Annotated in this window: 56 protein-coding genes and 1 riboswitch (1 of these 57 running past the window's edge); of the genes, 13 read left to right on the top strand and 43 right to left on the bottom strand. The window is 67.9% G+C overall.

Features of this window, described 5'->3' with window-relative positions:
• Positions 1–8: 8 nt before the first annotated feature.
• The 6 genes from ACX1D0_RS10140 to ACX1D0_RS10115 form a co-directional block, all read right to left on the bottom strand.
• Positions 9–1241 carry an HAD-IA family hydrolase gene (locus tag ACX1D0_RS10140; protein WP_459017758.1) on the bottom strand — a complete coding sequence of 411 codons (1233 nt, stop codon included), beginning with the start codon at positions 1239–1241 and terminating at the stop codon, positions 9–11.
• An 84-nt stretch (positions 1242–1325) separates the two neighbouring features.
• Positions 1326–2174, bottom strand: coding sequence for a MetQ/NlpA family ABC transporter substrate-binding protein (locus tag ACX1D0_RS10135; protein ID WP_459017757.1), 849 nt, complete (start codon positions 2172–2174; stop codon positions 1326–1328).
• A gap of 86 nt (positions 2175–2260) precedes the next feature.
• The gene (locus ACX1D0_RS10130) at positions 2261–2941 is read right to left on the bottom strand and encodes a methionine ABC transporter permease (protein WP_459017756.1); all 681 of its coding nucleotides are present in this window, start codon (positions 2939–2941) and stop codon (positions 2261–2263) included.
• On the bottom strand, positions 2938–3951 hold the full coding sequence (locus tag ACX1D0_RS10125; RefSeq protein WP_459017755.1) for a methionine ABC transporter ATP-binding protein: 1014 nt from the start codon (positions 3949–3951) through the stop codon (positions 2938–2940). Before ACX1D0_RS10125 ends, ACX1D0_RS10130 begins: the two co-directional genes overlap by 4 nt.
• A 113-nt stretch (positions 3952–4064) precedes the next feature.
• On the bottom strand, positions 4065–4625 hold the full coding sequence (locus ACX1D0_RS10120) for a type II toxin-antitoxin system PemK/MazF family toxin (protein ID WP_459017754.1): 561 nt from the start codon (positions 4623–4625) through the stop codon (positions 4065–4067).
• A 19-nt stretch (positions 4626–4644) separates the two neighbouring features.
• Entirely contained in the window at positions 4645–5220 is a 576-nt protein-coding gene (locus tag ACX1D0_RS10115) for a hypothetical protein (protein ID WP_459017753.1), read from the bottom strand.
• A 66-nt stretch (positions 5221–5286) separates the two neighbouring features.
• Between ACX1D0_RS10115 and ACX1D0_RS10110 the strand changes: the two genes are divergently transcribed.
• Positions 5287–5874, top strand: a complete 588-nt coding sequence (locus tag ACX1D0_RS10110) for a class I SAM-dependent methyltransferase (protein WP_459017752.1) — start codon at positions 5287–5289, stop codon at positions 5872–5874.
• Here ACX1D0_RS10110 and ACX1D0_RS10105 read toward each other — a convergent pair whose 3' ends face one another.
• From ACX1D0_RS10105 to scpC, 4 genes are all read right to left on the bottom strand, one after another.
• Complete coding sequence (locus ACX1D0_RS10105; protein ID WP_459017751.1) at positions 5875–6849, bottom strand: ATP-dependent DNA ligase; 975 nt, start codon at positions 6847–6849, stop codon at positions 5875–5877.
• A gap of 133 nt (positions 6850–6982) precedes the next feature.
• Positions 6983–8155 (bottom strand): M20 metallopeptidase family protein, encoded by a 1173-nt coding sequence (locus ACX1D0_RS10100; protein WP_459017750.1) that lies wholly within the window; start codon positions 8153–8155, stop codon positions 6983–6985.
• A gap of 179 nt (positions 8156–8334) precedes the next feature.
• Positions 8335–8928: a MarC family protein gene (locus ACX1D0_RS10095; protein WP_459017749.1), complete on the bottom strand. Its 594-nt coding sequence runs from the start codon at positions 8926–8928 to the stop codon at positions 8335–8337.
• A gap of 100 nt (positions 8929–9028) precedes the next feature.
• A complete protein-coding gene (scpC, locus tag ACX1D0_RS10090) occupies positions 9029–10543 on the bottom strand; it encodes a succinyl-CoA:acetate CoA-transferase ScpC (protein WP_459017748.1) in 1515 nt (504 codons plus the stop codon).
• Between the two features lie 240 nt (positions 10544–10783).
• Between scpC and ACX1D0_RS10085 the strand changes: the two genes are divergently transcribed.
• Positions 10784–11380, top strand: a complete 597-nt coding sequence (locus ACX1D0_RS10085) for a histidine phosphatase family protein (RefSeq protein WP_459017747.1) — start codon at positions 10784–10786, stop codon at positions 11378–11380.
• Here the strand turns inward: ACX1D0_RS10085 and serB are convergent, their stop codons facing one another.
• From serB to ACX1D0_RS10070, 3 genes are all read right to left on the bottom strand, one after another.
• Entirely contained in the window at positions 11381–12256 is an 876-nt protein-coding gene (gene serB, locus ACX1D0_RS10080; RefSeq protein ID WP_459017746.1) for a phosphoserine phosphatase SerB, read from the bottom strand.
• A gap of 66 nt (positions 12257–12322) precedes the next feature.
• Positions 12323–13678, bottom strand: a complete 1356-nt coding sequence (locus ACX1D0_RS10075) for a S1C family serine protease (RefSeq protein WP_459017745.1) — start codon at positions 13676–13678, stop codon at positions 12323–12325.
• Between the two features lie 158 nt (positions 13679–13836).
• A complete protein-coding gene (locus ACX1D0_RS10070) occupies positions 13837–14829 on the bottom strand; it encodes a class I SAM-dependent methyltransferase (protein ID WP_459017744.1) in 993 nt (330 codons plus the stop codon).
• 155 nt (positions 14830–14984) lie between these two features.
• Between ACX1D0_RS10070 and cobA the strand changes: the two genes are divergently transcribed.
• Genes cobA through ACX1D0_RS10055 form a run of 3 tightly spaced genes read left to right on the top strand, consistent with a single transcriptional unit; the run spans position 14985 to position 17138 of the window.
• Positions 14985–15731, top strand: coding sequence for a uroporphyrinogen-III C-methyltransferase (cobA, locus tag ACX1D0_RS10065; protein WP_459017743.1), 747 nt, complete (start codon positions 14985–14987; stop codon positions 15729–15731).
• A gap of 1 nt (position 15732) precedes the next feature.
• Positions 15733–16362, top strand: coding sequence for a bifunctional adenosylcobinamide kinase/adenosylcobinamide-phosphate guanylyltransferase (gene cobU, locus ACX1D0_RS10060; protein ID WP_459017742.1), 630 nt, complete (start codon positions 15733–15735; stop codon positions 16360–16362).
• On the top strand, positions 16359–17138 hold the full coding sequence (locus tag ACX1D0_RS10055; RefSeq protein WP_459017741.1) for an adenosylcobinamide-GDP ribazoletransferase: 780 nt from the start codon (positions 16359–16361) through the stop codon (positions 17136–17138). The genes cobU and ACX1D0_RS10055 overlap by 4 nt, the downstream gene beginning before the upstream one ends.
• A gap of 34 nt (positions 17139–17172) precedes the next feature.
• Here ACX1D0_RS10055 and ACX1D0_RS10050 read toward each other — a convergent pair whose 3' ends face one another.
• Together ACX1D0_RS10050 and ACX1D0_RS10045 are read right to left on the bottom strand one after the other, a co-directional pair.
• The gene (locus tag ACX1D0_RS10050; protein ID WP_459017740.1) at positions 17173–17832 is read right to left on the bottom strand and encodes a 2'-5' RNA ligase family protein; all 660 of its coding nucleotides are present in this window, start codon (positions 17830–17832) and stop codon (positions 17173–17175) included.
• The gene (locus ACX1D0_RS10045) at positions 17829–18737 is read right to left on the bottom strand and encodes a hypothetical protein (protein ID WP_459017739.1); all 909 of its coding nucleotides are present in this window, start codon (positions 18735–18737) and stop codon (positions 17829–17831) included. The genes ACX1D0_RS10050 and ACX1D0_RS10045 overlap by 4 nt, the downstream gene beginning before the upstream one ends.
• A 205-nt stretch (positions 18738–18942) precedes the next feature.
• Here ACX1D0_RS10045 and ACX1D0_RS10040 point away from each other — a divergent pair, with 205 nt between their 5' ends.
• Both ACX1D0_RS10040 and ACX1D0_RS10035 read left to right on the top strand, forming a co-directional pair.
• On the top strand, positions 18943–20355 hold the full coding sequence (locus ACX1D0_RS10040; RefSeq protein WP_459017738.1) for an FAD-binding oxidoreductase: 1413 nt from the start codon (positions 18943–18945) through the stop codon (positions 20353–20355).
• Between the two features lie 20 nt (positions 20356–20375).
• Positions 20376–21635, top strand: a complete 1260-nt coding sequence (locus tag ACX1D0_RS10035) for a class I SAM-dependent methyltransferase (protein WP_459017737.1) — start codon at positions 20376–20378, stop codon at positions 21633–21635.
• A 17-nt stretch (positions 21636–21652) separates the two neighbouring features.
• Here the strand turns inward: ACX1D0_RS10035 and arfB are convergent, their stop codons facing one another.
• On the bottom strand, positions 21653–22096 hold the full coding sequence (gene arfB, locus ACX1D0_RS10030) for an alternative ribosome rescue aminoacyl-tRNA hydrolase ArfB (RefSeq protein ID WP_459017736.1): 444 nt from the start codon (positions 22094–22096) through the stop codon (positions 21653–21655).
• A 112-nt stretch (positions 22097–22208) separates the two neighbouring features.
• Between arfB and ACX1D0_RS10025 the strand changes: the two genes are divergently transcribed.
• The 3 genes from ACX1D0_RS10025 (at position 22209) to ACX1D0_RS10015 (ending at position 24875) form a co-directional block, all read left to right on the top strand.
• Positions 22209–22646 carry an HAD family hydrolase gene (locus ACX1D0_RS10025; protein ID WP_459017735.1) on the top strand — a complete coding sequence of 146 codons (438 nt, stop codon included), beginning with the start codon at positions 22209–22211 and terminating at the stop codon, positions 22644–22646.
• On the top strand, positions 22646–23131 hold the full coding sequence (locus tag ACX1D0_RS10020; RefSeq protein ID WP_459017734.1) for a VOC family protein: 486 nt from the start codon (positions 22646–22648) through the stop codon (positions 23129–23131). The genes ACX1D0_RS10025 and ACX1D0_RS10020 overlap by 1 nt, the downstream gene beginning before the upstream one ends.
• Before the next feature lie 385 nt (positions 23132–23516).
• Positions 23517–24875 (top strand): site-specific integrase, encoded by a 1359-nt coding sequence (locus tag ACX1D0_RS10015; protein WP_459017733.1) that lies wholly within the window; start codon positions 23517–23519, stop codon positions 24873–24875.
• A gap of 149 nt (positions 24876–25024) precedes the next feature.
• Here the strand turns inward: ACX1D0_RS10015 and ACX1D0_RS10010 are convergent, their stop codons facing one another.
• The 7 genes from ACX1D0_RS10010 to ACX1D0_RS09980 all read right to left on the bottom strand — a co-directional run bounded on the left by ACX1D0_RS10010 (position 25025) and on the right by ACX1D0_RS09980 (position 32291).
• Positions 25025–25834, bottom strand: coding sequence for an ABC transporter ATP-binding protein (locus tag ACX1D0_RS10010; protein WP_459017732.1), 810 nt, complete (start codon positions 25832–25834; stop codon positions 25025–25027).
• A complete protein-coding gene (locus ACX1D0_RS10005; protein ID WP_459017731.1) occupies positions 25831–26577 on the bottom strand; it encodes an ABC transporter permease in 747 nt (248 codons plus the stop codon). Before ACX1D0_RS10005 ends, ACX1D0_RS10010 begins: the two co-directional genes overlap by 4 nt.
• Positions 26578–26641: 64 nt before the next feature.
• Positions 26642–27646: an ABC transporter substrate-binding protein gene (locus ACX1D0_RS10000; RefSeq protein WP_459017730.1), complete on the bottom strand. Its 1005-nt coding sequence runs from the start codon at positions 27644–27646 to the stop codon at positions 26642–26644.
• Positions 27647–27674: 28 nt separating this feature from the next.
• Positions 27675–27773, bottom strand: a riboswitch (TPP riboswitch).
• A gap of 118 nt (positions 27774–27891) precedes the next feature.
• The gene (locus tag ACX1D0_RS09995; RefSeq protein WP_459017729.1) at positions 27892–28722 is read right to left on the bottom strand and encodes a TIM barrel protein; all 831 of its coding nucleotides are present in this window, start codon (positions 28720–28722) and stop codon (positions 27892–27894) included.
• Positions 28723–28901: 179 nt separating this feature from the next.
• Positions 28902–30095 carry a Gfo/Idh/MocA family protein gene (locus ACX1D0_RS09990; protein ID WP_459017728.1) on the bottom strand — a complete coding sequence of 398 codons (1194 nt, stop codon included), beginning with the start codon at positions 30093–30095 and terminating at the stop codon, positions 28902–28904.
• On the bottom strand, positions 30082–31107 hold the full coding sequence (locus tag ACX1D0_RS09985; protein ID WP_459017727.1) for a sugar phosphate isomerase/epimerase family protein: 1026 nt from the start codon (positions 31105–31107) through the stop codon (positions 30082–30084). Before ACX1D0_RS09985 ends, ACX1D0_RS09990 begins: the two co-directional genes overlap by 14 nt.
• Positions 31108–31598: 491 nt before the next feature.
• Complete coding sequence (locus ACX1D0_RS09980; protein WP_459017726.1) at positions 31599–32291, bottom strand: cytidylate kinase-like family protein; 693 nt, start codon at positions 32289–32291, stop codon at positions 31599–31601.
• Between the two features lie 257 nt (positions 32292–32548).
• On the opposite strand from ACX1D0_RS09980, the gene ACX1D0_RS09975 reads away from it, so the two are divergent.
• The 3 genes from ACX1D0_RS09975 to ACX1D0_RS09965 all read left to right on the top strand — a co-directional run bounded on the left by ACX1D0_RS09975 (position 32549) and on the right by ACX1D0_RS09965 (position 36013).
• Positions 32549–33640, top strand: a complete 1092-nt coding sequence (locus ACX1D0_RS09975) for a tartrate dehydrogenase (RefSeq protein ID WP_459017725.1) — start codon at positions 32549–32551, stop codon at positions 33638–33640.
• Positions 33641–33703: 63 nt separating this feature from the next.
• Entirely contained in the window at positions 33704–34729 is a 1026-nt protein-coding gene (locus tag ACX1D0_RS09970; RefSeq protein WP_459017724.1) for a type II glyceraldehyde-3-phosphate dehydrogenase, read from the top strand.
• A gap of 6 nt (positions 34730–34735) precedes the next feature.
• Positions 34736–36013 (top strand): phosphoglycerate kinase, encoded by a 1278-nt coding sequence (locus tag ACX1D0_RS09965; RefSeq protein WP_459017723.1) that lies wholly within the window; start codon positions 34736–34738, stop codon positions 36011–36013.
• 131 nt (positions 36014–36144) lie between these two features.
• Here the strand turns inward: ACX1D0_RS09965 and ACX1D0_RS09960 are convergent, their stop codons facing one another.
• The 20 genes from ACX1D0_RS09960 to iolD all read right to left on the bottom strand — a co-directional run.
• Positions 36145–37101 (bottom strand): sugar ABC transporter substrate-binding protein, encoded by a 957-nt coding sequence (locus tag ACX1D0_RS09960; RefSeq protein WP_459017722.1) that lies wholly within the window; start codon positions 37099–37101, stop codon positions 36145–36147.
• Positions 37102–37138: 37 nt separating this feature from the next.
• A complete protein-coding gene (locus ACX1D0_RS09955; RefSeq protein ID WP_459017721.1) occupies positions 37139–38119 on the bottom strand; it encodes an ABC transporter permease in 981 nt (326 codons plus the stop codon).
• Positions 38120–38121: 2 nt separating this feature from the next.
• The gene (locus tag ACX1D0_RS09950) at positions 38122–39738 is read right to left on the bottom strand and encodes a sugar ABC transporter ATP-binding protein (protein WP_459017720.1); all 1617 of its coding nucleotides are present in this window, start codon (positions 39736–39738) and stop codon (positions 38122–38124) included.
• 195 nt (positions 39739–39933) lie between these two features.
• Positions 39934–40389 carry a ribose 5-phosphate isomerase B gene (rpiB, locus tag ACX1D0_RS09945; protein WP_459017719.1) on the bottom strand — a complete coding sequence of 152 codons (456 nt, stop codon included), beginning with the start codon at positions 40387–40389 and terminating at the stop codon, positions 39934–39936.
• A gap of 123 nt (positions 40390–40512) precedes the next feature.
• The gene (locus ACX1D0_RS09940; RefSeq protein ID WP_459017718.1) at positions 40513–41355 is read right to left on the bottom strand and encodes a 3-hydroxyacyl-CoA dehydrogenase NAD-binding domain-containing protein; all 843 of its coding nucleotides are present in this window, start codon (positions 41353–41355) and stop codon (positions 40513–40515) included.
• A 39-nt stretch (positions 41356–41394) separates the two neighbouring features.
• Entirely contained in the window at positions 41395–42171 is a 777-nt protein-coding gene (locus tag ACX1D0_RS09935; RefSeq protein ID WP_459017717.1) for an enoyl-CoA hydratase-related protein, read from the bottom strand.
• Between the two features lie 2 nt (positions 42172–42173).
• Complete coding sequence (locus ACX1D0_RS09930; protein WP_459017716.1) at positions 42174–43358, bottom strand: acetyl-CoA C-acyltransferase; 1185 nt, start codon at positions 43356–43358, stop codon at positions 42174–42176.
• Positions 43359–43413: 55 nt separating this feature from the next.
• Positions 43414–43686 carry a ferredoxin family protein gene (locus ACX1D0_RS09925; RefSeq protein ID WP_459017715.1) on the bottom strand — a complete coding sequence of 91 codons (273 nt, stop codon included), beginning with the start codon at positions 43684–43686 and terminating at the stop codon, positions 43414–43416.
• 11 nt (positions 43687–43697) lie between these two features.
• Positions 43698–45011, bottom strand: a complete 1314-nt coding sequence (locus tag ACX1D0_RS09920; RefSeq protein WP_459017714.1) for an FAD-dependent oxidoreductase — start codon at positions 45009–45011, stop codon at positions 43698–43700.
• Between the two features lie 7 nt (positions 45012–45018).
• Positions 45019–45927, bottom strand: coding sequence for an electron transfer flavoprotein subunit alpha/FixB family protein (locus ACX1D0_RS09915; protein ID WP_459017713.1), 909 nt, complete (start codon positions 45925–45927; stop codon positions 45019–45021).
• Complete coding sequence (locus tag ACX1D0_RS09910; protein ID WP_459017712.1) at positions 45924–46721, bottom strand: electron transfer flavoprotein subunit beta/FixA family protein; 798 nt, start codon at positions 46719–46721, stop codon at positions 45924–45926. The genes ACX1D0_RS09915 and ACX1D0_RS09910 overlap by 4 nt, the downstream gene beginning before the upstream one ends.
• A 23-nt stretch (positions 46722–46744) precedes the next feature.
• A complete protein-coding gene (locus tag ACX1D0_RS09905) occupies positions 46745–47926 on the bottom strand; it encodes an acyl-CoA dehydrogenase (protein ID WP_459017711.1) in 1182 nt (393 codons plus the stop codon).
• Between the two features lie 10 nt (positions 47927–47936).
• Positions 47937–49241 carry an acetyl-CoA hydrolase/transferase family protein gene (locus tag ACX1D0_RS09900; RefSeq protein WP_459017710.1) on the bottom strand — a complete coding sequence of 435 codons (1305 nt, stop codon included), beginning with the start codon at positions 49239–49241 and terminating at the stop codon, positions 47937–47939.
• A complete protein-coding gene (locus ACX1D0_RS09895; RefSeq protein WP_459017709.1) occupies positions 49208–49594 on the bottom strand; it encodes a NifU family protein in 387 nt (128 codons plus the stop codon). The genes ACX1D0_RS09900 and ACX1D0_RS09895 overlap by 34 nt, the downstream gene beginning before the upstream one ends.
• Before the next feature lie 30 nt (positions 49595–49624).
• Entirely contained in the window at positions 49625–51076 is a 1452-nt protein-coding gene (locus tag ACX1D0_RS09890) for a 4-hydroxyphenylacetate 3-hydroxylase family protein (protein ID WP_459017708.1), read from the bottom strand.
• 277 nt (positions 51077–51353) lie between these two features.
• Complete coding sequence (locus tag ACX1D0_RS09885) at positions 51354–52469, bottom strand: alcohol dehydrogenase catalytic domain-containing protein (protein WP_459017707.1); 1116 nt, start codon at positions 52467–52469, stop codon at positions 51354–51356.
• Positions 52470–52514: 45 nt separating this feature from the next.
• The gene (gene iolB, locus ACX1D0_RS09880) at positions 52515–53402 is read right to left on the bottom strand and encodes a 5-deoxy-glucuronate isomerase (protein ID WP_459017706.1); all 888 of its coding nucleotides are present in this window, start codon (positions 53400–53402) and stop codon (positions 52515–52517) included.
• A 32-nt stretch (positions 53403–53434) separates the two neighbouring features.
• On the bottom strand, positions 53435–54370 hold the full coding sequence (locus ACX1D0_RS09875; RefSeq protein ID WP_459017705.1) for a transketolase family protein: 936 nt from the start codon (positions 54368–54370) through the stop codon (positions 53435–53437).
• Entirely contained in the window at positions 54367–55236 is an 870-nt protein-coding gene (locus tag ACX1D0_RS09870) for a transketolase (protein ID WP_459017704.1), read from the bottom strand. Before ACX1D0_RS09870 ends, ACX1D0_RS09875 begins: the two co-directional genes overlap by 4 nt.
• A gap of 65 nt (positions 55237–55301) precedes the next feature.
• A protein-coding gene (iolD, locus tag ACX1D0_RS09865) for a 3D-(3,5/4)-trihydroxycyclohexane-1,2-dione acylhydrolase (decyclizing) (protein WP_459017703.1) crosses the window boundary here: on the bottom strand, positions 55302–55716 show its final stretch. The gene runs 1460 nt beyond the window's last position; the window shows 415 of its 1875 coding nt (coding positions 1461–1875); its start codon lies off the right edge, out of view; the stop codon is at positions 55302–55304.

The raw sequence follows: 55716 nt of genomic DNA, 5'->3' as shown, positions 1-55716 counted from the left end.
GTCCCAGCTCACTCCCTCGCCGCGACAACGGAGTAGACGAGCCGGGCGAACTGGCCGAACGCCGTCGCCGACACCAGCCGCAGCCGGTCCGACTCCACCCGACGCGGAAAGAGCGGCGCGCCGCCCGTGAGCGCGACGGGGGCCACCGACAGGGCGATCTCGTCCAGCGCTCCGGCGTCGAGGAACTGGCCGGCGAGGTCGCCGCCGCCCACCACCCAGATGTCGCCGTCGCCGGCCGCCTCGCGGATCGCGGGGAGCGCATCCGCCACGGGCCCGGACACGAAACGGACGTCAGCACCCTCCGGGACCGGCAACTCGCGGGTGGTGAACACGAAGGTGGGCCGCTCCCCGTGGAACTCGGCCCACTTCTCGGGGTGGGCCAGGATGTCGGACTCGGCCAGTACCCACTCGTAGGTGGTGGATCCCTCCACCATGACGGCGGCGCCCGATGGAAACAGCCCCTCGTCCGGGTGGTCTCCGCCGTCGACGGCGAACAGCCATGCCAGCGAGTTGCTCTCGTCGGCGATGAATCCGTTGATGCTGGTGGCGGTGTCGAACAGGATGCGCCCCGTCCGGCCGCCCTCCCGGCGCAGCAGGCGGGTCACGTCGTCGGCGTGCTCGACGACCACCTCGGCCCCCGCCGACGCCAGCTCCTCGTGCGTCGCGGCACCGGTGGTGATGCCCATCGCCCGCATCCCCGCGGCCAGCGCCATGTCCATGTCCGACGTGGCGTCGCCCACGTACCACGTGTCCGCGGCGCGGGCCCCGAGCCGATCCAGCCCGAGCAGGGCCGAGTCCGGCGCGGGCTTCCCGCGCTCCACGTCGTCGGTGGTGACAAGGACGTCGACGAGGTCGCGCAGCTCGGTGATGGTGAGCAGATGCTCGGCCTGCGGGCCGCCCTTCGCCGTCACCACGCCGACGGCGTAGCCCGCGGCCCTCAGGTCGCGCAGCATCTGCCGGACCCCCGGAAGGACCAGCTCGGTGCCGGCGGCGTTGACGGCCTCGTGCAGCGCCGCCCGGTACTCGACGATGACCGCCTCCATGCGGGCGTCGTCGCCGGCGAACTCGTGCAGCTCGTTCATGGCGTCGGCGATCGGACGCCCGATCAGCGGGTACACGTCACGGGGGGTGCAGGGGATGCCGTGTGCGTTGAGGGTGTCGCTGATGTGTTGGGCGATGAGTGGAACCGTGTCGGCGAGGGTGCCGTCCAGGTCGAAGAGGACTGCGCGCGTGCTGTTCACCCGGCCAGCCTAACGCGCACCCCGACTCCGTGGGGTACGGCGAAGGGCCGCCGAGCGGGTGCTCGACGGCCCTTCGGGCGTGGATCAGGCGTTGCCGGGGATGACGTCGCCGGAGGGCCAGGTCTCCGCGATGAAGTCCGCCACCTCGGCGGAGTGCAGCAACTCCTCGAGCGCCTGGATGCCGGGGTTGTCGTCACCGGTGCGCCACACGAGCATGTTGGCGTACGGGTTGCCCTCGACCTCTTCGGACTCGATGGCCTCGTTGGGGTCGAGGCCGGCGGTGAGGATGAAGTTGGCGTTGATCACCGCCGCGTCGACCGACGGGTCGGACATCTGCTGCACGACGACCTCGGGCTGGGTCTCCTCGAACTCGAATCCCTTCGGGTTCTCGGCCTCGGTCAGCGTCAGCACGGTCGCGTCGTCCGCCACGTCGGTCAGCAGCCCGGCCTTCTCCAGCAGCTTCAGGCCGCGGTACTGGTTGGAGACGTCGTTGGTGATGGCGATGGTGGCGCCGTCGGGGATGGCGTCGACGGAGTCGTACTTGTCCGAGAACAGCTTCAGCGGCTCGATGTGCACGCCCTCGCCCGCGGTGAACTCGTAGCCCTTGTCCGCGATCTGGCTCTCCAGGTACGGCAGGTGCTGGAAGTAGTTCGCGTCCAGCTCCTCCGAGGCGAGCGCCTCGTTCGGGAGGACGTAGTCGTCGAACTCGCGGATCTCGATGTCGAGGCCGGCCTCCTCGGCGAGGTTGTCACGCACGAACTCGAGGATCTTCGCGTGCGGCACCGGGCTGGCGCCGACGACAAGGGTCGTCACCTCGCCGGCGGCCGCGGAGGAGCCGGTGGCCGAGGTCGACGGGGTGGCGTCGCCGCCGCAGGCGGTCAGGGCCATGGCGGCCGCCAGCGAGGCGGCGATGGCGGTGAGAATCTTTGGCATCAGGAAATTTCCCTTACTGCTCGGGGCCAACGACAAGTTGGCCGGTTTCGTGTCCAGCGAGATGCTGGGTCCCCACTGGGGAGGCTCTAACGGTGGTCGACGGCGCGGCTGATCCGGTCTCCCAGCCACTGGATGCCCTGGACCATGATGACGATGAGCACCACCGTGACCACCATGACGTCGGGCTGGTAGCGCTGGAAGCCGTAGTTGTAGGCGAGGCGACCGAGGCCACCGCCACCCACGAGCCCGGCCATCGCGGAGTACCCGATGATGGTCACGACGGTGGTGGTGATGCCCGCGACCAGCCCCGGCATGGCTTCGGGGATCAGCACCTTCGTCACCGACTGCATCTTCGACGAGCCCATCGCGTGAGCCGCGTCGAGCTTGCCGGGGTGAACGTCGCGCAGGGCCGTCTCCACGAGCCGCGCGAAGAACGGGATGGCCGCGATCGCCAGCGACACCGACGCGGCGATGGGTCCCAGCGAGGTGCCCACGATCCAGCGCGTGAACGGGATGAGGGCCAGCATGAGGATGGCGTAGGGGATGGAGCGCGTGATGTTGACCACGACGCTGGAGAGGACGACGTTGAGCGGGCGGTTCTCGCCGAGGGCGCCCTTCTGCGTCACGTACAGCACGACGCCGAGCGGCAGCCCGATGAGCACCGTCGCCAGGCTGGAGAGGCTGACCATGAGGAGCGTCTCCCAGATGGCCGGGAGCAGCGCCTTCTGCAGCGCGGGATTGTTGAACCAGGTCTCCAGGGGGATCACAGCGCCGCCTCGCCGGTGGGGGCGGGCGTGGTGAGCTTCGCGTCGGCGCCCTGCTCGCGGAGGACCTCGATCACGCGCTGCGGGTCAGTGCCCGGAGGCACCGAGATGCGCAGGTGCGAGAACGTGGTGCCGGCCAGGTGCTCGACGCTGCCGGCCACGATGTTGAGCTCCGCGCCGACCAGTAGTGAGGTGTGCGCCACCACGGGCATCGCGGCCTTGGCGCCGGAGGACAGGACGTCGACGTACGTGCCGCCCACCGCGTCGAACGGGTCGTGCGGCGGGATGCCGAGCAGGGCCTCCGCGAGGCGGCTGTCGAGGCTGTTGACCACCTCGACCAGCGGCCCTGATTCGACGATGCGGCCGCCGTCGAGCAGCGACACCGAATCACAGATCTTCTTCACGACGTGCATCTCGTGGGTGATCACGAGGACGGCCAGCCCGCCGCGACCCTTGAGGCTCAGGATGAGGTCCAGGATCTCGTCGGTGGTCTTCGGGTCCAGGGCGGAGGTGGGCTCGTCGAACAGCAGTACGTCAGGCTCCGTGGCCAGCGCCCGGGCGATTCCCACGCGCTGCCGCATGCCGCCCGAGAGTTGAGCCGGGTAGGCGGGTCCGGAATCGGGGAGGCCGACGACGCGCAACAGCTCGGCCACCTTCGCGTCCCGCTCAGCCTTCTTCATGCCGATCAGCTCAAGGGGGTAGCCGACGTTGTCCGCGATGGTGCGCGAGTCGAAGAGGTTGGCCTGCTGGAACACCAACCCGATCCGACGGCGGGCCGTGCGCAGCGCGCCGGCATGCGCGGCCGTGAGGTCCACGCCGTTGATCTCGACGGCGCCCGACGTGGGGCGGTCCAGGAGCGTGAGGCAGCGCACCAGGGTGGACTTGCCCGCTCCGGAGTGACCGATGATGCCGTGGATGGAACCGGCAGGGACGGTGAGGGTGACACCGTCGAGCGCACGCACTTCGCGTTTGCCCTGGTGATAGACCTTGGTCAGGTCGGTCACGGTGATCATGAGCGCCTCTCGTTCCCTCTGGTCCACTATTCAATCAGGGCGGGGGCACAGACCCGAATCGAGGGGGCGTTGTTCACCGCCGGCGCAACCGGAGACCCCACGATCTATGACCCTCAGTAGTGGCGGAGGACCTCGCGGGCCACGTCCTCGAAGATGCCCTGGCTCAGGATGGCTCCCACCCGCCTGACGGCGTCGGGATCGATCCGGACGATCCGGTTGAGCCGCACCTCGCTGGGCCGGTGCTGGCTGTCCCACTCGCCGGTGCCGATGTCCATCCAGTAGCGACCCGCGGCCGCCTCCTGGGCGGCGTCCCGGTCGTGATCCTGGGACGTGACCTGGAGGCCGAGGAGCCAGGCGCCGTCGCGGCCGATGAGCAGCACCGGCCGGTCCTTGCCCTCGCTGTGGCCCTCCTCGTAAGGGACCCAGGTCCACACCACCTCGCCGGGGTCGGGGCGTCCGTCGCGATGCGGGCTGTAGACGATGTCGGGACGGCCCGTGAAGTCCCCCGGGTAGCCGTCGGTGGCCGTGGCCCGGTCTGTGCGCCGCGTGCGCGTGGGCCGGGCCTTGGGGGCGGCGCGTCGCCGGGTTTGGGGTCGGGAGGCGCGGTCCAGGGCGCGGAGCGCAACCTCGCGCACCACCTTGAGGGCGCCGTCGAGGAAGGGGTTTCGAGCCATGACGCCAGAGCCTACGGCCTCAGCGGAACCGGGGGAGGCGCCCGTAGACGATGGTGGGCGGCCTGCGATACGCAACCGGGCGCTCGGAGCGCACCTGCTCCCAGTGGCCGAAGTACCTCGTCGCCGGCGGGAGGAACAGCAGGCCCGCCGCCACGACGGCGAGCCCGAGCCCGATGAAGGCCCAGTCGTTGAGGGCGACGGCGAAGCCGGTGGCCGGCGCCAGCGCCGCCAGCCCGCCCCACCGCGACCATCGCCAGCCGTTCCACGCCTGGAAACCGACGACGCCGCACGCCCCGGCGGCGAGGACGAGCAGTGCGGCGAGGACGCCCTCCAGCGTGAGAGACACCCACCTGCCCGGCTCCGGCACCACCCACTCGACCAGCCGTGCCGACGTGGGGTAGCTGGCCGGGTGCACGGCGAGCCACCAGTGGATCCCGTAGGCGGCGGCCAACCCCGCCACCGCCACGTACTGCAGCACCGCGGCCACCAGCACGACGGCCGGGCGCCGGGGCTCGCCCGTGCGGGGGCTGCGCGGCACGTCGCCGTGCAACTCCTCGATGGGCGGGAGAGTGGCGATCTGCTGGGGCTCGGTCATTTGTGACCAAGGGTAGCCGCGCCCGGATCATTGCCGGGGTCTGCGAGTCGGCGGGATACTTCAGGCATGACTCACGAGCACGACTGGGACCAGGCCTATCGCGACACCGACCGGATGTGGAGCGGCAGGGCCAACGAGGCCCTAGTCGCGGAGGCGCCGAAGTTGCACCGGGGACGCGCGCTCGACGTGGGATGCGGCGAGGGCGCGGATGCGTTGTGGCTGGCCCGGCACGGGTGGGAGGTCACGGCGCTCGACCCGTCGCTGGTGGCCCTGGAGCGCGGACAGCGGGCCGCCGAGCACAGCGGCCTGATCGTCGAGTGGGTGGCGGGCGAGGTGGGGCGGCCGTTACCGCACGACGACTTCGACCTGGTGTCGGTGTTCTACGTCCCCCTGCCCAAGGACTCCTCGGCGGTGGAATCGCTGGCGTCCGTCGTCGCCCCCGGGGGTGCGCTGCTGTTCGTCCACCACGCGGACTTCGCTCCCAGGCACGCGCACATCGACCCCGCCACGCTGATCACGCCCGACGACGTGGCGGAGCGGCTGGGCGAGGGGTGGACAGTGCTGGTGCACGAGCGTCGCGAGCGCTCGGTCGCCGAGGGCGCGGGGGCGCATCACCATGACGACATCGTCCTGGTCGCCCGCCGCGACGCGTGACTAGAGCAGGGCTGCCGTGGCGGCGTCCACGGGGGCGACGTCCGGGCGCAGCGCCCGCAGGACCGGCTGGCGGAGGGCGCCGTCGGGGGTGACGTTGAGGTATCGCACCTGCACGCACAACATCGGCTCCACCCAGCGCGCCTGCCGCGACACCGGGTCCGTCGGGACCGGGTCGAACGGGGGAGTGGGGCGTTCGGTGTCGCGGAGGACGGCCAGCAGGGTGTCGCGCTCGGCCCGTCCCAACCCGGAGCCGACGCGTCCCATCGGATACAGCAGAGGCGCCGCCTCGAAGGTCGCCTCGTCGTTGGGCTGCCCCACCCAGAGCGCGCCGAGCGCGTGCAGGTTGCCCGCCTCGGGCAGCCAGCCGCCGATCACCACCACGAGCTCTGAGCGGTGCGGCGTCTTCACCCAGTCGTCGCTGCGCACCCCGGGCTGGTAGCGCGACCCCCGACGCTTGCTCATCACCCCTTCCAGCCCCGCCTCGCGGGTGAAGTGGGCCAGCGCGCCGCCGTCGTCGTACTGCTCCGACAACCGCCAGGCGGGGCGGTCGAGGTCCAGCAGTTCCAGGCGCTCCCGGCGCTCCTCCAGCGACAGCCGCGTCAGGTCCGCCCCGGCCTCCCTGAGCAGGTCGAACACGACGAAGGTGACCGGCCGTTCGGCGGACCAGCGGGCGGCGCGACGCGCGTCGCGGACGTGCATCCGCGGCATGATGGCGTGAAACGACGGGATGCCCTGGTCGTCGAGGGCCACCACCTCGCCGTCGAACAGGGCCCCCTCCGGCAGGCCGGCGGCGCCCGCCGCGACCTCCGGGTACGCCACCGTGATCTCCCCCTCGGTGCGGTTGGTCAGGCGCAGGGCGCCGTCGCAGATCTCGCCGAGGGCGCGCACCCCGTCCCACTTGACCTCGTGCACCCACTGGGCGCCCGAAGGCGGCACGCCCGGTGTGGGCGTCGGCGTGGCGAGCATGGGGCGCATGCCGCCCATCATGCCCGCGGCACGGCCCCCGCGCCCCTGCCGGGCACGACACGCCGTCCCATCCGCACGCGAGGGCCTGTGTGGGGGTCGACGTGCGGGTCGGGCGGCGTGTCGTGCGCGGGAGGGGGGCTGGTCAGGCGCCCAGCTTGCGCACCGTCAGCTCGGTGAACAGCGCGGCGCCGTCGGGGACCACAGCGTCGTCGAACCGGGCGTAGGCCGAGTGGTTGAACGGGGCCGTGAGCGGATCGAGTTCGGGCGGGCAGGCCGACAACCCGATGAAGCAGCCCGGGGCCTCCTGCAGGAGCCGGGAGAAGTCCTCCGCGCCGGCGAGCGGGTTCCTCCACCGCAGGTGTCGCTCCTCCCCGAAGAGGTCGGCCACGGCCCGGGCCACGACGTCGGCCTCCGCGTCGTCGTTGATCGTGACGGGGTACTGCTCGAGCAGCTCGAACTCGCCCCGCACGCCGTGCGCGGATGCGATCCCCGCCACCACCTCGGGGATGATGCCCACCAGCTTCGCCCGGACGGCGGTGTCGAACGTGCGCAGCGTCGCCTCCAGGCGTCCCTCCTCCGGAATGACGTTGGCGATCGTGCCCGCCTGCAGCAGGCCGACGGTGACGACGACGGGGTTCTGAACGTCGAAGCGCCTGGTCACCATGGTGTGGAGCGCGGTGGTGATCTCCGCCAGGGCCGGCACCGGGTCCGCCGCGAGCTGAGGTGTGGACCCGTGCCCGCCTCGACCCACCACCCGCACCTTCGCCACGTCCGAGCTCGCCATGACGGTGCCCGGCTTGGTGGAGAACACGCCGTGGGGATCCAGCGCCGCCCACACGTGAATGGCGTAGACCCAGTCCGGCCGCGACCCGGCCACGTCCAGCAGCCCCTCCTCCAGCATGAACCGGGCGCCGTCGACGCCCTCCTCGCCTGGCTGGAACATGAAGATCACGTCGCCGGCCAGCTCTTCTCTGCGTGCGCACAGTGTGTGTGCGGCGCCGATGAGCATGGCCATGTGGAGGTCGTGCCCGCAGGCGTGCATCGCGCCGTTGGTCGACGCGTACTCCAGCCCGGTCAGCTCCTGCACCGGCAGCGCGTCCATGTCCGCGCGCAGCAGGACGACGGGGCGCTTTCCCTGCGTGGCGCGGCCGCCGCGCAGCACGCCCACCACGCTGGTGACGCTCTCGCCGAGGGTGATCTCCAGCGGCAGCCCGGCCAGGGCCTCCAGCACGCGGGCCTGCGTCTGCGGCAGCTGCAGCCCCACCTCCGGTATCAGATGCAGCGAGCGTCGCAATTCGACGAGGTCAAGAGCCATGCGTCATTCATAGCAGGCCGGCGAGCGCCCCGCCCCGCATCGCCCCTGCGGCTCATGTTCCTCCAGGCGGCTCGTCGAGCCGCTGAGGAGCCTGAGCCCCTGCCTGGAGGAACATTGGCCGCGCGATCGGCGTCGACCACGTGTTCCGGCAGTGCCGGCGGCACTCCAACGCCGGAGGATCAGGCCAGGAAGAACGCCTTGGTGCCCTCGAACATCATCTGTACGGCCATGATCACCAGGATCATGCCCATCAACCGCTCCACCGCCACGAGCGCCCGGGTGCCGACGACGCGCTGCAGGAAGCCGGAGAAGTAGAGGGTCACGGCGGTGACCAGCCACGCCAGCACGAGTCCGCCGAGGTACCAGGGCCAGTTGCCGGAGTCCTGGCTGACGAGCACCACGATGACCGCCAGCAGCGAGGGGCCGGCGATGTAGGGCACCGCCAGCGGCACGATGAACGGCTCATCGTGGGTCATGGGCTCAGCCAGGTTGGACTGCGACGTGGGGAAGATCATCCGGATCGAGATCAGCAGCAGGATGACCCCGCCGGCGGCCTGCAGCGCGGCGCCGTCGATGTGCAGGACGGTGAGCATCGCCTGCCCCAGGAACAGGAACGCCACCATCACCCCCAGCGCGATGAGGCATTCGCGGACAATGACCCACTGGCGCCGGTCCGGCCGGGTGCGCTGCAGTGAGGTGAGAAACAGCGGCGCGTTGCCCAGGGGGTCCATCACGAGGAGGAAGGTGATGAAGGCCGAGAGCACCAGGGTCATCCCGGGATCCTATCGTCGTCGGCGACGCAGCCTCGGACGTGGGCGGGCAGACGAAGGCCCCACCGTCCGAGACGGCGGGGCCTTGTCGTTCAGCGAGATGTCACTCGACCATGGTGCCGGTCTCGAGGAACCGCACGTGCCAGCCGAGCGCCGTGGCGAGGTCGTGCGGCGTGTGATGCCCGTTGGCCTTCTTCTCCGCCAGCTTGACGTACTCGCGCAGCGGCTCCTTGAAGTCCGGGTGCGCGCAGTTCTCGATGATCTTGAGCGCGCGCTGGCGGGGGGCCAGGCCGCGCAGGTCCGCGAGGCCCTGCTCGGTGATCAGCACCTGCACGTCGTGCTCGGTGTGGTCCACGTGGTTGACCATGGGGACGATGCAGGAGATGGCCCCACCCTTGGCCGTCGACGGCGTGACGAAGCTGGAGATCCAGCCGTTGCGGGTGAAGTCACCAGAGCCGCCGATGCCGTTCTGCATGCGCGAGCCCATCACGTGGGTGGAGTTCACGTTGCCGTAGATGTCCGCCTCGATCATGCCGTTGCAGGCGATGACGCCCATCCGACGGATGGCCTCGGGGTGGTTGGACACGTCCTGGGGGCGCAGCACGATCTTGTTGCGGTAGTCCGCGGCGTTGTCGTTCATCCGCTCGGCGGCGGTGGGGCTGAGCGAGAAGGCGGTGGCCGACGCCACGGTGAGCTTGCCGGAGTCCAGCAGGTCCACCATGCCGTCCTGGATCACCTCGGTGTAGGAGGTGAGGTTCTCGAACGGGCCGTGGAGGAGGCCGGCCAGCACCGCGTTGGCGATGTTGCCCACGCCGGACTGCAGCGGAAGGAGGTTCTCCGGAAGCCGCCCTGCCTTGACCTCTGCGCCGAGGAAGTCGAGGAAGTTGCCGGCGATGGCGCGCGAGTCGTCGTCGAGGCCCTTGAACGGCGTGTTGCGGTCTGCCGAGTTGGTCTCGATGACCGCGATCACCTTGCTCGCGTCCACCTTGAGCACCTTGCCACCGATGCGGTCGCCGGCGTTCTGGATGGGCAGCGGCACGCGGTTGGGCGGCAGGGCGCCGATGGGGTAGTAGATGTCGTGCATGCCGAAGAGCTCTTCGGACTGCCACGAGTTGACCTCGATGATCACGTGGTCCGCGTGATCCAGGTAGGTGCGGTTCATGCCCACCGATGACGACGGGATGATGTCCCCGTCCTCGGTGATGGCGGTGGCCTCGACGACGGCGAGGTTGAGGTGGCCGAGGAACCCCTGCGACACCTGCGGGCCCATGTGGGAGAGGTGGATGTCCTGGTAGTACGAGATGCCGGCGTTGATGGCGCTACGCATGTCGGGGTCCGACTGGTACGGCGCGCGGTACGAGATGCCACCGGTGCGCGCGAGGGCGCCGTCGAGCTCGGGAGCGGTGGAGGCGCCGGTCCAGACGCCGATCTTGAACGGCTCATCGTGGCTGTGGCGGGCCTCGATGATGGCCGCGAGGGCCTCCGGGAAAACCTTGGGATAACCGGACCCGGTGAAGCCCGAGAAGCCGACATTCCATCCGTTCTCGACGAGGGCTGCGGCATCGTGGGCCGACATGACCTTCTGCTTGAATGCCTCGTTGCGGATGCGACCTGACATCTGTCCTCCTTGAAGATTTACGGTGCGCTCTCACCCTAGCGGCGAACGCACGCCATTTCCGCCGCGCGGGAGTTGTCCGATCGGCGGGCGAGCCAGTGCAACCGTGTGCACTGACGGGGTGGTCAGCCCATCTGGGCTGCCGTGATCCCATCTTTGCAGGATGCAACGCTGCGCCCCCATGGGGGTGGGGCAAACGTAGATTGGACTCAGGCGACAGCCGGACCTGACGAGAGGACAGCGATGAGCAATCCACGCACCCAACTGTGGCTCGTGCGCCATGGCGCCACCGAGTGGTCCCAGGTCGGGCGCCACACGTCCGTGACGGACCTGGGTCTCCTGCCTGAGGGGCGTGCCGACGCCGAGCGGATGGGCGAGCGCCTTGCTGGCGAGCACTTCGGTCTGGTGCTCAGCTCCCCCCGTCGTCGCGCGATGGAGACCGCCGCGCTCGCCGGCTTCCCCGCACCTGTGATTGATCCCGACCTGGTGGAGTGGTCCTACGGGCCGGGCGAGGGGCTCACGAGCCTGCAGATCGCCGAGCGGGTCCCGGGCTGGCGGATCTGGACCCACGGCGCGCCCGGTATCGACCGGGAGGGATTCCCGGAGGGGGAGACGAAGGAACACGTGGTGGAGCGGCTGGGCCGGGCGATCGACCGGGCCCGCGCCACCGGTGTGGAGAGGGTGCTGATCTTCGGCCACGGGCATGCGCTGCGGGTACTGTCCATGCTGTGGCTCGGCGCCCCCGTGGAGTTGGCCGCCAGCTTCCCGCTGCTGACGGGATCGCTCAGCGTGCTGGGCTGGGAGAAGGACTCGCCCGCTGTCGTCCGCTGGAACAGCTGATCAGGCCAGCGGTGCGCTCTTGAAGGCGAATGCGGCCACCGCGTCGAGGCGGGGGAAGTTGATGGCCACGTCGGCGTGCGCGGCGGTGACAGGCTTGGCGCAGTAGGCGATGGACAGCCCGGCGGCGTCGAACATGCCCAGATCGTTGGCGCCGTCGCCCACCGCGACCGTCAGCGCCGGGTCTATCCCCTCTGCGTGGGCGAACCGCAGCAGGTCCCGCGCCTTCTGATCCCGGTCCACGATCGCGCCGGTGACGCGGCCGGTCAGCCGCTCCTCACCGTCGACCCGTTCCGTCTCGAGCTCGTTGGCGTTGAAGAAGTCCAGCCCGAGGCGCTCGGCCAGCGGTGCCACGAGCTGGGTGAAGCCGCCTGAGGTGACACCCACCTTCGCGCCGCACGCGCGGGCCGCGGAGATGAGTTCCGCCGCGCCGTTGGAGAGGATCATCGCCTCGCCCACCTCGGCGAAGATGCTGGTGGGCAGACCCGCGAGGGTGGAGACCCGCTCGCCGAGGGACTGGGCGAAGTCCAGTTCCCCGCGCATCGCCCGCTCGGTGATCTCGGCCACCCTCGGCCCGACGCCGGCATGTTCGGCGAGGAGGTCGATGGCCTCCGTGGTGGTGAGGGTGGAGTCCACGTCCATGAGCAGCAGCTGTGCCGGGACCCGGGACAGCGGCCCCGTCACCACGCCGACCGCCACGTTCCCCGCCACGGCCTTGAGTGCGGTGCGCAGCGCGGCCGGGTCGTCGTGCTCGGTGAACATGCTGATCCGCTGGCCGTACAGCGTCTCGTCGCTGATCACGTGCCCCGTGGGGGGAACGAGGGCCACGAGTGACTCCGGAATGGGCCCCATGGCGGCCAGCGTGACGCGAATCTCCATGCGCCTAGGCTATCCGGGCGGGCGCGGGGGCAACGGTGGCGCGGCGGAGGATGGGACGGGCGCGCGTCACCGGGCGGCGGCGATGGGCGTGACGACGATCTCCTGCTCCTGCCCGTCGCGCAGCACTGTGAGCGTCATGTCGCGGCCGACGCGGCCGGCGCGGACCAGCGCCACCAGGGACTCCGTCGAGGAGACGGGGTCGCCGTCGACGGCGGTGATGAGATCGCCCACCTGCAGCCCGACCTGGTCGGCCGGGGAGCCGGGCACCACGTCGGCGACGGCGGCGCCGAGGGGGCCGGTGGTGGAGATGTCGCTGGCGCTGATCCCGATCTGGGGGTGCTCGGCCACGCCGTTGGCGATGAGCTGCTCGGCCACGTACTCCACCTGATCCGCCCCGATGGCGAAGCCGATGCCGATGTTGCCGGCGCTGGAGCTGGATGTGGCCAGCGACGCGATGGAGGAGGTGATGCCCACCAGCTCGCCCGACGCGTTGACCAGCGCGCCGCCCGAGTTGCCGGGGTTGATGGCCGCGTTGGTCTGGATGGCCGCCGTCACCACCACGTCCTGCTGCCCCTGCCCGACGGTGTTGTTGGTGACGGCGCGGGTGGTCACCGGACGGTTGAGGGCGGAGACGATGCCGGTGGTCACGGTGTCCGTCAGGCCCAGCGGGTTGCCGATGGCCATCACCGGATCTCCCACCTGCAGCTCGGACTCGTCCGCGTAGGACATGACGGTGAGGTCCGACGGGGGATCCACCAGTTTGATCACCGCGAGATCGGTCGACGGGTCTGTGCCGATCACCTCGGCGACGTAGGACGAGGCGCCGAGCAGGACGACGATGCGCGCGCCGCTCCCGCTGCCGGAGACCACGTGGTTGTTGGTCACGATGTGGCCCTCGCCGTCGACCACCACCCCCGATCCCTGCCCGGCCGAACCGTCCTGGCCGGTGACCTGGATGGCGACCACCGCGTTGGACGCCGCCGCCGCGACGGCCGTCCAGTTCGGGTTCTCGGGGTCCGCCTGAACCACCTGGGTCTCGGTGGGGATCGTCGAGGCGCTGGAGCTGGCTGCGGAGGCCGCGTACTGGTCTGCGAACCGGGCCGCCGTGAATCCGGCACCGCCGCCCACACCCGCGGCCATCACCGCCACGGCGAGCAGCCCGGCGAGACGGGAGCGGCTCCTGGCGGCAGCGGGACCGGGAGTGGGCTGGCCGAAGGGGTATGCGGGCGGGGGGTAGGTGAACTGTTGCGGGGCACCCTCCGCGGAGCTGTCCTGGGAGGAGAACTGGCCGGCGATGAAGCCTGAGGGCTCGCCGAGTGACTGCGGCTGGACCTGCTGCCCGGTAGCCGGCGGGGTGGGCTCCTCGGCGCGGGCGGTCCAGGAGTCGCGGCTCCAGGGACTGGGGTGCTGCTCGTTGCTCATCGTGGCTCCTCAACTAGGTATGCCCCTAGGTAACCCATCAAGTCTATGAGGCGCCTGTGAAACCTCTGAGGGGTCACTGATAGGGCGGAGCGGGAGGTGTCATTACAGTGGTGATCCTGGGACGGTCTACCATCCACGGATCGCCACTGGGAGAGGGTTCACCGGGCGGTGGTGACCGTGACGGTGTAGCGGGGGTCCTGCGCGGCGACCCTGGTGGGCCCGACGCGCTCGTTCAGGTCCTTGCGCCACGGCAGGTGGGAGTTGAACACGCACCAGACCTTCCCTCCCGGCCTGAGGACGCGAGTGGCCTCGTCGAACATCTCGAGCGTGTCCGAGGACTCCTTCGCCACGCCCTGGTGGAAGGGTGGGTTCGTGACGATGGCGTCGACGCTGTGGTCGGCGTAGCCGTCCAGCCCGGCTCCCCACGTGACATCGACGGTCAGCCGGTTGATTTCCGCGGCCACGGCTGTCGCGGCGACCGCGGACCAGCTGACGTCCCGGGCCACCACCCGCTTGCCCTCCTTGGCCAGCCACATGGCGAGGGTGCCGTTGCCGCAGCCGAAGTCCAGCACGTCGTCGGCCTCCAGGCCCTCGGTGCGGCCGGCGCCCGCGAGCGCGGAGATGAGGAGCCGCGACCCCGGGTCGATCTTGATCCCCCCGAACGTGGCGCCGTGCGCGGCGACGGCGAAGCCCAGGTCCGCGTGCTCGCGCACCTTCGGCCAGTCGGTCTCAAGCCCGGCCGGCCCCCAGGCGCGCAGCACCCGCGACTTCGAGCGGCCGAGGCTGGCCGCGACGGCGGTGAAGTGCTTGCCGAGCACCTCGTTCATGGTCCGGTTCATGTGCCTGATCCTGGCGCCGCCGATGAAGGTGACGTCCGGAGCTCCCTGGACCAGCACGGCCATCTCGTCGAGGGCGCCGAGGGATTTCGGCAGGCGCGCCAGCGCCAGGTCCACCCCGGCCACGTCGGACGGGTGTTCGACGAGGAGCTCTGCCGGCACGGTCGCGGCGTCGCGCCAGTCGTCGCACCAGACGCGGACGTCGTCGGTGAGGGTGAGGGCGTCGTCGACGAGGGCCGGGGCATCAATGAGAGCCACCGCCCCCGCCTGCCCGGGGGCCTCGTCCCAGATCAGGTCATCAACCACGTCACGCATGGGGTGAGTCTAGGAGGTTCCGCGGCGCCGGTGGGGACGTCGCCCCGCAGGGCCGGGCGGACCCTGTCCGGCGCGGACCGCTGACGAGGGGTGGAATAAAGGCAGGGCCGGGTGCGTCGCTAGGGTGTGAGACGCACCGACACGAGGAGAGCGCCATGCATCACGAATTCGCGCCGGGGAGCGTCATCCTGGTGGGCGGTGGCCCGGGCGATCCCGGCCTCATGACGGTGGCCGGGCTGGCCGCCATTCGGGAGGCCGACGTCATCGTGCACGACCGCCTCGGTGCCCTCCAGTGCATGGAGGAGGCGCGCCGCGGTGCGGAGATCGTCAACGTGGGCAAGATCCCGCGCGGCGATTTCACGCCGCAGGAGGAGATCAACGCCCTCCTCATCGATCGTGCCCGCCGGGGGTTGCGCGTCGTGCGGCTCAAGGGGGGCGACAACTACGTCTTCGGTCGCGGTGGCGAGGAGTGGCTGGCCTGCCGCGACGCCGGGGTCCCCGTGCGGGTGATTCCGGGCGTGACGTCGGCGGTGTCGGTGCCCGCGCTGGCGGGCATTCCCGTGACCCACCGTGGACTGACGCAGGGCTTCGTCGTGGTGTCGGGGCACGTGCCGCCGTCGGATCCGCGCAGCGAGGTCAACTGGGGCGCGCTCGCGGCCGGCAACCTGACGATCGTGGTGCTGATGGGCGTGCAGAACCTTCCCGAGATCGCGGATGTGCTGCAGCGGCACGGTCTGCCCGGCGACACGCCGGCGGCTGTGGTGGCCGACGGGACCACGCCAGGGCAGCTGGCGCTTCGGGCATCGCTGGCCGGGATCCCCGCGGCCGCCGCCAACGCCGACATCCGGCCTCCGGCCATCGTGGTCATCGGCGCGGTGGCGGCGCTGGAGTTGGAGGACTGACGTGGATTTCACCGTCCGGCTCGATCCCACCGACGAGGTCGGCGCGGCGCTGCTCGTCCAACTGGCGGAGCGGGCGCAGGTGACGCCGCTGGTGCATGCCCCCGGAACCGCCCTGGTGCTCGGTGGGGCCCGCTCCGGGAAGTCGGCGTGGGCGGAGGCCCAGCTCGGCGCGGCGGAGGATGTGGAGTACGTGGCCACGTCGGAGGTGGCCGACGGCGATGCCGAGTGGGAGCACCGCGTGGCCCTGCACCGCGGGCGGCGCCCCGCGTCGTGGCGCACCACGGAGACCCTGGACATCGCCGCCGTGCTGGAACGCGACGATCCGGCGCCGGTGCTCATCGACTGTGCCGCGGTCTGGCTGGACCGCGTCCTCATGGGCGCTGGCGCCTGGGACGCCGCCCCCGGCTGGCGGGAGCGCGTGGAGACCGAGGTGTCCCGCCTGGCCGGGGCGTTGGAATCCACCTCGCGCGAGGTCATCGTCGTCAGCAACGAGGTGGGGTCGGGGATCGTGCCGGCCACCCCGTCGGGGCGGCGCTACCGGGACGAGCTGGGCAGGCTCAACGCCCGCCTGGCGGCCGTGTGCCGCGAGGTGTGGCTGTGCACCGCCGGGATCGCGAAGCGGCTCAAGTGAGGGGGCTCGTCGCGGCCCTCGGGTTGTTCACGGTGATCCCGGTGCCGTCGGTGGCCGCGATCGACAGGCGCCTCGCCGGGCGCGCCATGGCGGCCTTCCCGTGGGTGGGGCTGCTGGTGGGCGCCGCCGGCGGCCTGGTGCTGTGGGGCGTCGTGGTCCTGGGCGCTGCCGCTTGGCTGGGTGCCGCCCTGGCGCTCGCCGTCGTCGCCGCCCTCACCGGTGCGCTCCACCTCGACGGGCTGGCCGACACCGCCGACGGCCTCGGGTCGCGGAAGCCTGCCGAGGAGGCGCTGGTGATCATGCGGAAGTCGGACGTGGGCCCCATGGGAGTGGCCGCGCTCGTGCTCGCGCTGCTCATCGACGCCGCCGCACTCAGTTCGCTGGCGGAATCCGGCGCGCTGCTGGCGGGCGGGGCGTTGGGTGTCGCGGCGATGGTGGGCCGGGCCGTCGTGACGGCGGCGACGGTGTCGCGGGCGTCCGCCCGCAGGCAGGGCTTCGGTGCCCTGTTCATCGGCGCCACCTCGGCTGCGACGGCCTGGGCCACGGGTGTCGCGGTGGTGGGGGTCGCGGCGGGGGTCGGGGCGTTCGCCGGCGGCACCGCCGGCGCGGTGGTCTTCGCGTCCGTTGCGTGCCTCGCGGGCGGCATCGGATTCCTGTGGGCGACGCGGCTGCGTCGACGCCTGGGCGGCATGACCGGTGACGTCTTCGGGTCGATCATCGAGGTGACGCAGGCGGCCTTCCTCGTGCTGGCCGCTCTGGTGGCAGCCGCGCTCTAGTCACCGGGGCATCGCAGTCCACTGGGCCCGCCGATCAGTCGGTGAGCCCGGCGAAGGATGCCGCAGACGACCACGCCTGGTCGGCGAGGGACAGCCGCCCCACGACGGCCAGTGGACCGGCGATGTCGTGGGTCTCGTAGGCCAGCAGCGTCACCGCCGTCACGTCGATCGGATCGACGGAGGGAGCAGCCCATCGCGCCGCCCGGGCGGTCACCTCGGCCAGCGGCCGCGTCACGCCGTAGTGGCCGATCGTCACATGCGGGACGTATCCGCCGTCATACGCGGAGCCGGCCATCAGCGCGGCGTTGAGGGCGTGCAGTTCGGGGGCGGAGGCGCGGAGGAACGGAACCATCGGGAAGGTGCCCCAGCCTCCGACGGCGACGCGGAACGGACCCATCCCCAGGCTCGTCAGCCTGGCGAGGTCCCCAGCGAGCCGGAGAGCCGTGTAGGGCTCGTCGACGGGCTGGGCGCCCGGCGCCGCCAGGGGACCGGCGTACGCGAGCGTGATGTGGGGCTGGCGCTGGTGTCGCGGCAGGAGCACGTCTCCCCAGTGTGCGCGCGCCGACGACACCGCGCCGCGCACCTGGTCCGTGTCGGCCTCGACCGCCCACACCACTGCGTGCGCAGACCCTCCGTGCCACTCGATGAAGTCCCGGTCCTCGCACGCGACGGTGCAGGGGACGGGCCCGTTCACCCTGTCGCCACGCTGCCGGCCCCCACATACCGTGACGCCGCTGCTGTGGCCTTGACCACTGCCTGATGCAGCGCATCGGATCGGCCGAGGGCCCCGGCGGCAAAGCCGCTGTAGAACTCGAGGCCCAGCGTGGCGGCGAAGACATCTCCTGCACCGACCGTGGCGTCGGTGACCGCGGGCCTGGTGGGGTAGGGCGTCGCCGCCCCCTGGAAGCACAGGGTGGCGCCCCTGTGCCCCTGGGTGACGACGTACCCCGTGTTCCTGGCGGCGTCTGCGGCTGACCACCGCGTGGCCTTGGCGACGGCGTCCTGCAGGTCCTCGTCGGAGAAGACGACGATGTCGAAGCAGGACCAGGTCGCGGCCTCGGCGTCATCGATGTCGCGGCGGTGGACCCGCCGGTAGGAGGAGGCGGCCAGCGCCCCGCTGGTTCGCATGAGTCCCTGGGCCAGCAGGACCTGCACCGACCGTCCCTCCAGGCGTGCGGCGCAGAACTCCGCGATGTCGGCCGCTCGGTCCTCGTCCGGGACGAGGGGGCAGAAGTAGACCAGGTCGCAGTTCTGCCAGGTGGCCCGGGGGCTGATCGGTTGCAGCGGGCGGTCCGCGGGACGCCAGTACTGGGTCCTGTCCTGCGTGGCCTTGTGGCCGCCGACGATGTTCCTGTACGCCAACGAGCGCTCACCGGATGGCTCGCGGTCCCGCTCGAATTCGGTGATGAGGGGCAGGAGGTCCAGTCCGTAAGGGCCGCTGACCTGAGCGTGCAGCCCATACTCCAGCCGCAGCTGTCGCGCGATGAACAGCGCGGGCGAACCCCACGACGGCTCGAGGATGTGCCCGTTCGCCTCGTTGTCGTCGATGCAGAGATCACCGATCACGACGACTGAGGGAGGTGCTCCGTTCAGAGACACAGGTCGTCCTCTCGTAGACCGATGGTGAGGCTGGAGCGTCGTGCTCCACAGGTGCACCGGCCTCGCATGTGGTGCTCCTGCGCTGGGGCTGGATCCTACGCCGACTCCCTGCCTCAGATGCGGAGGACTGGGGGGACGCGCGGTGAAGGGCGTCGGCTCTGTCGGCTCTGAGGCGCGGGCCGAGGATCGGGGCTAGGTTGGGGGTGTGGCAGCGTCACGTGTCCCGGAACAGCACCGCCAGGCCCTTGCGCGGCTGCGATCGTCGTACGACGCGATCCCGGCCGGCTCTCAGGTGCGCATCGCCAAGCGCACCTCGAACCTCTTCAGGCCGCGTGTCGCCACGCGCTCGTCCGGGCTCGACGTCTCCGGCCTCACCGGCGTACTGGCCGTCGACCCTGTGGCCGGTACGGCAGAGGTCCAGGGCATGTGCACGTATGAGGATCTCGTCGACGCGACGCTCGCGTACGGACTGATCCCGCTGGTCGTTCCGCAGCTCCGCACCATCACGCTGGGAGGTGCGGTCAGCGGTCTGGGGATCGAATCCACCAGCTTCCGCAACGGGATGCCGCACGAGTCCGTCCTCGAGATGGACGTGTTCACGGGTGCCGGCGAGGTCGTCACCACCCGCCGGGGCGAGGACCTCTTCGACGCGTTCCCGAACTCCTACGGCTCGCTGGGCTATGCCACCAGGCTGGTGATCGAGTTGGAGAGGGTGCCGGCCTACGTCGATCTCCGCCACATCCGATTCACCGACGCGGCGGCGCTGGCGGCCACGGTCGAGGAGATCGTCACCACCCGCTCCTTTGAGGGGATCCGGGTCGACGGCCTGGATGGGGTGGCGTTCGGGCCAGGGGAGTACTACCTGACGCTCGCCACCTGGACCGCCCGGCCGGCGGGCCCGCCCAGCGACTACACCGGGCAGGACATCTACTACCGCTCCATCCGCACCCGCGCGTCGGACCAGCTGACCATGCGCGACTACCTCTGGCGGTGGGACACCGACTGGTTCTGGTGCTCGGCGGCCTTCGGTGTGCAGCACCCGCTGGTGCGACGGCTGTGGCCGCGTCGGTGGCGCCGATCGGATGTCTACCATCGGCTGATCGGTCTTGACCGGCGGATCGGTCTGACGGACCGGTTCGACGCGCTGGCCGGCCGCCCGCTGCAGGAGCGCGTGATCCAGGACGTCGAGGTCCCGGTGGATCGCCTCGGGGAGTTCCTCGCCTGGTTCGACGACTACGTGGGCATGCGTCCCGTGTGGCTGTGCCCGCTGCGGCTGAGGGCGTCGACGGAGCACCCGGTTGCGACGGTGGACGCTGATCGCGCGGGCCGCCGCCCCTGGCCGAGCTATCCGCTGGAGCCCGGCACCACCTACGTCAACGCAGGTTTCTGGGGCGCCGTCCGCGTGGGCCCGGATGCTGCCGAGGGGCGGCTCAATCGGGCGATCGAGCGCAAGGTGCACGATCTCGGGGGCCACAAGTCGCTCTACTCCGAGGCCTTCTACGACCCGGGGACCTTCGACAGGCTCTACGGTGGCTCCAACCTGGCCGCCGTGAAGGCCCGCTATGACCCGGACAATCGGCTGACCAGCCTCTACGACAAGGCGGTGCGGAAACTATGAATGCAACCCGGGGCGCGAGGATGTCGATAGCGGATGCGGTCAACTCGCTCGTCCGCGACGGCATACCGATGCGGTTCTCCGCCTACGACGGGAGCTCAGCCGGTCCTGAGGACGCGTCGATGGAGTTGGTGTTGCGCAACCAGCGCGGTCTGGCCTACCTGCTGACGGCCCCGGCCGAGCTGGGAATGGTGCGGGCGTACCTGGCCGGAGACCTGGAACTGCTCGGCGTCCATCCCGGCAACCCCTACGAGATGCTCAAGCTGATGCAGGACCGGCTCAAGTTCCGGATGCCCTCACCGGCGGAGGTGGTGGACCTGGTGCGTGGGCTGGGTATCCCTGCGCTCAGGCCACCGCCGCCACCTGAGACCGAACGCCCGCCGGCCTGGCGCCGCGCGATCACGGGACTGCGCCATTCGAAGTCGCGCGACGCCGCGGCGATCGCGCACCACTACGACGTCTCCAACACCTTCTACGAGCACATCCTCGGCCCGTCCATGACCTACACCTGCGCCGTGTACCCGAGCGACGACGCCACCCTCGAAGAGGCGCAGGCGGAGAAGTACGACCTGATCTGCCGCAAGCTCGGGCTACGGGCAGGGATGCGGCTCCTCGATGTGGGCTGCGGCTGGGGTGGCATGGTGCGCCACGCGGCCAGTTACTACGGCGTCACGGCACTGGGCGTGACCCTGTCACGCGAACAGGCGTCCTGGGCCTCGGAGACCATCCAGCGCGACGGGCTCGGTGGCCTGGCCGAGGTCCGTCACGGGGATTACCGTGACATCACCGAGGCAGGCTTCGATGCGGTGAGCTCGATCGGGCTGACAGAACACATCGGCGTGCGCAATTACGCCGCCTACTTCGCCTTCCTCCGGGATCGCCTCCGTCCACAGGGCAGGCTGCTCAACCACTGCATCACCCTCGCGCACAACCGGCGCGCGGGGATGGGCTCGTTCATGGACCGTTACGTCTTTCCTGACGGGGAGATGAGCGGCTCCGGCACCATCATCAAGGAGGCGCAGAACGCCGGCCTGGAGGTCATGCACGAGGAGAACTTCCGGATGCACTACGCCCGGACTCTCACCGCCTGGTGCAGCAATCTCGTCAACACCTGGGACGACTGTGTGGCCGCGGCAGGGGAGCCGACGGCGCGGGCGTGGGGTCTCTACATGGCCGGATCGCGTCTCAACTTCGAACGCAACAACGTCCAGTTGCATCAGGTGCTGGCGGTGCGCACGGCTGACGACGGGTCCAACGGGTTCCCGCTGCGGCCCGCCTGGTGACGCAGACCCGCCCTGGCTCAGGTGTCGTCGGGGCGGGCCCGACGGCGTTTGGTTTCGCCGAGTCGTCGCTTGTTGCCCAATCGCCGTTCGATCGAACCGCGCGTCGGGCGGGTGCGACGCCTCGGTGGCGAGGGCGGGGCGAGGCCTTCCAGCAGCAGCGCCGCCAGACGTTCCCGTGCCGCCTCCCGATTCTGACGCTGCGAGCGAAATCCGGCGGAGACCACCGTGAGGACGGTGCCGGAAAGACGCGTCCTCAACCGGTGCTGCAGACGCTCGCGCTGCACCTCGTCGAGAACCGCGGAGGCGGCCACATCGAAGGACAGCTGAACTCTCGAGTCGGCCGTGTTGACGCCTTGGCCTCCGGGACCGGACGCGTGTGAGAATCGCTCGATCAGCTCTCGGCTCGGGATCACCAACCCCTCGGGCAGTCCCGGCATCGGCGCAATCCGCAGCTCACTCACGATTCCAGACTAGGAGACACGCAGCCACCCCACGAGGGACGGGTGCTGGCCGCGGCATCCGTCACGCACGGGTGTGTGCGACGCAGGACTCCCGGGCTGGAAGGATCTAGGCATGCCCAAGGCAGTGTTCATCGACTTCGACGGGACCTACGCGGATCGCGGACAGGTCCCACCCGGCCACGTCGAGGCGGTCCGCCAGGCTCGCGCGAACGGGCACCGGGTCCTGCTGTGCACGGGCAGGCCGAAGTCGATGGTGCCGGCGCGCATCCTGGACTCGGTGTTCGACGGGCTGGTCGGCGCGGCCGGCGGCTACGTCGAGATCGGCAGCACTGTCCTGTCGGACATCAGGTTTCCGGAGAGCCTGGCCTCAGAGGTCGTCAGAGTGCTCACGTCCTACGACGTCACCTTCATCCTGGAAGCGCCCCAGGCCCTGTACGGCCCGGTGGGCATCCGGGAACGGCTGCGTGGTCTTCTCGCGCATCGGCGGCCATTGCCGCGTCACCACGAGGCGGGTTACGGTGGATCCGTGTCCACATCGGAGGAGCGATGATGACGATCCCCAAGAACATGATCTGCCTGTGGTTCGACAAGGACGCCGAGGCGGCGGCCGAGTTCTACGCCTCGGTATTCCCCGACAGCAGGATGGGCGCCGTGCACCGGGCGCCCGGAGACTTCCCCGGCGGCAGGAAGGGCGACGTCCTGACGGTGGACTTCACCGTCTGTGGCATCCCGTGCATGGGCCTGAACGGGGGCCCGGACTTCCCGCAGAGCGAGGCCTTCTCCTTCCAGATCGCGACAGACGACCAGGCGGAGACCGATCGCTACTGGGAGGCCATCGTCGGCAACGGCGGACAGGAGAGCGCCTGCGGCTGGTGCAAGGATCGATGGGGGGTGTCCTGGCAGATCACGCCACGGGCGCTCACCGAGGCCATGGAATCGGACGAGCCCGGCGTGTCCGAGCGGGCGTTCGCCGCGATGCTCACGATGCAGAAGATCGACGTCGCGGCGATCGAGCGGGCGGTCGCGGGGGACTGACCACGATCGACGGGGAATCTCCGCCGACAATCCTCGTGCCCACACAGGCCACCCGCGCGGCAGCCCCACCTGCCTCCGGCATGGAAATATGTGGCGCAGCCCTGCGCGAGAAGCCCGGGCCAAGCGAGTCAGGCCCACGAGCCCAAACCCAGCGAGGTGGCGGAGGATACGAGATTCGAAGACGCAACCTCGTATCTCTCAAGTACCTGTCAGGGTGTAGTATAGGCCCTTGACAAGGTAGTTCACCCTCGATCGCATCGAGTTTGCATACGCCTGCGTAGGCATGGCGCAGCTATTTGGGGGCACATTCGGGGCACGAAACCGCCCCAGAAATGATACGAGATGCCGCCGCAACTGTGGGGCGGCGGTTGGGAAAGGGGGGCCGGTGGCAGAGAGCCAGCGCTCTTGGGGCAAGGTTCGCAGGCTGCCCTCAGGCCGGTACCAGGCCTCATACCTCCACGGAGGATTCCACGGCGTCCAGCTCGGAACTCGCTACACCGCGCCACAAACGTTCGACGCGAAGGGCGACGCCTGGGCTTGGCTTGACCGGGAACACCGACTGGTCCAACGAGGCGAGTGGAGCCCGCCTCTTGCCCGGCTGCACCAGGCTGCGGAGGAACGACGCCGGGAGGAGGTGGCACGTGAAGCCGCCGCCGCGGTGCCCACCATCGCCGCATACGGTAAGGACTATCTGGAGCGCGGTGAACTCGCTGGTTCTACCCGGGACCGGTACCGCCAGCTGCTGAAGTTCTACATATGCGCCGAGCCAGCCACGATCACCCGGCGGGGCATGATCAAGGGCAAGCCACTTGCGCAGCGAGGTTTGGGTGACATCAAGGTTACCGAGATGACCCGTGCGGATGTTCGCCTGTGGTGGCAGGGCCTACCGGTCAAGCAGCGTGAATCCTCGTGTCGGCAGGCTTACGACCTGCTGCGCGCGATCATGAACGCCGTTGTTGAAGCTGAATTGATCGAGGTGAACCCGGTGCGGGTGAAGGCAGCCACACACGCACAAGCCTCACGGGAGCGTGACCTCGACCCGCTGCCCATCGAGGTGCTCTACTCAGTGGCGAACCACATGCCGGAACATTGGCGCTTGGGTGTTCTGCTTGGTGGCGTTCTGGGGCTGCGCTCTGGCGAGATCCGAGCGTTGCGGCGCGGTGACTTCAGCCTCTCCGGAGACCTTCCAACGGTGAAGGTTCACCAATCAGTGAAGGAGTCAGAGGGTACGGTGCAACTCGGTCCGCTGAAGACAGCCCGGAAGGGGATAGCCACACGCACTCTTCCCATACCGGCGGCGCTCCTCGAGGACGTGCAGGCCCACCTGCGTCGGCACACCCAGCTTGGCAGGACGGGGCTCCTGTTCTGGAGAGGCAAAGACGGCCTCCCCGTGAAGTCCGTGGATTGGCTCCGGGCCTTCAAGAAGGCCTGTCACGCGGTTGCAGATGGGATGGAGGCCAGTGCTGCCCATAATCTGACCCAGACCGGCGAGGCGGAATCCGACGAGTCGCAGCGGATCCGTGAGCTGCTCACCGGTCATGGCGGCTACGTCTTCCATGGCACAAGAGTCACCGGCCTCACGTGGGCCTACAGGTTGTCAGGAGGAAACCTCCGAGCGGTCCAGGCAATCGCTGGCCACACCTCCCCCAAGATGGCTCTGCGATACCAGCGGGCCGAGATGGACTATTTGGCAGCCGTAGCGGCAAATGTATCGACCATGATCGAGGGGAGCTCGGTCCAGTAGCCGGGCTCAAACCGCTCGGTCCTCGAATCGCGGCCCTGCAGAGATAGACCGACCCCCGTTTGTTCTCGCGAGCGATGGACAGGCTGATCAACACGGTCGGTCGCGCTCGCTTTGATCTCAGTCGACGACAATCTCCCTGTCGGCGACGTTCAAGACTGAGCACTTTCGACGGGCGGTGAAATCGTCCAGTCTCTCAGCGTCGTCCACACTCCCCTTCGGGCCGAAGGGCCTAACGCACTGGATTGAAGATCAGCGGGTACCGGCGTGATCCCGTCGCGGCTCGATACGGCTACTGCCATCCGATCTTTGGCTGTCGACACCCCTACCACGCTGGCCGGTCGAGCGCTGAGTTCGATGATGCGGTGGGAGAGGAACCTTGCTTCGGCCTGGTCGTGGGTGACGAGGAGGATGGTCCAGCCGTGGCGCGTGGCTGCGTCTCTGAGCCAGGTGTTGAGGTCGGAGCGGGTGAGGGCGTCGAGGGCGCTGAAGGGCTCGTCGAGCAGCAGGATCGGGCGGTGTTGGGCGACGGTGCGCAGGAGGGCGGTGCGTTGTCGCATGCCCCCGGACAGTTGGCTGGGGAAGTGGTCGCCGAAGCCGTCGAGGCCGAACTCGAGGAGCATGGCGCGGACCAGGGCCCTGCTCGCTGCCCGATTCCGCCGGGCTACGTCGAGGCCTAGCGCGGCGTTGTCGACGACGGTGCGCCATTCGAAGAGGTTGTCGTCCTGGGCGTAGTAGGCGAAGGGGTGCTCCGGGGTGCCCGGGCGCAGGGTCACTTGCCCTGTGGTGGGTTGCTCGAGTCCGAGGAGGACGCGAAGCAGGGTGCTCTTTCCGCAGCCGCTGGGGCCGATGAGGGAGACCACTTCGGCCTCGTGCAGGTCGAAGCTGAGGGCGTCGAGCGTGGCGGTGCCGTCGGGGTAGTGGTGGCTGAGGTTCTGCACCTGGAGGATGGGGGCGTTCACCGGCGCCGTCCTGCGGTGTCCTGCCGGACTCGTAGTGCCCATGGGGCGACGAGTCGTTCGGCGAGCACGGCCAGTGCGAAGAGGGTGATGCTAACCGCGGCGGTGGTCGCGACGGCGGCCAGCACGAGGTCGGTTCGGAAGGCGTTCTTCTGGACTGCCATGTAGACGCCGAGGCCGGCGGTGGAGCCGGCGTACTCGGCGAAGATGGCGCCGACGACGGCGTAGGTGACGGCGATCCGCAGCGAGGTGAAGAACGCCGGTATTGCCTGAGGCAGCCGCAGGAATCGAAACTGCTGCCAGCGGGTGGCTCCCATGCTCGCGAGGAGTTCCGCCTTCCCGGAGGGCGTGGCGCGGAAGGCCTCGATCAGCCCCAGCAGCATGGGGAAGAACGTGACGAGCACCACGAGCAGTACCTTCGGCAGCAGACCGAACCCGAACCACAGGATCATCAGGGGCGCGATCGCGATGATCGGGATGGTTTGGGACGCGACGAGGAGCGGGGTGATCGCCCGGCGCAGGGTGTCGTTGAAGTCGACGGTGATGGCCACCGCCCAGCTGAAGGCGAGCGAGCAGGTGAACCCCGCCAGGGTCACGATGAGGGTGGCCAAGGTGTGCTCGGCCAGCTCGGGGGCGTGGAGGAGCGCCTGCTCGACGATGCGGCTCGGTGGCGGCAGGATCGATGGCCGGGGCTGGAACACCGCCACCGCGAGCTCCCACAGCGTCAGCAGGACGGCCACGCTCACCCCCACCGGCCATCCCACCCGGAGGGGTTCGCAGTCGCGAAGGCGCCCGCCTCGTCCGGCCCGGTCAGCCGATGAGGTCATCGGTGAAGTAGTCGGCCCAGTCCGGTTCGGTGGTCAGCGGCCGGCCGTCGGGGCCGTCGAGGAGGCCGTTGTCGACGAGGAGGCGACCGTATTGCTGCCACGTGTCTTCGGTCTGGGTGCCCACGCGTCCTGCGTCGTCGGTGAGGTATTCGTCGGAGAGCATGCGCTGGCTTTCGATGACGAGATCGGTGTCGGTGAAGAAGCCGGGGTTGGCGTCGATGAGGATCTGGGCGGCCTCGTCGGGGCTGTCGGCGGCGAACTCGTAGCCGCGGACCAGGGCGGTCACGAACGCGCGTGCCTCGTCCGGGTGCTCCGAGATCCATTCTGGGCTCCCGGACACGATCACGTTGTAGGTGTCGGGGAAGCCGTAGTCGGTGTAATGGAAGTAGCGCAGCGGGTAGCCCCGGTGCTCCGCCTCGATGCCCTCCCAGGCGAGGAAGGGGACCGTGAAGTCCGCGCGGTCTGCGTAGAGGGCCTCGTAGGCGGACGTGCCCAGGGTGACCGTCTCGAAGGCCCCTGCGCCGCCGTCGGCCTGGATGACCCGTTGCATCATGAGTTCCTCGGCAGGTTCACCGAATCCGGCGTAGGTGCGTCCGTCGAGGTCGGCCGGGCGGGCGATGCCGCCGTCGGCCTTCACGGCGATGGCGGTGGCCCACTTCTGCAGCACGGCCATGACGGAGACGACCTCGGCGCCCGCGGCCTTCGCGACCGTGAAGTTGCTCTGGAAGCTGATGCCGAACTCGGCTTGGCCGGCGTCGATCAGCTGGTCGGGCAGGGACTGGTTGAACGGCAGGAGTTCCACCTCGATCCCGGTCTCGTCGAAGTAGCCGCGTTCAAGTGCCACGTACATGCCGGTGTGGTTGGTGTTGGGGGTCCAGTCGAGGGCGAAGCGCACCGCGGTGGTGTCGGCGGAGATCGCGGCACCGGCGTCGGGTCCACACCCGGCGGAACCCAGAGTGACTACGGTGATGGTGGCGAGGGCGGTCACGAATCGACGCCAAGGAGGGGGGAGCGTACGGGTGGTCACAGGACAGTTCCTCCGTCAGAATTACCTGAATCAGGTTCGCGGGTGTGTTCTCAGCCCCTCATCTGCGGGGGCACCCCGTGTCGCGGGCGAGTCTACGGGCGCCCTGTGGCTGGCCGGGGGCGGGTTCGGCGAGCCTTCGCCGTTCGGCGCTTTCCGCGAGGCTGGAAGTGCCCCCACAATCGCAACGTGAGGATCTCCCGCGGCGGTCAGGCGAAGGCTGCCGTGAAGGCATCCAGGGCAGCGTCCGAATCGCCTTTGGCGAAGGCCTCCATCGCGACCACGCCGGTGTAGCCAATGTCTCTCAGCACGCGGGCGACCGCGGCGTAGTTGAGTTCGCCTGTGCCGGGTTCGCAGCGCCCTGGGACGTCCGCGACCTGGATCTCGCCGATCCACGGCTGGCTCGCCTTGACCAGTTCAATCAGGTTCCCCTCACCGATCTGGGCGTGGTAGAGGTCCAGGTTCATTCTGAGATTCGGGGAGTTGACGGCGGACACCAGGGTTCTTGTGTCACTGGCCAGCGCGAACGGTGTACCGGGGTGGTCCACCGGAAGGTTCAGGTTCTCCAAGGTGAACACCTTGTCGTGCTTCGCACCCAGATCGGCCAGGAGGCGCAGGGTGTCGGCTGCGCGAAGCCACATGGCGGGAGTGACGACGTCGACAGGCCTGACCGGGAGACCTCCCTCGCCCAGGCCGGTGCCATGCACGTTAAGGCTCGGGCAGTTGAGCATTTTGGCTACCTCGATCGACCTCTCGGCCGTCGAGAGGAACGTCGCGATCCCGTCGTCCTCGGTGAGGTTGCCGCTGAGATACCCGGTCATGGAGACAATCGAGGCTGGGGACGCGGCGAGAGCTTCGATGTCCTTGTCCGCCCAGCCCCAGATCTCGACGAGCAGGCCACGGTCATGGATACGCCGAACCCTGTCGATGAACGGCAAGTCCAGGTAGATCATCTCGGCGCTGGCAGCCAGCCGGTATCCGGTCGTTGACCGCGCAGTCTGGTCGCTATCCGGCGAAGTGGCCTTCAAGTTCTCCGTCATTTGGTCTGTCTTCCTCGTGTCAGCACGGGCCGCTGTGGCTCGACTCGCAGCGATAATTGGGTAGTCGGTTGGGGTTCCAGGTCCCGGAGCCCCAACCGACAGGCTCGCGTCGTGCCTGAGGGCGGATGTCCCTCCGTTGTCAAACAGCCAGCCAGCGAGGACGACGCGAGATCCGTGTGTCAGACTCCGGGTACGTCAACCCAGCGCCGCCCGGCCGCCGACTCCTCGACCGCATCGAGGACGACGCTGACGCGCCACGCGTCCTCGAAACCTGGCATGGGATCACGGTCGGACGAGAGGGCATCGATCAGCTCGTGGATCTCGATCACCTTCAGCTCGTGAACGCCCAGCGGGGCCCCGGCGAATGGCCAGAACTTCCCGTAGTCGCCGTGACCAGGGCCCATCGGGACGTCACGGAATCCGCGCTGCAGCTCGTCACCCTCTGCCAGGTAGAGCTCCAGCTTGTAGGCGTCCTGCTGCGTGAAGCGCAGGGCGCCCTTGCTTCCGGTGACCTCGACGGCTAGCTCGTAGGCGCGCCCGGTCGCGACCCGGCTCGCCTCGAATGTGCCGACAGCGCCGCTGGCGAACTGTGCCAGGAACTGGATGATGTCGTCATTCTCGACCTGGCGAAGCGGGGCGCTCTCCGCGGCCTTGGTGCCGTATCCGAAGACTCCAGCGGGTTCGGGGCGTTCGGTGATGACCGTCGTGCTGAGAGCGCTGACCGTCTTGATCGGCCCGACCAGTTCGTGGGCGAGGGCGACGATATGGGCGCCGAGGTCGCCCAGGGCACCAGAGCCTGCCCGTGCCCTTTCGAAGCGCCACGTGAACGGCACACTCGGGTCCGTGACGGCGTCAAGCGCGAACGTGGCCTTGAAGGCCCAGATGTCGCCGAGCGCTCCTGAGGAGATGAGCTCCTTGGCGTACTCAATCGCCGGGTTCCGCACGTAGTTGAACCCCACGATGGTACGGACGCCGGCTTCCTTGGCGGCCAGGTACATGGTCTCCGCGTCGGCCGCAGTGAGGGCGAGGGGCTTCTCGCAGTACACGTCCTTGCCGGCCGCGATGGCCGCCATGGCGATCTCGAAGTGCAGCCAGTTCGGGGTGACGATGTCGACCAGGTCAATGTCGGGGTCCGCGACGGCGTCACGCCAATCTGTGCCCCACTTCGCGTAGCCGAGCGTCCGAGCGCCATCCTCCGCCATCTTCTCGTTGGCATCAATGAGGATGCTCAGCTCGGGCTTCAGCGGCAACTCGCCGTACACCGCCTCGACGTTGCGGAATCCGAGGGTGTGCGACTTCGCCATGAGGCCGCTGCCGATCATTGCGATGCGAAGCGCCTTGGCGTTGCTTCCTGTTGTGTCATGCGTGGGCACGGTGAGCCTCTCCTTCAGTGTTGATGAGCTTGAGGGCGTCGTTGAGTGTGCCGGCGGCGTAGACGATCCCCTCTTCGGTGTTGAGATCCCAGTCTTCGTTTTCGATCGAGATGGTGTCGTCGTACCCGGCCCGCTGCAGCGCAGCGATGAAGCCGGCCCACCAGTTGGTGTCATGGCCGCGGCCGGCGGCGGCGAACTGCCAGGGTGCATCTGCGGGGGGTCGCGTGGTGGTGTAGCCCTCGCCGAGTGGGTAGGGGTTCTCGGATTCTGGGATCCGGCTGAATCGGTCGTCCAGGACGCCGTAGCGCGCGATCGACTCGGCGTTCAGGATGGTGTCCTTGGCCGCGGCCTGCCAGATCCGTCCGGACAGCTGCTCGACGGCGCGGATCGGATCGATTCCCTGCCAGAACATGTGACTGGGGTCGAGGTTGACGCCGAGAGCGTCCGAGCCGACCTCCTCAATCAGCCGGGCAAGCGTCGGCGGGTTGTAGGCGACGCAGTGGGGGTGCATTTCGATGCAGAGCTTCACCCCGTGGGCTTCCGCCTCGGCAGCGAGTTCGCGCCACGCGGGGGTGGCGACGCTCCACTGGTAGTCGCGGACGTCGATCAGACCGCTCTCCCAGGGTGCCACTGTCCAGGTGGGACGGGTCGCCTCGGGTCCGCTTCCGGGTCCGCCAGGCATCGCGACCACCCGGTCCACCCCGAGCAGTGAGGCGAGCCGGATGGACTCTCGCAGGTCCTGGGTGTGCACTGGGCCCACCCGGGGATCGGGGTGCAGCGGGTTCCCGTTGCAGTTCAAGGCGGTGAGGCGCACACCCCGGGCCTCGAATTGAGCCGCCCACTCCTGGCGCTGGTCAGCGCTGTCGATGAGCTGACGCGTGGGGCAGTGCGGCGTGGGAACGAACCCACCCGATGCCACCTCTGCGTCGGTGATGCCCCAGGCGACCATCTGATCGAGTGCCGCCGGAAGCGCGAGGTCGTGGAGTGCGACCAGATAGAGACCGACCTTCATCTTTGAAGCTCCTTCTGAGGTTGCGTGAGCCGTTCTAAGTCTCGCCTAATGGACACTCCGGCCACAGGTTGATAGTAACCCTCCATGCTGTCGAGCACAAGTCGCCTCGTTCAGCCGCGACGGCTCGTGAGGATTTTGAAGGTCAGGTCCACGGCGGGCGTGGACTCTCTGTCAATGGACCGATAGGCCACTAGGTGGGCTCCGTGTAGGCGGCGCCCTGGGTGGCAGACGGAAGGGCGCCGCTTGTTGCGCGCAGATGGATAACGGCAAGGCAGGGGAGGGCCAGGCACTCCAGTCATGCGCGGGTCTGTCGGGGGGCCCGCTCTGAGGAGCGCGCCTTCCCTTTGGCGCCCCGCGCCCGCCTACTCCAGGTCGTCGCCGCACATTGCAGGAGGCGTCGAGTGCGACAGCATTGCGATCCACGGGCGGGTGGCGGTCACCTCTTTGGCTGCCGCGTTGCGTTGCCTTCTCTCACTGCTGGCCTCTCAGAGTCAGGGCGCTGGCGTCTCCTGGCTGAGGGGTGCGGGTGAGCCGGACTTTGGCGACTTGCGGGCCATCACCGTTGCGACGGTCTTCGCCAGCACAGGGTCGGCCGAGATCGAGGCGGCGGTGCGCTCCCCAACGGTGGGGGCCGGCAAGGCAGCAACTGCCGCCGTGATCTCAGCAATCGCGACTCGATCAGAAGTGGTCTCGGTGTCGATCACCAGGTCGAAGTTGGACTCGTCGGCCCAGTCCGCGGTGTAGAAGAGCCGGATGAACCGGGAGCGGATCTCGTCATCGGCCTTGATCAACGCGGCCGCCTCGGTGACGTTGATGCCGTTGCGCTTGGCGACCCGCTCGGCTCGCAGCGCCTCCGGGGCCTTCACGAACACGTTCACCACGTCCGCCATGCCCTGGAGCACCCTGAAGCCGCCCCGGCCAAGGATCACCACGTTGCCGCGGGCCGCGACAGCGGCGATGGTCTCATTCATCATCTGGATGGTGGTGGCGCTGTCGTCGTTGAACAACTCCCAGATCTTGGGTTTGTGATCGTAGATCGCGTCGAGCCGGGTGAGACCGTACTGGCGGATGACCTTGTTGATCGTCGACTTGTCCACGAAGTCGTAGCCGAGCTGGAGAGCAAGCTCCTGCGCGATGCGGCCACCCTGGCTACCGAGCTGACGGGACACGGTGACGACGGCCATGACTACCTCCTCCTACGGGACGGACAGTCTGTCCGCTTGGGTCATAACGTTAGCCCCTTTCTGCGGGGCGCGTGGTCCATACAGGGGGTGTCGATAGCGAAATCGGGGATCACGAGGTGATCCGAACCGAGGCCAAGAGGGCGAAACGATGACATCCTGTATGAACTTCTCTGAATCACCACGGATCTCGAACAACCGTGAGACATCGAGGCTAGCCTTGGGTTGTATGCGGTTTGGTCATGGGCGACGGGAGCATCATGAGGTCCAAGAGCGTCGCGGTGATCGCCGGGGATGGGATCGGCAAGGAAGTGGTGCCGGCCGCCATTGACTGCATCGGTGAGCTCCTACCCGCCTATGACCTGCAGCTCGAGTGGGTGAACTACGAATGGGGCTCCGACTACTACCTTCAACACGGTCGCATGCTTCCCGCTGACGGCCTGGAGACGCTTGCGGGGCACGACGCCATCTTCCTCGGCGCCGTGGGCATTCCAGAGATCCCCGACACCGAAACACTCTGGGGCCTGCTCATCCCCATCAGGCGGACCTTCGAACAGTACGTGAACCTCCGGCCGGTGCGTGCGCTGCCAGGCGTGCCCTCTCCGGTTCGGGGCGGCGACGACATCAACCTGGTCATCGTGCGGGAGAACAACGAGGGCGAATACTCCGAGATGGGAGGCAGGGCGTTCGTCGGCCTGCCCGACGAGATGGCCATCCAGGAGAACGTGTTCACCAGACGGGGCATCACGCGGATCGCGAAGTACGCCTACGAGCTGGCGGCACGCAGGCGAGGGCTTCTCACCTCGGCGACGAAGTCCAACGGGATCATCCACACGATGCCCTTCTGGGACGAGGTCGTATCTGAGGTTGGCCGCGACTACCCCGGTGTGGAGAGCCGCAGCATGCTGATCGACGCGCTCGCAGCCCGCCTGGTCCTTCGCCCGGCGGAGTTCGATGTCATCGTCGCCTCGAACCTCTTCGGCGACATCCTGTCGGATCTTGCCGGTGCGATCGCCGGGTCGATCGGCGTCGCGCCGAGCGCCAACCTCAATCCAGAGGGAAGGCACCCCTCGCTGTTCGAGCCCGTGCATGGGTCAGCCCCTGACATCGCCGGTCGCGGCATCGCGAACCCGATCGGGCAGATCTGGTCGGGAGCCATGATGCTCGAGCATCTCGGCGAGCCCGGCGCATCTCACCACCTGATCCAGGCCTTCGAAGCGGCGCTGAGGGCCGGCGTTCGAACCGCCGACCTGGGTGGCACTGCGACGACGGCCGAGATGACCGCCGCGATCATCGAGCAGATCAATCTGCTTGCCCCCGGCGACCCGGGCCGCCGCAAGGTCGTGCCGTGAGGCCCTCCTGCCCGGACCAGCAACTGAGACCCAACAGACGAATCACTAGGTAGAGGACCGTTCATGGAGAAAGTACGTGTGGGTGTAGCCGGCTACGGCACCATCGGGCAGCGTCTTGCTGACGGTGTTGTCCTGCAGGAGGACATGGAACTGGTCGGGGTTGCGGACGTGGCACCGACGCTGCCGGTTCAGGCTCTGGTTGAGCGCGGCATGCCGTACAGGTTCTTCAATGCCCAGCCTGAGAATCGCTCGCTCCTCGAAGATGCAGGCGTGCCGATCGCAGGGTCACTTGAGGACCTCGTAGAGAGCGTCGACATCATGCTGGACGCAACGAATGCCGGCGTGGGCGCGCGGAACAAGGAGCTCTATCTGAAGCATGGGAAGAAGGCGATCTTCCAGGGCGGCGAGCAGAACTCGGTTGCGGACGTCTTCTTCCACGGCTATGCCAACTACGAGCAGGGCGTGGGTGCCCAGTTCCTCAAGCTCACCAGCTGCAACACCACCGGTCTGATCCGGGTGGTCGACTGCATCGACCGGGCCGTCGGCGCCGAGCGTGTCGCGATCACCATCATCCGGCGGGTGGCTGATCCCGGCGACTACAACCGTGGCCTGACCAACGCGCTGCAGGTCGAAGCGGCGCCGAGCCACCAGGCCCTCGATCTGATGACGATCATGCCGCACGTAACTACGACGGGGATCCTGGTGCACACCCCTGTGACCCACGGCCACATCATCACGGTGCTGGTGACACCGAAGAAGTCGATCGACAAGGCCAGCCTGCTGGAGCTCTTCAACGAGCATGGCCGCATCAGGGTGGTCAGCCTCGCCAAGGGCTTCCTCGGCAACGCCTCGCTGTTCAAGTACGCCCGCGACCTCGGCAACCCGCGCGGAGACATGTACGAAGTGGCCGCGTGGGACGAGTCGGTGGTGATGTCCGGCAACGACATCATGTTCGCCATCAACATCCCGCAGGAGGCCGTCGTGATCCCGGAGAACATCGACGCGATCCGTGCCTCCATGCGGATGCAGGAGGATCGGCTCGAGGGCCTCGCCCTGACCAACAGATACCTCGGTATGGCCAAGGCCTGACGGGCCATGAAGTACCAGATCCTGACCCTCGACGACTTCGAGGTTGCAGGTCGGACGGTCCTGTGTCGCATCGATATCAACCAGCCCGTCGACAAGGCGGCTGGGCGCCTCAAGGACACCACCCGCATCCGGGCCTGCCTGCCCACGGTCAGCGAGTTGGCTGACCGTGGTGCGAAGCTGGTGCTGCTCGCCCACCAGGGCAGCGACGTCGAATACCAGAACTACTACACGACAAGGTTGCATGCCTCCTATCTGGAGGAGTACCTCGGCCGCGACGTGATGTTCATCGACGACGTCGTCGGTCCTGCCGCGAGGGAGGCGATCGCTCGGCTCAAGCCTGGCCAGATCCTGCTTCTCGACAACGTCCGGTTCGTCGCGGAGGAGCAGACCCTGTTCGAGACGAGGCTGAACCTGACGATGGAGCAGATGGCCTCGACGTTGTGCGTCGAGAAGCTCGCGCCCCTGGCCGACCTCTACGTGTGCGACGCGTTCGCGGCGGCTCACCGGGCACAGCCGACGCTCTGCGGGTTCGAGATGGTTCTGCCCTCGTGCATGGGCCGGCTCTTCGAGCGTGAGTATGGCGTGGTATCCGGGATCATGGAGGCGCCCGATCGACCCTGCGTCTTCATTCTGGGCGGCGCCAAGGTGCAGGACGCGTTCTCCATGATGGAGAGGGTGCTCTCCACGGGGAGCGCCGACACGGTTCTGTGTGGTGGGCTCGTGGGCAACATCATGCTCGCCGCCCAGGGCCACGAGATCGGCGCCGCGTCCATGGACTTCCTCCGCGACAAGGGGCTGGCGCAGTACATCGACGAGGGACGGCGCGTCCTCATGTCCTACTCCGGCCGGATAGTGCTGCCGGTTGACCTCGCCTGCGTCGTCGAGGGCGAACGTCGAGAGGTGGGAGTGGACAGCCTCCAGGATGCCGAGTCTTACGTCGACATCGGCGAGTTGACCGTGGCCCGGTTCGCCGAGTTCATCCAGGCCGCGGCCACGGTCTTCGTCAACGGCCCGATGGGCGTCTTCGAAGCCGCCCCGTCCGCGTACGGCACCCGGGAGGTATGGCGCCACGTAGCAGGCTCGCAGGCATTCTCAGTGGTGGGTGGCGGCGACAGTATTTCCGCGGCCCACGCGTTCGCGGTCATCGATGATCTGGATTACGTCTGTACCGGCGGGGGCGCGCTGCTGCGCTTCCTCTCCGGTGAACAACTGCCGGTTGTCCAGGCACTTCGCCACGCGGAAGCGGCTATCGGAGTTCCAGAAGCGCTGGCCCGAAGAACGTAACCTTCAACCACCAGGCTGCGCGAGTGCGGTCGCCCCGTCGAACTCGGGCTCCCCACGCGCAGCCTGGCACGGTTGCGTAGGGTTCGGTCTGGGAAACGGAGTCCAACGGCCAGTCCGAACCGGCGCCATGGTCACTCGAACTTGAACACGTTTTCCGTGGTCACCCAGACCGGGGTGGTGAGCGTGGTGGGCTCAACGGCTTCACCCTTGATTGCCTCGAGCATGATCTGACTCGAGAGCTGGCCCATGCCTACGGTGTCTTGGGACACCGAGCCGGCGAGCCGCGCATCCTTGATCGCCTGCAGGCCTTCAGGTGTCGCGTCGATCCCGCTCACAGGGATATCCAGTTGCGCGTCTTGGACAGCTTTGGCGGCGCCGATAGCCATGGCGTCATTCTGCGCCACGACGTAGTCGATCTGCTTGCCCGTCTGAAGCCAATTCTCCGTGAGCTTCAGAGCCTCGTCGGTTACCCAGTTCGCGGTGCTGTCGAAGATGATCTCAACACCAGGGTTGGCGGCCAGGACAGTGTCGTAGCCCTTCTTGCGGATGAGTTGCGCGTCGGAGCCCATCGGACCCCACAGGACGGCGATGCTTCCTTGGCCGCCGATCGCGTCGACCGCCATTTGCATCTGCATCTCGCCCGCGGCTTCGTCGTCGCCTCCTACGTAGGCCTTCGCAAGGTCCTGCTCGGTCATCTTCTGGACCACCGTCATGATCGGGATCTCGGCTGCATTCGCGGCTTCGACGGCGGGCCGGATGCCGTCAACGGACCCCGGCTCCACCATGATGCCGTCGAACTGCTGGGTGATCGCCGTCTCGACGGCCGCGTTCTGGGTGGCCTGTTCCTTCTTGCCGTCGAAGACTGTGAGTTCGGCCCCCAACTTCTCGGCTTCGGCCTTGGCGGATGCCGAGAACGTCGTGGTGAACGAGTTGGTCAGATGGCTCATGACCAGAGCGATCTTGACCCTCTGGGTGCCGGCGCCGGTGCTTGCGTCAGAGCCCGATGTTCCGGGTGTACTGGAACAGCCGGCCAGGAGGGCAACCGTCAGTAGTGGGCTGACGAGTGCCACCAGGGTGCGTTGCTTCATTGTCGATTCCCTTCGAATCGTGCGGATTGTTTCGGTTCTACGTTTCGAGCCGTAGGCTCCGCTTGCCCCGGATGTCCCAGAACACAGCGAGAATGATGATCAGGCCCTTGACGACCTGCTGATAGTTGGAGTCGACACCGAGAAGGTCGAGCCCGTTTCCCATGACGGCGATCAGGAGTGCCCCGACGACAACGCCGTACCACCTGCCCAGTCCGCCGGCCATGGAGACCCCGCCGATGACAACGGCGGCGATGGCATCCAACTCGTAGGAGACGCCAGCGTTGGGTGCGCCCGTGATCGTGCGTGACGCGTTGAGCAGCCCGCAGATGCCCGCCAGGAGCCCGGAGATCGTGTAGACACCGATCTTCACCCACCGCACGGAGATGCCGGAGACCTCGGCTGCTACCTCGTTGCCGCCCACTGAGTACACGTGGCGTCCGAAGACGGTGCGGTTGAGCACAACGGCGCACACTGCGATCACGACGGCGTAGTAGATCGCCAGCAGTGGTATTGATCCGACGAGGCCGGAGAGGGCCTCGAACTCGGGGGAGACGTTGGAGACGGGCACGCCGCCGGACACGATCAGCGCCAAGCCCCGCACCACCGTCATCGTCCCGAGTGTGACGATGAACGGTGGGATATGCCCCACTGCCACGGCGACACCGTTGAACGCACCCACGGCCGCCCCAACCAGTGCAGCCAGCATGATCGACACGATCAGCGGATATTCCCCGGGGTGAGCGAAGGCGGCAGCGACCACACCGGCGAGGGCAACGATCGAACCCACGGAGAGGTCGATCCCCCCAGAGACGATGACGAACATGATGCCCATCGCGAGAATCCCGTTGATCGCCGCCTGTTTGAGTACCGTCACCAGGTTCTTCGGTGAGGCGAATACCATGTCCGGCGAAAGGAACGTCAACACGACGACGAGAACAACGAGGACGAGGACGATCCCATAGTTGCGGAGAAGAGAGCTCAACTGTGCGTTGATTCCGCTGCGAGGCATTGTGGGCATGGTTATCCTTCGAAGGTCGCTGCGAGGTGCATGATCTGCTCCTGGGAGAACTCGGATCGGTGGAGTTCGCCAGTGACTCGACCCTGAGCCATGACGACTATCCGGTCGGCCAAGCCCATTACTTCCGGCATTTCGGAGGAGATGAGGATCACGGCTTTCCCTTGGGAGACGAGTTCGCCGAGGAGCAGGTAGATCTCCCGCTTCGCGCCGACGTCGATGCCACGGGTGGGTTCGTCCAGAATGATGATGTCCGGTTCGCTCAGCAGCCACTTGGCCAGGACGACCTTCTGCTGGTTGCCCCCGGACAGCAGTCGAACAGCCTGTCCCAGGCCCGCGGTCTTGATCCGTAGGCGGTCGACGAAGCGCGTCGCCGCAGTTCGCTGCAGACGCGTCCGCAGGAATCCACCCCGCGCGAACCGGCGGAGGGTGGCTGCGGTGATGTTGTCCTGGACGGAGCCGACCAGGTTCAGCCCGGTCGACTTCCGATCCTCCGTAAGGAACGCGAGGCGATGGCGTATGGCGTCACGCGGAGAGCGGATCCTCACCTCCTTGCCTCGGATGAAGATGCGACCCGACTCCTTGCGGCGTAGGCCGAAAATGCACTCCATGAGTTCGCTGCGGCCCGCTCCCACCAGCCCGGCTATGCCGAGGATCTCCCCGGCGCGCACACTCATCTCCGCGTCCTTGACGCGTACCCCGGACGTGAAGCCTTGGGCCCGGAGTACCTCGGGCCCGAACTGAGTGTCGACCTTGGGGAACGCGTCATTGAGATCGCGGCCGACCATGTGACGTATGAGCGATGCTCGGTTGAAGCTGGAAGCGGGCCCGGTCGCCACCATCTGCCCGTCGCGCATCACGGTGATGGCGTCGCTGATCTGGAAGATCTCCTCCATCTTGTGAGAGATGTAGATCACTCCAACGCCTCGATCGCGCAGCTTCCTGATCTCCCTGAAAAGGACCTCCACCTCTGACTCGGTGATCGCAGAAGTCGGTTCGTCCATCACGATGACTTTCGCCCCTACAGAGATTGCCTTCGCAATCTCCACGAGCTGCCGCTTGGCGACGGACAGCGCTCGAAGCAAGGTGTTCGGGTCCGTGGCAAGCCCCAGCTGGGCCAGCAGCGCGCGCGATTCTTCCCTCATCCGGCGCTTGTCCACCAGTCCGGCCCGGGTCCTCAGCTCGCGGCCGAGAAAGAGGTTCTCGAACACCGGTTGGTCGAGCACCGGATTGAGTTCCTGGTGGATCATCGACACACCGTGGTGCAGGGCCTCGCCGGCGGACCGGAACTGCACCGGTTCGCCTTCGAGCTCGATGACGCCGTCGTCGGCCTGGTAGATCCCCATCAGGATGCGCATCAAGGTGGACTTGCCGGCGCCGTTCTCGCCCATGAGGGCGTGCACCTGGCCCGCCGTCAATGTGAGGTCGACTCCGCGCAGAACCTTGACCGCTCCAAAGGACTTGGTAATGCCGGACATCCGCACGAGGGGGTGATGAGGATCCATCGCGGTGCACCTCCTCGCTCGGCGGACGACCGCGCCATTGTTGGTTCTGGCTGCAAAACGAGCCGTGACGACTTGATTGACAGGGCGAGCCGCTCGACACTGAGCTTTCACGGTCACCTGTGACTCAATGTCTATCACGCACCGGACAGAGCGTCAATCTGGCAGGAATTAGGCCGAATCGGGATCGGCGCGGCGGAGAAGAGCCTGGCCGCACCGCTGGACACCACCCCGTGCGGATGGAGCTGGCTCTGTTCAACGACGGGACAGACGGCGGCGCTGTTGTCGCCGCCGCCTTGGTCGCTGTCTGGGAATTCAGAGAGGCGAACGCTCCCTCTCGATGTCGCTGATGAGCGCCAGCCGGTCTGCGTGCCGGCCGCCCTCTTCGAAGTCGGCCTCGAGCCAGGTATCGATGATCATCATCGCCAGGCCCGTCCCGACCACCCGTGCGCCGAGCGCGAGGACGTTTGAGTTGTTGTGTTGTCGCGACAGACGCGCGGAGTAGGGTTCGCTGCAGCAGACGCAGCGAATGCCCAGGACCTTGTTCGCGGCGATCGATATACCCACCCCGGAACCGCAGATCACGATGCCTCTCGGCGCCAGCCCTGAGGCGACGGCCTCGGCTACGGCGCGTCCGTATGTCGGGTAGTCGGCGCGGTCGGCACCGTGATGGCCGAGATCGTCCACCTCGTGGCCCATCGCGCGCAGGTGTTCCACGACCTCCAACTTCAGGCTGTAGCCGGCGTGGTCGTTGCCGATGGCAATCCGCATTGTTCGCCCCTTCCGGGCTCGTGTTCCGTGCCTACATCTGGTGAGTCGCCCTCAGCGGGCGTCCATCCGAGGCATCATCTAGTGTTCGCCCGTTCATTGCTGGGCGAGGGTTCCGTCCAGGGCTCAGGAGGCGGGGTAGTGGTGGAAGCCCCGCCCGGTCTTGCGGCCTAGCCAGCCAGCGCGGACGTACTTGCGCAGTAGCGGGTGCGGCCGGTACTTGGGGTCGCCGGTCTCGCTCTGGAGTACCTCCATGATCGCCAACACAACGTCCAGACCCACCAGGTCGCCCAGCGCCAGCGGGCCCATGGGGTGGTTGGCTCCCAGCTGCATCGCGGCGTCGATGTCCTCGATCGTGGCCGTGCCGTTGGCAACCACCTCGATCGCTTCGTTGATCATCGGGATGAGGATCCGGTTGACCACGAACCCGGCGCCCTCCTGCACGGTGACCGGGGTCTTGCCGATGGCCACAGCGATGTCCCTCACGGCCTCAACGGTGGCTGGCGGTGTGCCGGCCCCGGCGATCACCTCGACGAGCTTCATCACGGGTGCGGGATTGAAGAAGTGCATGCCGACCACTGCGTGGTTCAGTCCCCGACCGATCTCTGTGACCGACAGCGAGGAGGTGTTCGTGGCGAGGATGGCCTCAGGGCCACAGATGACGTCCAGGTGTTCGAACAGTTGGCGCTTGGCTGCCATCACCTCGATGATCGCCTCGACGACCAGGTCACAGTCCTTGAGGCCGTCCACGAGGCAGGTGCTGAGCCGGCCGGTGATGTCGGAGACGTCGGCCTCGGTGAGCCTGCCCTTGGCAAGTTGTCGCTTCAGGCTGGCGAGGATCCGGTCCCTGCCACGGTTGGCCAGCTCCTCCGTCGCGTCGCTGAGCAACACCTGGTAGCCACCGTGCCGGACCAGGGCTTCTGCGATTCCTGAGCCCATGGTGCCGGCTCCAACCACTCCTATAAGCATGTCTTTCCTCATTCGATTGAAAATGGTCGGCTGGCGCCGTCACTGGTCCTGGAACGGATCAGCCTTGCGCTTGTCTACGAAGGCCGCCATGGCCCCGCGCTGGTCGGTCGTCTCGAAGCAGGCCGCGAACTGGGTTACCTCGATGGCCAAGGCTGTGTCCAGGTCGGTCTGAAGGCCCAGGCTGAGCGCCTCCTTCGTCGCGCGTACCGCGATCGGCGCCTGGGCCGCGATCTCCGCAGCAAGTTGCTGCGCTGCGGGCATGAGCTCCTCCGGAGCGAGTACATCGTTCACCAGCCCGATCGCCCGCGCCCTTGCCGCGTCGATCCGACGGGTGGAGAACAGCAGTTCACGGGCGATGCCCCCGCCCACCAGACGGGCGAGTCGCTGGGTACCGCCGAAGCCGGGCGTGATGCCCAGGCCCACTTCCGGCTGGCCGAACACCGCCCTGGTGGACGCGAGCCGGATGTCGCAGCTCATCGCCAACTCGCAGCCGCCCCCGAGGGCGTAGCCGTTCACCGCGGCGATGGATGGCATCGGCAGCCGCTCCAGTGCCCGGAAGACCCGGTTGCCGAGTTCACTGAACGCCGCGGCCTCGCGTCGGGTCATCGTCGCCATCTCCCGCACGTCGGCGCCGGCGACGAACGCGCGGCTCCCGGCGCCGGTCACGATCACGCAGCGCGGGCCATCGTCGCGGACCTGCTGAAGGGCCTCGCCGAGTTCGACGAGGACGTCGTGGTTCAGGGCGTTGAGCGCACGCTCCCGATCGATGGTGAGCGTGGCGACGTGATCAACGAGTTCGTAGGTGACCAGTGACATGTTCACTCACCCATCCGGACGAGCGTCGAGATTCCCATGCCGCCGCCGATGCAGAGGGAGGCCAGCCCCAGTTCGATCCCCGCGCGCCGCTGCTCGTGCAGCAGCGTCACCAGGATGCGGGCGCCGGAGGCGCCGAGCGGATGGCCGAGGGCGATCGCGCCTCCGTGCACGTTGACCAGCTCCGGGTCGAGGCCCAGCTCCCTGATCACGCAGAGCGACTGCGCGGCGAAGGCCTCGTTCAGTTCCACGATGCCGATGTCGGAGAGGTTGGTGCCGGTCTTGAACAGCACCTTGCGGGTGCTCTCGACTGGGCCGCGGCCCATCACGGCCGGGTCCACACCGGCGGCCGCGCCACCGAGCCAGGTGCCCATCGGCGTCACGCCGAGCTCTCGTGCCCGTTTCGCGCTGAGAACAATGAGAGCAGCCGCGCCGTCGCTGATGCCTGATGCGTTCCCTGCGGTCACGGTGCCGTCCGGTTTGAAGGCCGGACGCAGCTTGCCCAGGGAGGCCGCGGTCGTGCCCGCGCGGACACCTTCGTCGGTGTCGAAGGCGACGCGCTCCCGCCCCACCTGCACCTCCATCGGGAGGATCTCGGCGGTAAAGGTGCCCGCAGCCTGGGCTGCCGCGGCCCGCTGCTGGCTCGTGGCCGCGAAAGCGTCCTGGTCAGCGCGTGAGATCTGGTAACGCTCGGCGATGTTCTCGGCCGTGATCCCCATGTGGTAGCCGTTGAAGCTGTCTGTGAGCCCCTCACTCAGCAGCGTGTCGATCAGCCTTCCCTCGCCGAGCCGGTAGCCGAACCGTGCCTTATCGAGCAGGTACGGCGCCCGGGACATGCTCTCGACGCCCCCGACGACGACGACCTCTGCCTCGCCCGAGCGGATCAGCGCCGCAGCGAGGTTGACCGCCGACAATCCGGATCCGCACACCTTGTTCACCGTCAAACCAGGAACCTCGATCGGGATCCCGGCACCCACGCTGCACTGCCGAGCAATGTTCTGACCGGTTCCCGCCTGCAGGACGTGGCCCATGATCACCTCGTCCACCTCGGCTGCGGCCACACCGGCGCGGCGCAGCGCCTCGGCGATCACGGCGGTGCCCAGCTCTACCGGTGAGGTGCCGGCCAGTGCGCCGCCGAATTTGCCGATGGCTGTGCGGACGGCTCCGGCAAGAACGATCTCTTCGGTCATATCAGTTGTGTCTCTTCCTGTGTTGCTCTGGATCCTGTGGGGGAGCGGTGCGCGCTCAGCCATCGCGGTACTGGACGCCGAACCCTCCGCGTGGATACCGCCAGGAGAGTGTCCCGGGGGAGGCGACGGCGAGGCACGTGCCGCACTCGAGGCAGGCTGCGTACTCAACGGCAATCGTCCCGTCAGCTGCCCAGGAGTAGACCCCGGCTGGGCAGACGTCGATCAGTCGCTTCGCTGTGCCGGTGGCGCGGGCCAGGTCGTCGTTGACGACGATGTGGGTTTCCTCCTCGTCGGTGACGAAGCGGTTCCCGGCAAGGCGCTCAGACAATGGAGCAAGCTTCACAGTGCCCTCACCGCCCCCCAGCCGTCTGAGACCAGTTGGCCCAACCGCACCGGTGATTTCTTCAGCTCGTGGAGGGCGAGTGCGGCAAGGTGTTTGCGAGGACTGGAGTCGACGTTGAACACGCCGTGCATCACGTTGGCCAGCAGTTCGCCGTAGGCGCCGTAGAGGCGTTCGCTCTCGAGGAACTTCGGCGCCCTGGCGTAGGTCTTTATGTCCTGGCCGACGAAGCCGGCGTCCAGCTCGGTGTCATATCGGGCCAGGCCGGCCGCCGAGGTGTCGCCGGCGGTGATGGCGGCCGAGATGGCGGTGGCGGCCGCGATCCCCGAGCCGGCGGCCAGATCCATCCCCCGCACGGTCAGCCCGTTGTTGATGGTGAATCCTGCGGCATCCCCGACCACCACGAGGCCATCCCAGGTGAGACGTCGGCGCATCTCCCTGCCTCCTTCAGCCACCATGTGGCAGCCGTATTCGACCAGGTCGCCGCCTTCGAGCTTCCCGGCGACGAACGGGTGTTGCAGGAACTGGTCGAAGACCTCGTTGGAGCTGGCCCCCTTCGCGACGAGGTCGTCGAGGCGGAGCACCACTCCCACCGATATCGAGTCGCGGTTGGTGTAGAGGAAGCCGCCACCACCGATGCCCTGTGTGCAGGCGCCGACAACGGCCAGTGCTGCGCCGCTGTCACCCGACAGGCCGAACCGTTGTTCCAGCGCATCCTGAGGAAGTCGGACAAGGGCCTTCACGCCGACTGCCAGATGGTGGGGCGGTGGCTGCTGCCTGAGTCCGGCGTCGCGGCAGAGGAACGAGTTCACTCCGTCGGCGGCCACAACGACGCGGGCTCGGAGTTCATCCTCCCCGGCCTGCACCCCGACGATGCGGGGGGATTCGGCAGGGCCCTCGCGCAGCAGGGCATCAACGCGGACGCCTGCCATCACAGCCACACCGGCCAGTTCGCACTGCTCGGCCAGCCAGGCGTCCAGGCGGGCCCGCAGGACTGTGACAGCTGTCCCGGCCTTGCCGAGCCGCTCGTCGGCGTAGTCGATGGCCACCCAGGAGTCGGCGTTGAGGAAGCAGAGTTGGTTGCGGTCGATTCGCCGCTCGATGGGCGCCTGGGCGAGGAAGTCTGGGAAGACCTGGTCCATCACCGTGCTGTAGAGCACGCCTCCGGAGAGGTTCTTGGAGCCGGGGGTTTCGCCTCGCTCGATCAGAGCGACCTCCAGCCCTGCCTTGGCCAGCTGGTAGGCGGCGACGCAGCCTGCCACCCCGGCGCCCACCACGATGACGTCGAAGTCGGGGTCGATTGCCTCGGGCATGGGGTCCTCAGCCGAGCTCTGCGGTGATCGCGGGCACCAGCTCGTAGAGATCGCCGACGACCATGTAGTCGGCATCTTTGATGATAGGCGCGGCTGGGTCAGAGTTGATCGCGACGATGGTGTGAGCGGATCGGGCCCCGGCCATGTGCTGCAGCTGGCCGGAGATGCCGATCGCGAAGTACAGCTGGGGTGAGATGTGCTGTCCGGAGATTCCGATGTAGCGGTCCTTGGGCAGCCATTCGAGCCCCTCGGCGAGGGGACGGGTGCACCCAAGTTCGGCTCCCAGCGCACCCGCGAGGGCACCGACAAAGCTCAGATCCTCGCGCGCCTTCAGGCCGCGCCCTACGCCCACCACCCGCTGGGCGGTGCCGAGGTCGACGGCAGCCTCGCGGCTCGGTTGGCGACTGGTGACCTCGATGGCGAGCTTCTGCCCGGCCTGGCTCAAGATCGGGGCGGCCGGCCCACCGGTCCCGGTGATGCCACCGTCATCCATGAGCAGGGCGACCGGACCGGGGTAGGCCATTGTGCGGCTGGCGATGCCGCCGTACACCCCGGCGGTGACCAGTGTCAGGTCACCTTCGGCTGAGAGTTCCGTGACCCCGGTTGCGACGGGGGCCAGGACGGCCGCGGCGGCGGCCCCGAGCAGGACCCGGCTCGCGGGGTCTCTTCCGGCGAGCAAAACACCAGGCGCGTAGGTGACCGCGGAGGCGACGGCGGGGGCGAAGGCCTCCGCAGCGCCGTTGTCCGGGCAGTCGAACCACTTCACCTCGTCGACGCCGGAGGCCGCGACCGCGGCCGCGAGCTGCTGCCGACCCACGACGAGGGCCACCAGGCGGCCGCCCAGGCCGGCGGCGGCGGTGACGAGCTTGTCAACGCCCGAGTTAGGTGCCACGATCACGTAGCTGGTCCGGCTCATGCTCGATCTCCTGTCGTCTTGGCCAGTACTCCGTCCGAGCGGAGGGCGCTGACCAGTGCGGTCGCCCCTGCCCGTGGGTCGGATCCGTCGATGCGAATGCTCTTACGGCTTGGTCCTTCGAGCGGCGCCGCTGAGCGGAGCACGCCCTCAAGGACTGTCGGCACTGCGAGGCTCGCCGCGGGGATGACTTCCACCGGTTTCTTGCCCGCCGCCAGCACGTCCTTCATTCCCGGTACCCTGGGGGTCGCGGCATCCGTTGCGATCGCCAGCACCGCGGGGGACTCCACGCGCAGGTTCTGGACGCCCTCGGCAAGGGTTCGGGAGACGGCCAAGGCCGAGCCGTCGGGGGTCACACCGGTCACGTCGGTGAGGGTCGGCCATGCCAGGAATCCGCCCAGTACGGTCGGCACCATCTTGGCCCCGACGTCGATGGAGGAGTCGCCGGTGAGCACCAGCGACACATCACCCAGCCGCCGCACGAGCTCAGCCATGACCGCGGCGATGCTGGTGGAGCCCGCCGTGGCCAGCTGGTCGTCGGTTGCCAGAACCACGCGGTCAAGACCCCGGGCGAGGGCCGACTTCGTCGCCATCGGCACGGCCGCCGCGGCGCCACCCACGCACAGGCCCACCAGTTCGGCTCCTGTGGCGTCGGCGAGCTGTCGCCCTACCTCGATGGCCACGGCATCGTAGTCGCTAACCACCGATTTCGCCCTGCTGAGGTCAACGGTGCCGTCCGCACCGACGCTCGCCTCCTGAGGGTCGCCTGCCCACTTGTAGGCCACTGCGATCTTCATCGTCTGCTCCTCGTGATCCGCGATCAGGATCGGGCCTGGCGCGCAGCGCCGGAGCCCGGTCGTGGGGAAAGCAGGCTCTTGGCGATCACGAGCCGCTGCACTTCGTTGGTGCCTTCGTAGATCTCGGTGATCTTCGCGTCGCGGTAGGCGCGCTCCACCGGGTAGGCCTCGGTGTACCCGTTGCCCCCATGGATCTGGATCGCCATTCCCGCGACCCGTGAAGCCAACTGGCCGCAGTACAGCTTCGCTTTCGCCGCGGCGATGGAGTAGGGCTTGCCCTGTCCCTCGAGCCAGGCCGCCTGATAGGTGAGGAGTCGGCCGGCTTCGATCTCGGTGGCCATGTCGGCGATCATCCACTGGATGGCCTGCAGCGAACCGATCGGACGACCGAACTGCACCCGCTCCTTCGCGTAGGACACCGAGGCCTCGAACGCACCCTGTGCGATCCCGAGGGCCTGCGCGGCGATCCCGATCCGCCCACCGTCGAGGGTGCGCATCGCGATCTCGAAGCCATGGCCCTCCTCGCCCAGCAGCGCGTCCTTCGGCAGGCGGACATCGGAGAACATCAACGGCGGTGTGCTGGACCCTCGGATGCCGAGCTTCCGTTCGCCTTCGCCGACCTCGAAGCCCGGCAGGCTGCGATCGACGATGAACGCGCTGATCGTCCTGTGGGCCGGGCCCTCGGCCGTGGTGCGGGCGAAGATGACGAAGGCATCGGCGTACCCGCCACCGGTGATGAAGACCTTCTGGCCGTTGAGGAGGTAGCCGTCGCCATCCGCGACCGCCGTCGTGGTCATGGCCGCGACGTCGGTGCCGGCTCCGGGCTCGGTGAGGCCGAAGGCCCCCATGCGCGCACCGGAGGCCATATCGGGCAGGTAGGCGTTCTTCTGTGCCTCGGTGCCGTAGTGCAGGATCGGCCAGATCGCCAGGCTGTTGTGGGCCTCCACCATGACCGACGTCGTTGCGCACACCCGGGCCAGTTCTTCGACGGCGATCACGTAGCTGAGGGTGTCCATCCCGGTGCCGCCGTACTCGGGTGGCACGAACATTCCCAGGAGGCCGAGCTCGCCCAGCTTGGGGATGGTCTCCAGCGGGGGACGGTGGTCGCGGTCGATCTCGGCCGCCAGCGGGGCCACCTCGGCTTCTGCGAAGTCGCGCACCGAGTCCCTGGTGAGTTGTTGTTCGTCGGTCAGTTCGAAGTGCATGTCAGTTCCTTCAGACCATTACCAGGGGAGCGAATCGTCGCTCGTACTCTGCGGTCAGTTCGTCGCGGAAGTTCGGATGGGCAATGGAAATGAGTTGTTCGGCTCGGGAGCGCAGGGTTCGTCCCCAGAGCTGGGCGATGCCGAACTCGGTGACGACGTAGTCGACGTCGCATCGGCCGGTGCTGACGGATGCGCCGGCGTCGAGGAAGGGCACGATCTTGGACGCCGAGCCTCCCCGTGTGGTGGAGGCGATCGCCATGATCGTCCTGCCGCCGCGGCTCATCGACGCACCCCTGACGAAGTCCGCCTGCCCGCCGATTCCGCTGATCTGCCGGAGGCCGACGGAACTGGACACGACCTGACCGATGAGGTCGACCTGGACGCAGGAGTTGATGGACACGAGGTTGTCGTTCTGCGCAATGACCACCGGGTCGTTCACGTAATCGACGGGGGCCATCTGGATCATCGGGTTGTCGTCCACGAAATCGTAGAGGCGGCGGGAACCCATCAGGAAGGTGACCACGCATCGCCCTGGGTTGAGGGTCTTGCGGCTGTTGTTCACCACGCCTGCCTCGATCAGGTCGACGACCCCATCGGAGAACATCTCCGAGTGGATGCCGAGGTCCTTCTTGTCGCCGAGTTCCTTCAGTACGGCGTCGGGGATGGCCCCGATGCCCAGTTGCAGGGTGTCGCCGTCTCGGACGAGGCTGGCGCAGTGGCGGCCGATCGCCTGTTCCACCTCACCGATGTTCGGCGGCGGGAGTTCAATGACGGGAACGTCTGCTTCCACGAAGTGCTGGATCTGGGTGACGTGGAGGAAGCTGTCGCCCATCGTGCGCGGCATCTCCCGGTTCACCTGCGCGATCACGATCCGCGCCGCCTCCGCGGCCGGTTTGGTGTAGTCCACCGAGACGCCCAGGCTGCAGTACCCGTGCTCGTCAGGCGGCGTCACCTGGATCAGTGCGACATCGACGCGGAGGGTCGTGCGCAGCAGCCGAGGCACCTGGGAGAAGAAGACGGGAGTGAAGTCTGCTCGGCCGGCCTCGATCGCCTTGCGGGTGGGGGAACCGGCGAAGATGCTGTTGTGACGGAACGACGACTCCATGCCCTCGGCGCAGTACCGCGCCGGACCCATCGGCACCATGTGCACGATCTCAACGTCGGTGTAGGCGGCGGCATTGGCCACCATGGCGTCGATGAGTACCGCCGGCTCTGCGCAGGCGTGGCCCGTGACCACCCGGTCCCCGGACCGGATGTAGTTGACCGCGTCCGCCGCTGAAGTCAGATGCGAGCGGTAGTAGCTGCGCCAGTCCATCGTCTTTCCTCCTTGCGAATATCACAACCGGTTCGTGCGGTGAGCCGGAGCGGAACCCGGCGGGATCCTCGCTGCAGCAGGTGCCTGGCCTGGCCGAGGAGGTCATCGCTGACACTGCCCACCAGGACCACGTCGGAGAGCCCCGTCACGACCCCGAGCAGTTCCTCGCGGACGAGTTGCTGCATCGACAGGTCGGCGGCCGGGCACCCCACGCAGGCGCCCAACAACCGGACGCCCAACACGCCCGCCTCGTCGAGTGCCTCGATCTCAATGGCACCCCCGTGCTGCCTCAGGGCGGGCCGCACGCGGGCGTCGAGGACAGCCTCGATCTCTAGAAGTTGCTGGGTGGCCATGGCCGTCGATCCCCTTCCTCCCCGGAGGGGCTAGTCCTGGATGTGGGCGATCGCCTTGGCGAGGGACTTCTTCGCCTCGAGGTCGGCCTGGCGGCCGATCATGATCCGCTGCGCCTGCGGCGAACCCGCCCCGTGCAGCGACTCAGTCATGTACGCGACAGCGCCGGTTCCCAGCGCCATGTTCTCGATGAAGCGCATCACCTTGAGGCGGTTCTCCGTGGAGACCCCCGGTGCCGCCTTGAAGTACTTCTCGACGATCGGGCCGAGCGTGGGATCGCGCAGTTCCTTCTCCGACGGGGCGGTGACCATCAGGCCGCCGGCGACATCCGTGGCGAGCCGCACGATCTCGTAGGGGAAGCGCGTCACGTTCTGCTTGCACACGTTGGCCAGCAGCAGGTCGACGAGGTAGTTGCCGCTCGCGGTCTGCGTGCCCTCGTACGAGCAGGCGAGGCCACAGGCCCACAGCGTCTCGTTGAGGTGGACCATCTCGATGATCTTGTCCTTGACGTGGGAGACGCGGGGGACACCGTTGTAGTCGGCGGCCAAGGCTGTCGCACCGATCAGGACGTCCGCGACGCCGGTCTTGCAGCCGCCGTAGCTCTGCCGGTGGTAGCCGGCGAAACGCTCGACGAGTGACCCCGAGAAGTCGTATTCGCCGTTCATGAAGACTCGGTCGTTCGGCACGAAGACGTCGTCGAAGACGATGAGGGCTTCCATGCCTCCGAAGTCGGGGTTGCCCGTATCCATCGGGCTTCCTTCGAGCTTGCGGGTGTCGCAGGACTGACGCCCGACGATCATGAAGATGCCCTCGGCGTCCATCGGGACGGCGAACGCGACGGCGTAGTCGGCATCGGCCTCGGTCATGCTCTGGGTGGGCATGACGATCATCTCGTGGGAGTTGCAGGCCCCGGTCTGGTGCGCCTTGGCGCCGCGGACGACAATGCCGTCCTCGCGCCGCTCGACGACGTGAAGGAACATGTCGGGGTCGGGCTGCTTGTGGGGAGGCAGCGACCGGTCACCCTTGGGGTCGGTCATCGCGCCGTCGACGATGAGGTCTGAGGACTGGATGTAGCGCAGGTAGGTGAGGAAGTTCTCGTGGTACGACGTGCCGCGCGCCTGGTCGATGTCGAAGGTGGTGCTGTACATCGAGTTCAGGGCGTCCATGCCGACGCACCGCTGGAAGCACGAGGCAGTCTTCTGGCCGAGGACGCGCTGCATGCGCACCTTGTTGACCAGATCCTGCGTGCTTGAGTGGATGTGCGCGAACCTGTTGACCCGCTCGCCGGTGAACGGCGAGATCGCCGTGGCGAGCTCCCGGTGTTCCGGATCCTGGGCCAGGTCGTAGGTGGCCTTCACCGAGTTGAGCGACGGGCGCAGGATCGGGTGGTCGACGGGGTTGTCCACCTTCTCCCCGAACAGATAGACCTTCAGGTCGAGCTGACGAAGGCTCTCTACGTACTCTTCGCCGGTCTTGAGTGTCATGATTTCCTACTCCTCACGAGAGGTAAGCTTCAAGGGGAGATCCGAAGCGCGAGGGTTCTCGCGAGATGGGCATGCCGTCCGTAGCCTCGGCGACTCGACTTCCTCGTCGGGGGAGACCCCGGATAGCCGGCTCGCATACGCTTGCGACTGGGCGGGGCTTACATGACTGACGCACCTTCGGATTTCAGATCTAAGCTGACCTGCTGTCCTATGTTGTGTGCTTGTATGTTGATACTATCACACAGTAGACAGATTGCCTACTGTGTGAGAGCAAAGATCAGACCTCGTCGGCGAGATCGATGATCTGCCGCATGGCGCGGCCTTCGTGGAGGGCATCCATGCCCTCATTGATCTGGTCGAGCCGGATGTGGCCGGAGATCAGTGCCTCCACCGGGAGGGTTCCGTCCAGCCACATCTGTGCGTAGGCGGGAATGTCCCGTGCGGGGACCGCCGAGCCCAGGTAGCTGCCGATGATCGTCCTGGCTTCGCCCGTCATCACTGCGGGCGAGAGCGAGGCGCGGGCATCAGGGTGTGGCAGGCCGACGGTGACCGTGCGCCCTCCGGGCGCGGTGATGGCGAAGGCCGTCTCCAGCGCGCGCGGGTGGCCCGCCGCTTCGATGACCACAGGCGCCTTGAGGCCGGCGGCGATCGCCTGGTCCGGGGTGTACACCTCCGCGACGCCGAGCTCAAGCGCCCGGTCGAGCTTGTCGGGCAGCGCGTCGACGCCGATCACCCGTCCACGGCCGAGTGCGAGCGCCGTGATCACGGCAGCCATTCCGACCCCGCCGAGCCCGACGACAGCCACGTCCTCGCCCTCAGCGGGATTGCCGGCGTTCATGACCGCCCCGCCGCCGGTCAGGACGGCGCAGCCGAGGACGGCGGCGATGTGCGCCGGCACCTCCAGCGGCACCGCCACGACCGAGCGCTGGTCGACGACCGCGTAGGTGGCGAAGCCGGACACACCCAGGTGGTGCAGGATCGGCGCGCCATCACGGTGCAGGCGGACGGCGCCGGAGAGCAGCGTGCCCGCGGCATTCGCCGCGCTACCCGGCGTACAGGGGAGCCGGCCGCCGGTGAGGCAACCCGCGCACTCTCCGCATCGGGGAAGGAAGGCCATCACCACGCGCTGCCCGGTGACCAAGGTGTGGACCTCGGAGCCCACCTGCTCGACGATGCCGGCCGACTCGTGACCCAGCAGCATCGGCATGGGTCGAGGGCGTGCACCGTTGACGACCGAGAGGTCGGAGTGGCAGATGCCGGCAGCCTCGATCCGCACGAGCACCTCGGTCGGCCCCGGCGGGTCGAGTTCCAGCTCCGAGATCGTGATCGGCTTGCTCACCGCGAACGGTGAGGGTCGCCCCATCTCCTCGAGAACGGCTCCCCGGATCCTCATGATTCTCCTTGTTTGTTGTAGTGGCGGCGCGCTGTGCGGGCCGGTCTAGAGGCTGAGTGGCAGCCGGGTGTCGATCGGTTGATCTGCCATCGACTGCGGGATCCAGGAGTGGCAGGGGTCGTTGGTGACCACCCACTCCCGATCGCCCGGCCCTGCCATCACGTTGAGGTAGTACATGTTGTAGCCGGGGGCTGCTGCCGCAGGCCCGTGCCACCCGTGTGGGACGAACAGGGCGTCGCCGGAGCGAACCTCGGCGGTCACGTCGATCGGCCTGGCGGGATCGGTCGAGTAGACACGGGCGTAGCCGATCGGCTGCGCCGCCTCAGGAGCACCCTGGACCTCACCGGTCTCGAAGTAGTAGATCTCCTCGAGCGAGTTCTCGGTCTCGGTGATCTCGTCGTGCTTGTGCGGGGGGTAGGACGACCAGTTGCCCGCGGGCGTGATGACCTCGCACACGATGAAGCGGTCCGCGTCCAGGTTGGCGACGGTGCCGAAGTTGTGCACCTCACGGGAGCAATTGCCCGTGCCGCGGATCTCGGCGGCGATCTCTTCGGCCTTGACCAGGCGGTTGGGCTTCTGGTTCGACGCCGGCGCGGTGGCCACGGCCACCCTGCCAGGGCCGGTCGCCGTGATCGTCACGTCCTGGCCCTTGCCGATGTAGCAGACGTCGGTGGGACCCGAGAAGACGTTGGCCCTCCCACGCAGCGCATAAGTCTGGCCGCTGGCGACCACATCGAAGGCCCCCCAGAGCGGAACGATGATGCGCTCCTCATCCGCGGCGGGCAGCGTAAGCTGCGCCCCGACCGCCAGGTCTGCGACCTTGATCCCCGTGTGGACCCATCCGGGCAGTTCGGTGGGGGAACCCTCCGCGCCGACCGACAGAAGCCATGGACCCTCAGCGGCCGTTCCGGCCGGATAGAACCAGTCAGTCATTTCTTCACTCTCTTCTCTGGATGTGGTGGGGGTCAGTTGTGTCGTGCGTGGACGGACTGGACCTGCTCCGCGACCCTCTGCGGGGACAACCCGTAGTGGTCCAGCAGGTAGTCGTTCGGGGCAGACTCGGACCAGGCGTCGGCGAGTCCCAGCCGGACCACCCGGGTTCCGGGAAGCTCCGCGGCCACAACCTCTGCAACGAGCCCGCCCAGACCGCCGATGATCGAGTGCTCCTCGACGGTGATCACCAAAGCGGTGGTTGCGAGCTGGGCGACCAGTGCGGCCTCGTCGAGCGGCTTGAGCGAGGGCACGTGCACAACGCCGGCCTGGATCCCGGACTCGGCCAGCAGGGCGGCCGTCTCCATGACCCGCGACGTCTGGACGCCCGTTGACACGAGGGTGAGGTCGGCGCCGTCCCTCAGCCGGTACACGGCGCCAGGCTGGAAGTCGTACTCCTCGGTGAACACGGGGGCCACAGCGTCTCGGGCGACCCGCATGTAGACGGGGCCGTCGAACTCCGCGGTCCACCGCATCATCGACTCCGCTTCGTACTCGTCGGCGGGGGCCAGCACAACCATGTTGGGCATCGCCCGCATGGTGGCCAGGTCCTCGATGTCCTGGTGCGTCTTGCCCGAGGAACCGTTCAGGAGTCCGGCGTAGGCCCCGGAGATGCGTACCGGTGCCTTCGTCTGGGAGACGAGAACGCGGATCTGGTCGAGTGCCCTCGACGTGAGGAAGACACCGAAGGTCGAGAGCCAGGGGCGATATCCGAGCGTGGTCAAGCCCATCGCGACGCCCACCATATTGGCCTCCGCGATCCCCATCTCGAGGAAGGCATCGGGCACCTCGTTGGCGACGTTGACCGCCTGGGTGGATGTTGCAAGGTCGGCGTCCAGCACGAGGACCCGGGAGTCCTTCTTCGCAAGATCGACGAGGGTCTCGCCCCACACTGCGCGTTGGGCCTTCACTTTTCTGCTCCTGTCTGATCCAGCAACTCCGCGCGGGCCGTTGCCAGTTGTGCTTCTGTCGCGACACCGTTGTGCCACTTGAACGTGCCGGCTGTGAATGAGACGCCGGCGCCCTTGGTCGTGCGGGCGAGGATTGCGGTCGGCTTGCCGGAGGTTCGCAGCGCCCGATTCTCGTCGAAGGCGGCGCGAATCTGCTCCAGGTCGTTTCCGTCGATGGTGATCACGTTCCAGCCGAAGCCGCGCATCACCGCCTCCAGGTCGACGTGCCCGAGGGGCTCGCTGCGATCGAACCGGTCGCTCGGCTTGGCCGGCCACCCGTACTGCTGCAGACCGTTGAGGTCGAAGATGGCGGTCAGGTTGTCGAGGCCGTATCGAGGAGCCATCAGGATCGACTCCCAGACCTGCCCCTCCTCGGACTCGCCGTCGCCGAGCATGACGAAGGTGTGGAAGCTCTTGCCCTGCTTCTTCGCCGCGATGGCCATGCCGGTGCCGATCGACAGGCCCATGCCGAGGGATCCGGTCGAAGCGTCGATCCCGGGGGTCAGGTGCATGTCCGGATGCCCTTGGAGGCGGGATGCTCCGTGGTCGAAGGTGGCCAGTTCGGCCACCGGGAAGTACCCCCGAAGGGCGAGGACGGTGTAGAGCCCGATCGCCGAGTGTCCCTTGGACAGGATGAACCGATCCCGGTCAGGGTCCTGCGGGTTGTTCGGATCGACGTGCATCTCCGAGAAGTACAGCGACACCAACAGGTCGGTCGCCGAAAGGGGACCGCCGATGTGCCCGGCCTTGCTTGCTGCAACGGTGGAGATGATGTGCCATCTCGCCTGCTTCGCAACATCACTCAAATTCGTGGTCTTGACGTCCATGTCTACGCTCATCGCCTATCTCGATTGGCTTTCGGGGTTTCTCAGGGTCTGTCCGGCGATGGCCGTCAGAGGTAGAGCCGCTGCTTGGCGCGGTTCTCGTCGTAGACAACGCGGGCGGTTTCAACGGACTCCAGTTCGGAGATCTCCGCCACCGGGACCTCCCACCACGCTCCGGAGCCGCCGAAGCGGGCCTTGGCGTCCACCTCGAGGTAGATCACGGTGGTGTCGGGAGAGGCAACGGCCTTGGTCATCGCCTCGGTGAGGGTCTCGACGGTGGACGCCTTGTAGACCGTGGCGCCGTAGCTGGCGGCGTTGGCGACAAAGTCGATCGGCAGGTAGTCGTGGCCGTAGAGACCGGACTCGTCATCGCGGTACTTGAACCGGCAGCCGAAGGCCTGCGAGCCGACAGACTCGGAGAGTGCCCCGATGGAGCCGTAGCCCTTGTTGTCGACGATCAGGACGATCTGCTTCAGCTTCTCC

The sequence above is a fragment of the Tessaracoccus pujii genome (assembly GCF_054483895.1).
This window is presented reverse-complemented; position numbering and strand designations above follow the sequence as displayed.

Coding starts and splice junctions, on each gene's coding strand:
- ACX1D0_RS09970 (WP_459017724.1), top strand. CDS start 33,704: ATGGAGAAAGTACGTGTGGGTGTAGCCGGCTACGGCACCATCGGGCAG.
- ACX1D0_RS10110 (WP_459017752.1), top strand. CDS start 5,287: ATGACTCACGAGCACGACTGGGACCAGGCCTATCGCGACACCGACCGG.
- ACX1D0_RS09905 (WP_459017711.1), bottom strand. CDS start 47,926: ATGCACTTCGAACTGACCGACGAACAACAACTCACCAGGGACTCGGTG.
- ACX1D0_RS09935 (WP_459017717.1), bottom strand. CDS start 42,171: ATGTCACTGGTCACCTACGAACTCGTTGATCACGTCGCCACGCTCACC.
- ACX1D0_RS10095 (WP_459017749.1), bottom strand. CDS start 8,928: ATGACCCTGGTGCTCTCGGCCTTCATCACCTTCCTCCTCGTGATGGAC.
- ACX1D0_RS09895 (WP_459017709.1), bottom strand. CDS start 49,594: ATGGCCACCCAGCAACTTCTAGAGATCGAGGCTGTCCTCGACGCCCGC.
- ACX1D0_RS10025 (WP_459017735.1), top strand. CDS start 22,209: ATGCCCAAGGCAGTGTTCATCGACTTCGACGGGACCTACGCGGATCGC.
- ACX1D0_RS10115 (WP_459017753.1), bottom strand. CDS start 5,220: ATGACCGAGCCCCAGCAGATCGCCACTCTCCCGCCCATCGAGGAGTTG.
- ACX1D0_RS09940 (WP_459017718.1), bottom strand. CDS start 41,355: ATGCTTATAGGAGTGGTTGGAGCCGGCACCATGGGCTCAGGAATCGCA.
- ACX1D0_RS09910 (WP_459017712.1), bottom strand. CDS start 46,721: ATGAAGATCGCAGTGGCCTACAAGTGGGCAGGCGACCCTCAGGAGGCG.
- ACX1D0_RS10085 (WP_459017747.1), top strand. CDS start 10,784: ATGAGCAATCCACGCACCCAACTGTGGCTCGTGCGCCATGGCGCCACC.
- ACX1D0_RS09885 (WP_459017707.1), bottom strand. CDS start 52,469: ATGAGGATCCGGGGAGCCGTTCTCGAGGAGATGGGGCGACCCTCACCG.
- rpiB (WP_459017719.1), bottom strand. CDS start 40,389: ATGCGGATTGCCATCGGCAACGACCACGCCGGCTACAGCCTGAAGTTG.
- ACX1D0_RS10035 (WP_459017737.1), top strand. CDS start 20,376: ATGTCGATAGCGGATGCGGTCAACTCGCTCGTCCGCGACGGCATACCG.
- serB (WP_459017746.1), bottom strand. CDS start 12,256: ATGGAGATTCGCGTCACGCTGGCCGCCATGGGGCCCATTCCGGAGTCA.
- ACX1D0_RS10100 (WP_459017750.1), bottom strand. CDS start 8,155: ATGGCTCTTGACCTCGTCGAATTGCGACGCTCGCTGCATCTGATACCG.
- ACX1D0_RS10070 (WP_459017744.1), bottom strand. CDS start 14,829: ATGCGTGACGTGGTTGATGACCTGATCTGGGACGAGGCCCCCGGGCAG.
- ACX1D0_RS10120 (WP_459017754.1), bottom strand. CDS start 4,625: ATGGCTCGAAACCCCTTCCTCGACGGCGCCCTCAAGGTGGTGCGCGAG.
- ACX1D0_RS09975 (WP_459017725.1), top strand. CDS start 32,549: ATGAGGTCCAAGAGCGTCGCGGTGATCGCCGGGGATGGGATCGGCAAG.
- ACX1D0_RS09930 (WP_459017716.1), bottom strand. CDS start 43,358: ATGACCGAAGAGATCGTTCTTGCCGGAGCCGTCCGCACAGCCATCGGC.
- iolB (WP_459017706.1), bottom strand. CDS start 53,402: ATGACTGACTGGTTCTATCCGGCCGGAACGGCCGCTGAGGGTCCATGG.
- ACX1D0_RS10105 (WP_459017751.1), bottom strand. CDS start 6,849: ATGCGCCCCATGCTCGCCACGCCGACGCCCACACCGGGCGTGCCGCCT.
- ACX1D0_RS10075 (WP_459017745.1), bottom strand. CDS start 13,678: ATGAGCAACGAGCAGCACCCCAGTCCCTGGAGCCGCGACTCCTGGACC.
- ACX1D0_RS09900 (WP_459017710.1), bottom strand. CDS start 49,241: ATGGACTGGCGCAGCTACTACCGCTCGCATCTGACTTCAGCGGCGGAC.
- ACX1D0_RS09960 (WP_459017722.1), bottom strand. CDS start 37,101: ATGAAGCAACGCACCCTGGTGGCACTCGTCAGCCCACTACTGACGGTT.
- ACX1D0_RS09915 (WP_459017713.1), bottom strand. CDS start 45,927: ATGAGCCGGACCAGCTACGTGATCGTGGCACCTAACTCGGGCGTTGAC.
- ACX1D0_RS09890 (WP_459017708.1), bottom strand. CDS start 51,076: ATGACACTCAAGACCGGCGAAGAGTACGTAGAGAGCCTTCGTCAGCTC.
- cobA (WP_459017743.1), top strand. CDS start 14,985: ATGCATCACGAATTCGCGCCGGGGAGCGTCATCCTGGTGGGCGGTGGC.
- ACX1D0_RS09980 (WP_459017726.1), bottom strand. CDS start 32,291: ATGGCCGTCGTCACCGTGTCCCGTCAGCTCGGTAGCCAGGGTGGCCGC.
- ACX1D0_RS09955 (WP_459017721.1), bottom strand. CDS start 38,119: ATGCCCACAATGCCTCGCAGCGGAATCAACGCACAGTTGAGCTCTCTT.
- ACX1D0_RS10020 (WP_459017734.1), top strand. CDS start 22,646: ATGACGATCCCCAAGAACATGATCTGCCTGTGGTTCGACAAGGACGCC.
- ACX1D0_RS09920 (WP_459017714.1), bottom strand. CDS start 45,011: ATGCCCGAGGCAATCGACCCCGACTTCGACGTCATCGTGGTGGGCGCC.
- ACX1D0_RS10135 (WP_459017757.1), bottom strand. CDS start 2,174: ATGCCAAAGATTCTCACCGCCATCGCCGCCTCGCTGGCGGCCGCCATG.
- ACX1D0_RS09985 (WP_459017727.1), bottom strand. CDS start 31,107: ATGAAGGTCGGTCTCTATCTGGTCGCACTCCACGACCTCGCGCTTCCG.
- ACX1D0_RS10125 (WP_459017755.1), bottom strand. CDS start 3,951: ATGATCACCGTGACCGACCTGACCAAGGTCTATCACCAGGGCAAACGC.
- ACX1D0_RS09995 (WP_459017729.1), bottom strand. CDS start 28,722: ATGACGGAGAACTTGAAGGCCACTTCGCCGGATAGCGACCAGACTGCG.
- ACX1D0_RS09870 (WP_459017704.1), bottom strand. CDS start 55,236: ATGGACGTCAAGACCACGAATTTGAGTGATGTTGCGAAGCAGGCGAGA.
- ACX1D0_RS09965 (WP_459017723.1), top strand. CDS start 34,736: ATGAAGTACCAGATCCTGACCCTCGACGACTTCGAGGTTGCAGGTCGG.
- scpC (WP_459017748.1), bottom strand. CDS start 10,543: ATGTCAGGTCGCATCCGCAACGAGGCATTCAAGCAGAAGGTCATGTCG.